Below are 57,270 nucleotides of genomic sequence, written 5' to 3'. Positions count from 1 at the left end.
CTGCGACAGCTCGAGGCGGTGCGCGAGCTGTCTGGTTCCTCTTTCCGGCTGTTTGGACTTTAGCGATGGCCGAGACAGCGAGCGACGAAAGGGCGAAAAAAAATGTCCAGCGAATGCTGGTCGACACCGAGCTGGAGCACCTGCCGCCAGAACTGCTGGCGCGAGTGGATGGGTCGCGTTGAAGCGGTGATCTTTGCTGCCAGCGAACCGGTGACACGTAGTGTCCTCGCGCGGGTGGTGGGAAGAAACTGCAATCTCGAGCTGATCATCGACGACATCCGCGCCGAGCTCGCCGGCCGCTCTTACGAGCTGGTGGCGGTCGCCGGCGGCTGGCAGCACCGGACCAAGAAAGTATTTGGCGACGCCATCCACTGTGCATTTGGCACGCCCGCGGAGCAGGGGACAAAAGAGCTGTCGCAGTCGGAGGCGCTGGTGCTGATGTGCATTGCCTATTTCCAGCCGATCACGCGTGGTGAGCTGTCGAGCTTTTTCGGCAAGGAGGTGTCACGCGATCTGATCGGCGTACTGCGCGCTGAGCAGCTGATCGCCTCGGGGCCGCGCAGTCCGCGGCCGGGCGCGCCTTATACCTATGTGACGACGAAGAACTTCCTGTCGCAGTTCGGGCTCGACACGCTGCGCCAGCTGCCGGATTTCGAGGCGCCCGAGGATGCAGGCCTGCTGTCGAAGGAAAAGATGCTGGCCGGCGATATTCCGGCCGGGCTGGCAAGCGGGGAGGGCGAGGACGATGTCGTTGAGGACCAGGTGTGGTGAGCACGCGTTGTCGCGTTGCGACCACAGAGACGGTCGATGACTCAGGACCAGGACGACTGGTCGTGCGGGAGCCGGTCATCGGGATCGTGAACCGCGACATGATCGCCGTCGACAAGATTGGCCGGAAAGATCACCAGATTGGTGCCGCCGGCGTGACGCAGCGACGGAAACAGGATGCCGCGAAGCCCGGCGGTGATGACCATGTCCGCAAGCTTCCACGATGAAGGTATCTTCCTGTCAATGCGAGCGATCTGGCGCCAGGCACAATCCCATTCCTTCCAGGCACTATCCCACGCATTCGGGTCGAACCCCTGCGAAAGGTCGGCGACGTCGGCGAGCGTGATCTTGTAAGCGGCAAGGGTCGCCGGCGGGGTGATGCCGGCACCCTGCTTGTATTCATCAAGAGCGGTCTGGGTCGAACGGGACAGATAGAGCGCTTCGACGCCTGGCCGGTTGAAACGACCGCCGTCAATCGCCGCGCCTGCACCGCTGATGGGCAAAAAAGCCCATTTGGGTGTCAGATAGCGATGGAATATCTCGTCCGGCCCGACCCGGGTGATCTTCACCCGCGCGCGCCGTTTTCGAGATCACGAACGAAGGCCAGGACGGCCTCGACCCGGCCGTCCGCAACGAGCTCCGCAGCCGTGCGGTGGCCGTAATCGGCGATCGGTTCGTTGCGATACCAGTAGATCGCCTTGTCGACGTCGCCGGTGAGTTCGGTGGCTGCGGAAATCACCTTCACCATCTCGCGCATCCTGCCCTGCAGGCGCTCCGAGGCTGGGTTGCGCAGCGTGTTGCGGTGGACACCGGTCAGTTGTGCCAGGTTGGCCACCTTCACGCCAAGCGCCTGCGACAGGCGCTTTGGCGAGATATAGGGTGTGCGTGGCTCCTGCAGGCTGTCAACGAAGCCTGAGACCACCCTGGAATGTGCAAGCTGTGCGTGGGTCATGACAAATCTCCGGCCTCTCATACGCACAATATATGCACATTTCAGCGCATAGCAAGCGAACAGCGATCTGTCACCGCCATCCTCATTCTCGGAGCGAAGCAGCAGCAAAGCATTGGTTGACAATGATCCTTATGGTTGACAGACTCTAAGAAATGCCCGATTCGAGAAAGAGAGAGTGAAGATGCTGCCTTGGGACTATCACCCCGAGCTGACCGTAGAACGGCTTGTCAAGGTTGCACAGCTGCTCGCCCTGGGCCGTGGCAGTGCGGTCGATCGCTTTGACCCCACAATAGGAGACGACAACTGGACCTTGGGAGTCTGCGCCTACAACTACGGCTGCTTTCAGATCGCAAAGGCTGCCGGCACACTGGGTTTCGAATGGCTAAGAGTAATTGATCCCGGCAAGCATTTCCAGTTCAGCATCGGCGGTGTTCCAATGCGCTTCTGGCGCGGAGATCCCGCAGAGCCTACGGCAAAGATTTCGATTGCCACTCCCTTCGAGCAACTGCTGCTTGATCTGGAGCCAGACATTCCGACCGCCGGCATGCTGTTTCGAATCGGTGTAACGACCGATATGGATGGCGCGCTCCTCGGAGCTAGTTTCGTCGCGTTACGCAACGACCAGCCCGAAGTCGTGTGGCCCTTGCCCCTTGCTGAGGCAGAGCCTTTGATCGCGCTACTGGACGAAGAGCGACCTGAGGGTATTGAACTTTCATCGCCGTCTGTCGGCGATCACCGGGACGACCAGGACGAGCGTGGCGACGAAATCGCCTCTTCTTCCGACGGGGTGTAAGCGTGACAATGAAGGGAGGTGCGCCGGGCCAAGTCCGGGAGGATCGGGCACGTTTCTTTTACGGCGACAAGCTCCGACTGGCGCGACTGCTCGCAGGGCTGTCGCTCGATGAGTTAGGCGGGCTTGTGACCGCTAGCCGTCAGTTTGTTCATCAGCTTGAAACGGGCGCCAAGGAACCAACCGAAGAGATGCGTGACGCGTTAGCAGCTGCGCTCGCGGTGACGTCTGCGTTCTTCGCAACGCCGGCGACGAACCCCGTCCGTGAAGAAGACTGTCACTTCCGTCGGCTGGCGAGCGCCCCACGAGCGCTGACTGCGCAGGCTGTGGCTCGGGGGACAGCTTTGGAAGCACTAGTTGACGCGCTCGAGGGCCAGGTGCGCATGCCGATTGTCGACTTTCCAGAGGAGGCGCGCCCCGCTTCGCCCAACGCGATAGAGCGCATTGCCGAGAATGCTCGACAGCACTGGGGTCTGGGCCTTGATGGTCCAATCACCAGTATGATGCGTGTTGTGGAGAATGCTGGTGCAGTGGTGGTCCACTTCGATGATCTCACTGACCGCATCGATGCGCTGTCTATGGCTCGGCGCCGGCCTATCATCGTTCGCTCAACCGCGAAAGTTGCCGGCGCCCGCTTGCGCTTCGACCTCGCACACGAAGCCGCTCACCTGATTATGCATCAAGGCATCCAGACCGGCGACAGTGTCACTGAAGGGGAGGCGCACCGGTTCGCCGGGGCCTTTTTGATCCCGCGCGCCGCGTTCGCGCGTGAATTTCCTCGAAGTCGGCGGACTCTCGATTGGAATGCACTGTTTGCAATGAAGCTTCGTTGGAAGGTTTCGGTACGCGCCATCGCCCGGCGCGCGTTTGATCTGGGCCTAATCGACGCTGCGCAATATCGCACCGCCAACATCCAACTGGTAAAGACCGGACAAGCTAAGGCGGAGCGCTACGACGAACGGGTTGCGATCGAGGAGCCAGAGCTGCTGCGCGCGGCCATCAGCTGGATTTCCAACCGTGACCCGATTGTCCTTTACCACCTGCTTGCCAATCTTGGCATGGCCCCCGAGCTATTTGCGCGACTTACCGGGGAGCGCATGCCGACGTTACCCGACAATGTTGTACCGTTCGGTACAGATAGGCTTTTGTAGGTGCTGTTTCCGCGTTTGACCTCACGTTATGAGATTCCGTAGGGAAAGAGGCAAGAAGATACGGCGAGATACGGACTCGGAAACCGGCGGCTCCCTCTAAAATCAGCCGATCTGCTCGATCCGCCAACTGGTCTTGGCTTTGGCCGAGAGCGTCCGGTTCAGGTACGCAATCAGCATGCTGGCGTGCTGAGGCTTTGGAACGAAGAACATCACTGCCCCTCTGTCCAGCTCGACCAGCTCATGATGAACTCTGGGGACTTGAACGCCGCCCTCAGTCATGAAGTCGCGGATCGAAAGGTCATGCCAAGGCATTGAGTCCAAGGCATAGTAAGAACCGACCGACTTGAAATAGGCAAACAACGTATCCCTGTCAGATCCGTATTGGTCAAAACGGGCTGCGTATCGCAGATCGATCACCGACCTGGGTTTGCTAGACAGCACTGCCTTTTGAAGCGTCCGGCCGTGCACGGTATCCATGGCAACGACGAAAACGCGCAAATCGGGAAGAGCAAGCGCGTCGAACAAATCGAGCTGATCAGCGCGTGGTGAGCTCTGCACAGTATCACGGGTGGCGACCTCATGCGTCTGCGCGACAACGCGACCATCGACGCGGCTATGCCAGCTTCCGGTATTCTCGACGAGTGTGAGTTGCGGTTTCGCCACGCTATTTCGCCAAGGCTGCTTCGAGTTCGGGATAGCCTACCGTCAAGGTGGTCCATTCGCTACCCCATTCTGGTGCCCGCATCTCAAATTCACCGCTTGTCTTATTCTTGAGTTGCCACGTCTTCTCGAATGCACGGACGTACATCCGGGGTGCTACCCCTACGAACGGTCTGAAAAGCACCTTAGGCTCATTGAGCTTAACGTCGTCCTTATCGACGTCCGAAGCGGTACGCAGCTGTGCCCGCGCGGCACCGATGCTCTTTGGGACCGGCGGTATCCACTCGGACGGGGTCACTTCGATGGAATCGCTATGCAGCTTTCTGGCCAGGCTCTTGGGGTATGGCTCGATGAACTGAACTTCGTACACGCCGGCACTGACGATGTGTCTGGCGCAATAGTGGCACGGATATGTCGTGACGAAGAGGCGGGTACCGACGGTCGAGACACCTTCGCGCCCGGCCGACAGCAGCGCATCCATTTCGGCATGGACCGCACGACTGAACTCTATGAGGCCCCCCAGCCGAGTCTTCCGGATGCGCGCAGCCAGGTCGATCTTGTCCGAAACCTGCTTCAGTTCCGGAATGACCTCGATCAAGTTGTCGATGATGTCGTTTTGCTCGCGATTGCTGCTGCAGTACGCCTCGGCGCGGAAAGCGCAACGATGATCGTCAATGCCTCTACTCGACGTCGCGAAGCGCTCACCATAGACGCCACCTCCGGCCGCCGGCACTTCGTTCGTTCCGGTCGCAACCACAGTTCCATCGGCGTCGACCAATGCCGCGCCCACCTGTCGGGATAGACAGGCGCTGCGCACGCGCGCGGAGTGGGCATGGTGCATCGCGGTCTCCTCTATGGTGGGCCGCTCCACCCGATCATGCGAGATGATGCTAACGAACCTGCTCAAATCGGTGTCCAGCAGGTTCTTGGTGCCGTTCGGGTCGTCACGGGTATTGTCGATAAAGAAATCCGCCTCGTAGAACGCCTCGGTCACATGCTGGCCATGCTTGCGACTGGAGTCGTCCGAGTCACGATCCATGAAACGGTCGACGGCGTTCTGTGTTTCGGGCAGCCCTTTCTCCGGCCCGCGGAAGTATTTCTCGAGAATTCGTGCGCGACGCACGCCCTCCTCGCAAACGACTCCGATCAGCCCGAATGCGTTGCCATAAGTTCTGCGTAACAGGTGAATTTCGGCCGGGTGCCTTATCGAATCGATAAGATAGACGCGCTTGACGCTGTCGGGAATGACCTTCTCGCCCTTGACGTACGTCTGACCGGTGCGATTGGCACGTCGCTGTGCGATTTCGCGCATTGCCGCCTTGGCGACTTCGGCCATGTCATGCTCGCGCATCGAGTCACCGAGGTTCTGCAACTCGGTAACCAGTTCCAAGGTCTTGGTGCCGACACCAGGGAAGGCCAGGCCGTTCTCATTTGCCCAGGTTCGGATCAAGTCGCTTGCCTTGATCAGGTGAACTTCATAGCCGCCGGACTTGCAAACGCGTTGCAGTGCCTTGATCGCCTGCGACGCACCTGCCCCTACCGGACCGACAACGGCGAAGAAAAGCTCTTTCGAGTGATTCCCAGCCAAAACGGTCTTGCTATCCGGCTTCTGACCAGCCTTCTGTTCAATCTTCCCGACGACCGTCGATCTCGCCATGCTAGCGCCTCCCCCGATCCCCATTCGGCTTATTCTTTTTCTATATCGAAGAACTCGCAAAGTGCAAGCGTCTATAGCATTGGTATAATCACGAAATCCAGAAGAACCTCCGATGTTGAACTACTTACAGAAGCCCGGCATTTAGGGGAGAGAGCTGGATGATTTAGCGGACTGTAAGGATGGGAACTAAGAAACCTGAGAGACCGTTCGGATGGGGATCGCAACGTTAGCCGAGGAGGCCGACAATCGTGAAGCGACGAGCGCCGCAAAGCCTCGGGTTGGCAGGCTCCCTGCGCAATGGCGAAAGAGGCTGCCGGCAGAACGGCTGCCTCAGCCAAACACCTCTCGATAAAGGTCGGTCGGGGGCTTCGCTGCCGATAGGGGCCCGAAGCCTCCGGAGAACGAACCCGCGAGCCACGGGAGGATAGCTCTGGGTATTTCTGCATTTGGGGAGCATGAGGATTTTGGGGAGGTCAGGCGGCGCGTGTTGTTTAGTGGCCCACGGTTGCGAGCGGCAGTCCACATGCGCGGCGTGTCGATCCCGAGCGCCTCGTCGTATGCGCGGGGTTGAACGGCACGCAATGCTCGTAAAATCGTAAATCGGCAGAACCAATTCTGAAAACCTGCATCTCCACGATTCGGTCGTTGAACGGCACGCTCTCGTAAGTGACTATCGACAGTCAACATTCTATTTTCCAACACAGCTTCGGCAAGGCCGGTGGCTCCAAACAGCTCAGCTGGATGTTCCTAGAACCGCTAATGCCTTGACGCTACTGCGAGGCTCATAGAGCTTAAGGTTGTGAGCTACTCCGCGGCCAGCTCTCGGCGGCGCTTCTCGGCCAGGAGGCTGCCGATGGTGGCGCCGTTGGCCCCACCAACGTTCCTTGCATCCTCTAGCATACGGCGCATACCAGCAAATTTCTCTGGCTGACTGCGGCGCGTTTGTGTGTGTTCTTGCAGCCAGCCTTCAACCTCTTCGGGCGTAGCAACGTTTATTGCCTTACGTTCATATCGCAGTTTGCCGTCAGGTCCGCGGCTTTTGACGACAATGGTCTGCCAGATGCCGGAGTAGCCACCGAGAAGCTCGCTCTGACCTGGCACCTCTCGGACACGCCGGCGGGCAACTTCGTTTACAATCTTGGTCAACGCGATGGTTTCGAGTTCTGACTGTGCGGCTGAAATGATCACGGCATAATCTTTTCGCAGCGCTTCGATCAAAGTTTTTGTGCTGATATCGCCGCCTTTGGCGGCGGAATTGATAATCTTGTTTATGGTTGTTCGAACCTGCAACAAAGACATCAAGAACCTCCTTTGCTGAAATGGCCAAGAGCCTGTTCGACGGCACCGGCCACGACTTCGTCCGTATTTTTTGATGTCATGCGAATGGCTTGAGGCCGGACCTGATCGATCACAGCCGTTACATGCTGGCCTGCGGCTAAGCGAAAGATCGCGTTCGTGTCGCGCTCTGGGCCAAGTGGAATGGCATGGTCCAACTCGGTGATGATTAGCAGATCGTACCGTGTGGCATGGGCAGCGACAATTGTCTGCAATTCTGAAAGTCGTTTCCGACTGAGCCCGCGGGATGAAACCTCCAGAGCTGCTGTGAGGTAACCCAAGGCGTCCGGTACCGGACGATCGGCCAGAACGACGTACCTCGTAAGCAACGCCTCGGCCTCCCTGCCGCATCCCTTCGGCGATGATCCACAACGCGCTTTCATATGTGTGATCGCTAAGGATAGGAAAGCCTGCATCGCGCGCCTTGGTAGCGAGATCACCGATCTGGCCTACGCTCAAGCCGCGACCTTCAAGTGTTTCGGATACTCTGGAGACAAAAGTAGATTTGACCCGGACGGCGCTGGAAGGCTTCGTCAAGAGCCTTTTGGCGACGGACGAGGTGGTGATCGAGGCGACCGGCAACTGCATGGCGGTATCACGGGTGCTGTCGCCTTTCGTGAAGCGGGCTATCTGCCGGAGAGCGCGAGCGGGGAATGCTGACAAAAGCAGAAGCCTGCGCAAAACTCGGGATCACCGAATGTACCCTGGTCAGATGGGCGAAATACGACATCGTGAAAAGACATACCTACAACGGCTATATCAGCCTCTATGAGCTGCCAGGACCGCACGTCCCAGCCAAACAGTGCAGCCGATGGAACCAGCTTGCCCATCGGGCAGAGGCTATCCGCCGACTCAACTCCTCAAAATGCTCCGATCTCAAGGAAAGGGCTGTAGTATGAAGCCAGTTAGTTTGTGAACAGGCATGCTCCTTGGCCGTCATGCCATATGACCTTCAACAAATTTCCGCGTTTCCCCCTGAAGCAAAACAGGTTCCCCCCCAAGGGGATTATGTTTGAGGACCTCCTGCACCCGGAGCGCCAGCGATGGAAAGCCACATCTCATATCGGTGTAGCCTGTCGCCAACCACACACGCACGCCTTCTGTCGGGATCATCGCAGCATTTCCAGGCCCTGCAAGATCCGCAGCAGGACACTGACGTCGACAGTGCGGTCAACGATCACACGCCGGCCGTTGGCCCCGACGATTTCCATCCGGCCACCGGTAGACACCGCTTGGCAGCTCGCAGCTGGCACTTCGGAGTGCGATCGCACAGGACCCGGCTCTTCCGGCTCTACATCGTGCACGCTGTGACCGACCACACCCATTTCAATGAAGGCGATTGGTGGGGTCTCGGATCGGTCACCCGATCTCCGTTCCCGGGTTTGCTTCATCCAGATGTGCAAGTGGTTCGCGTTCATGTCGTGACGCCGCGCGACAACCGCCACCGGATCACCGGACTTCTGCACCTCGCGCATGATCGCCAGCTTCTGCTCGACCGTCCAGGAGCGGCGCGTCCGCTGTCGGCCCGCATCCGTCGGCAGCGGCAGAGCCGCGGGCGTGCTCGCTTCCACCCTCGACGGCTGTTCCATAGCTACTTCATTGCCAAGCGTCCACTTAATCTAAGCGGACACTACCGCCACAAGGTACGCGTCAGTAGGCGGCCTTTAGCGTATGCGTACCGTCGGTCCGACATTCGAACGCGTGCGATTGTGGCGCAGCAGAAGACCTGACGACCGTTCAATTCGAATTGATGGCTGATGTGGGAGTTGGAAGGCCGAGCCAATGCGCAAGCAGCAGTGCCGACGGTGGCAACAGATAAAAATCGGAGCAAAATTTTGCACGCCATCACATACTCGTGCATTGAGCTGTTCGGCGCCAGCGTCAGCAAATACAAAAAAATCGATCCTGCATTGTTCTTGCACCGGTAAGAGCCGAGAGGATGTCACGTTAGCTGACGCTCCGCTGACGCCTTCGAGTGCGGACGCAATGGCCCGTTCGCACATCTTGTGAATAGTCCTTCCCCATGCACCTGAAACCGCCTGGCCCTTTTCCTTTCAGCGCTGCTTCTAACGGCAGGCCTGCGCTGTCAGTCTTTGAACTGCGGGCCTCGTCAGCTTCTCGTCAGCGGATGCGGGCAGGATAGTTCCTCGCTAGATAATCTCTCAAACCACGGAGGTGAATTATGGATCCGAAGAACTTCAATCCCTTCTCACCAGATTGGCAAAACTCGTACTACGCGATGCTGGCCCAGCAGCAGGCAGGACAGGGGGGCCAGCCGGAGGAGGCCGCGCAGCGCGACTTTGAGGAGCACCTGGAAGAGGCGGGCCAGCAGGACGCTCCCGATCATGGGAGGCGGTACGCCATCGCCCCTGATGACGCGGCCCTCATCCGGAATGCGCGTAATGCGGCTTGCCAGAAGATTGCGTATCGCTCCGCAGTCGTGAACGGTTCGAGTCTCCGCAAGTTATCTGAAGCACTACAGCAGCGTTACAATTTGTCTCTCAATGGACTTAGTGACGTGTCGCTGAAGGATTATGCTAAGCAACTGTTTCCGGGTGAAGCCCGGGTCATTACGGCGTTGGGCATGCTTAGGGCGTACCGCGAGGGTGCCTATGGAGAGGGTGCCTCTGGAGCGGGTACCTCGCGTCAGGGACAGGGAAGGCGGTATGATGTCGTTCCTGAAGATGCGGCGTTAATCCATAATGCGGGTGGTGCGGCTCGCGGGAGGCTTGAGGCTGGGTCTATATCTAACAATTCCACGAGTCTCCGCAGATTGTCTGGAAGGCTCCAGCAGCGTTACAATTTGTCTCTTAATGGACTTAGTGACGAATCGCTGAAGGCTTATGCTAGGGAGCTGTGTCCGGACGACCCCAGGGTCCAGAGTGGGGTGAGCATGCTGAAGAGGTATCGGGAAACCCTTGGAGAGGGCACCTCGCATGCTGCGGAGGGCAGCTCTCGCCAGCCAGTGCAACAGCCATCACCAGAGCATGAGTCATCCCCGTCGCGAGTGTCAAGTTACAATCAAGACCAGCTTTGGGGCGATTATGATGCGGTCCAGGCGGCGCCGGGTGGCGCTTCTCCGCAGTCATCCCCGTCGCGAGTGTCAAGTTACAATCAAGACCAGCTTTGGGGCGATTATGATGCGGCCCAGGCGGCGCCGGGCGGCGCTTCTCCGCCGCCCATTTGGCAGGGAATGAATGCGCCTTCGCCAGCGCCCACCGTTAACCAGCCAGGCCCATCGGATCAAGGCGCCGGGGCATGGATTTTTGGGGCAGCACACGTGCCCAGCGCGCCTCCGGCGCCGGATCTAGCAATCTACGTCCCCGGCTGGCAACACGGCGATCAGCGCGCGCCTGAGGACCTCATGCGCGGAATGCACTACATGGGCGTGCTGCCGAGCCCGTCGCAGCCGCAGACAAATTTCACCATCGGTGGCGTGCCCTACACAGCGGCGTTGGGGCCATCAGGCAGGCAAAACGACATCATTGTGTTCTACCGCCGAAACTGAACAAGCGATTGCCGCACGACAAACAGGGGTTCTTCCGCATATTTGGTGCAGGTGCCGGGATTCACGGACGGTGCGAATAAGTTCATAGAGTCGGAATCGCAGTCGACGCCGTGATTTGCCCGTGCTCCATGCCTTCCGCTCGCTGATTTCGCCCGAACTTTCGATTGTCCAAATTCTCCCGGAGGCCGACAGGGTAGTGTGTCGCGCTGCATTTAATAATGAGACTCCTCGGCGTAATGATATCGAGACCGGTAATTTCTCTGGGGTCGAATACGGGTTGTTTGGCCCAAGCAGTCCATCACCGTCGCTTCTTCAAGGAGGCAGCGATGGCAGTGGAATGGACGATCACGATCGAGGGCAGGAACGAATTTGGCGACACCTGCCGGAAGGAGGTCCGCATCGACAAGAGCTGGAAGGGCTTGTTCGACGGCGATATCGGCTTCTCGATCGACGATGGAAAGAAAATCATGGCGGCCCTGCAGAGCGCGGTCGTCAGCCACGAGGCGGAGACCTACTCGCTCTTTCGCCGCGTCTGCCCGGATTGCCACACGTTCCGGCCGGTCAAGGGCTATACGACGCGCAAAATCCGGACTGTCTTCGGCACGGTGGAGGTTCGCAATCCCCGTTGGATGCTCTGCCGGAAGTGCCATCCTGGCATGGTCGCTGCCTTCGCACCACTCAACGAGATCTGCCCTGATCGAGCCACGCCTGAACTGATTGAACTGACGGCGCGATTGGGAAGCATGATGCCGTATCGGCAGGCAGCGAAGGTGCTTGGCGAATTTCTGCCCATTGAACCCACCGAGACGTACGTGACCGTGCGCAAGCGGACCATCAGGATCGGTGAACGGCTCGATGAACAGATCGCGAAGGAAGAAAGGCGCGCGCGAGCTCAAAGGCACGATCGAAGCCAGCTTGAAATGCAGCTTCCCGGCGACCGACGCAAAGAGTTCGTCATCAGCATCGATACGGCACATGTTCGCAGCGCCGATCCCAATTCCGCGCGAAACTTCGAGCTCGTTGTAGCTCGATGCGGCCGCGGCGGTCGGGGTGATGTCGGTGGCCGCTACCTCGTGACCAGCAACACCGACCAGGCTGCAATCCGGGATCGAGCCCTCCACGCACTTCAGCAAGAAGGCTATTGCGGCTTTGGCAACGTCACCGTGATCTCGGACGGCGCCGAAATCCTGAAGCGGCTGCCCCGCGCCATGCCGAAGCCGACAGCCCACATCATCGACTGGTTCCACATTGCCATGAAGATCCAGCCCATGCAGCAGATCGCCGATCACATCGTTCCCAGTCCGACCCTTTTGAAGTGCTTCCAACCATCGACAAGGACATCAAAGCCGTGAAGTGGCGTCTCTGGCACGGGCGGGTCGATGGCGCGATCCGCGACCTGGAGCAACTCCTGGCGAGACTGAAAGACTCGCAAAGGGACGGCGAGTTCTCGATCGCACGGCCTTATAGCCTCGCCTCGCAGCTCCTGATCGCGGCGCGATCGTCAACTATGGAAAGCGCTATCGGGCTGGGCTTCGCGTTGCCTCCGCTCTGGCCGAGTCGGCGGTGAATTCACTCGTCGGCAAGCGGATGGTCAAAAAGCAGCAGATGCGCAGGTCCTCCTACGGGGCCCACATGCTCATGCAAGTCCGGACGGCGGAGATCAATTGCGAACTTCGCGATCGGCTGCGGGCACCCTTCCGACAGCCAGAGCCAAACGTGCGCCCATTATTCAAGCCCAAACCACCCCTTCTGCGCGCCGCGTAACCCCAGAGAAATTACCGGCCTCATTGAATCCCGCTCCCTTTACCAAACGAAATCGGCCGTGGAGCTGACCGATGGCGCTGAAGCTGTCGGCATGGCAAGAACGCGCCGCGACGGGAACGACGCTGTGATCATCACTTGGGGAACCATGGTTGGGCCATCTCTCGCGGCAGCCGAGGCTCTTTCAGCGGAACAGCTCGATGTGGGCGTGCTGGATCTTCGTTGGCTGAACCCACTTGCCGAGAAGGCTATCGTCGACGCCGTGACAGCGGCGAAAGGCAAGGTGCTCATTGTCCACGAGGCGGTGAGGACGGGGGGATTCGCTGCCGAAATCGCCATGCGTATTCGCGAACTCGTTCCGGAAATGGATGTCAGGATTTCACGATTGACGACCCCCGACGTCAGAATGCCATCGAGCCCCGTACTGCAGAAGGCGCTTCTCCCGAATGCCCAGACAATTGCGGAGGCCGTGAGAGCAATAGGGGGCTGACCGCCAGCCTCCGGTGTGGTTTTGGAATCACCGGCTCCATTTTAGCCAGTGCCATCGGTAAAAAAGGCGGACATTGCCTCGATCTGGCCGATCAGCATCCTGTCTCCCGGTGGACATGCGCGCCGGCCCTCTGCGCGGCCTCAAGCAAGGGGGTCATCGCCGGAGCCATAACCACCTCGCAGAAGCAGACTGAAACCATGAAACTCGGAACGTCTTGCATTCGTGAAGGCCGCCTCTGGATAGTGGCATTTACTTTTTGACTCGGCGCTTGGGAAACGGCATGCCGGCGCTGTGGGCGGCGGCTCCGCCATCGACAGGAATGATGGCACCGGAAATATAGGATGCCTCCGGCGAGACCAGGAAGGCGATGAGGTTTGCCACCTCTTCCGGCCGGGCCATCCGTTGCTGCGGCAATTGCAATTGCTGGCTGGACGAGAAGCCTTCCATGACGCCGGACATCATCTCCGTTGCGGTCGGGCCAGGGCAGATGCAGTTCACGCGGATGCCAAAACGCCCATAGTCGACCGACCAGGAGCGGGTCAGTGCCACCAGGGCGCCCTTCGAGGCCGTGTAGGCATCGGCGAGCGGCATTGCCCTGAGCGCCGCGATGCTCGACAGCAGCACGATGGCGCCGTCGTTGTGCATCGCCGGGCGGAACGCACGGACGCTGAGCATCACCCCTGTCAGGTTGACGGCAAGGGTTTTGTTCCATGCGTCGAGCGTCAGCTGTTCGGCGCGGTTGTCGTCCGGCCGCAGATTGATCCCGGCACACGCGATCAGCGCATCCATCCCGCCGATCTCGCTAGCGCAGGCGCTCAGCTCGTGGTCCGAGGTGACGTCGCAGATATGGCTGGTGATCGCCGGGTCCGGATTGGGCTGGCGGTCGAGCGAATGCACGTTCCAGCCGCGATCTCTGAGGATTCCGGCGGCGGTGCCGCCAATGCCCCTGGCGCCACCCGTGATGACGGCGACCGGTGCAATGCCGGTTTCGGTGGAGCCGAAGCTGTTCAGGAAAGGTGCCGCGACCAGCCGCGAGATTTCCGCGATCTGCGCTGGCGGTACGAGATTGGCCATGCAGCCGGCGGCGGCGACCCGCCGCGGCGGATTGGGCGCGCGGCGCTGCGCCTCGATCATGCGTTCGATCATGCCCGGCATCAGCACGAACCAGCCAACATCGATCTCGGCGAGCGCCTGGGCGATAGCATCAGCATCGAAGCCGTCGACGATGTAGACCGGCGCGCCGTGGCAGAGTGCGGCAAGGGCCGGATCGGCTGCCGCCATGTGGAACAGCGGCGACCAGGCGATCGAGCCGTCGCTTGGGCGGATAGCCCAGTCGGCCATCATCACCAGCGCCCGGGCGATGATGGCGCGGTGGCTGATGACGGCGCCCTTGGGCAGGCCGGTGGTGCCGCTGGTGTAGAGGATCAGCAGCCCATCCTCGGCGCTTGCCGAAATATCCGGCTCCTGCGGCGAGCCTGTGTCCAGCATATGTTCATAGCCGTCGCCGAACAGGGCCAGCGGGTAGGCCAGCCCGAGGCTTGCCGCCGCTTCGGCAAAGCGCGGCGAGGCGAAGATGAAGCGCGGTTCGACAAGCCTGAGGCAATGGGCGAGTTCCGGTGCCGCCTGCCGCCAGTTCTGGCAAGCGGCGATAGCTCCGATCTTGGCGCAAGCAAGCACGATCTCGATGTATTCCGACCGATTCTCCGAGACGATTGCGACACGATCACCAGCCATCACGCCATCATGCCGCAGCGCCGATGCCAGCCGGTTCACACGCTCGTTGAGCATCCCGTAGCTGATTGTGTTGCCAGCCCCGACGATGGCGGGCGAGGCAGCATTGGCGCGGGCACTGTCGCGAAACAGCGATGCCACCGTTGGTCCCGCCGCCGCGGCACGAACCGCGCTGGATCCGTGAAGACCCATGGGGCGCGGATCGCTCACGCCACTGCTCCGAAGAGGCTGCCGGCGGACAGATGGCGCAGATTTTCGGCACGCGCCAAAACGCGGCGCGACATGGGCTGTCGCATCCATCTCCTCCCGGACAACGACTGATGTTTCCTAGATGTTTCCTACAAGAAAACTTTCATGTCAACACGATTTATGCGATATCCCGTCGACTATGCCGACACGCAGCGTGCGACGCGCCAGCGGTTTTCGTGTGCTCCGATCGATCGGGGGAGGAAAATGGACGTCAGCGCAAAGATGGGAGAAATCGGCGCGTCCCTGCGCCGGCTTCGCAAGACCGCCAACCTGACGATGGAGGCGGCCGCGCGCCAGGCAGAGGTGACCAAGGGCTATCTCTCCAAGGTCGAATCAGGCGTTTCGCAGCCCTCGATCGCGGTGGTCAGCCGGCTGGCCGACGTCTATGGCGTGCCGTTGTCCGATGTCTTCATCTCGCCCGGCGAGAAGGGGCCGATCTCCATCGTCCGTGCCGACGAACGAAGGCCGATCAACCGCAACGGCAGCGAGCTTGGCTATGTCTATGAGGTGGCCTCCTTCAACAAGGCCAATCCGCGATCCGAGATATTCTTCCTGACCTTGCCCTGCATCGAAGACGTCCAGCTGCCGCGTTTCCGGCATGCGGGCGAGGAGATCCTGCTGATGCTGGAGGGGCGCATCCGTTTCGACTTTGCCGGAACCGAGATGATCCTCGGACCGGGAGACTGCATCCAGTTCGAATCCTCTTTCGAGCACAATGGCGTCGCTATCGACGGCAAGGAAGCCAAGGCCTTCGTGGTGATTACGCCTGAACGGTCAACGTAACAGGGTCGATCATATTGCTGTTTTGATCAACGAGCGGCCCATTTTGAATGGGTCAACTCGCTGCGGAGACTCCTTCGGACAAATCCCAGCAATGGGCGCTACCCATCAGGTCCGCCACTTTGCCCGCGCGTCATATGCATCATCACGCCGGCGCCTCGAGATAAGCGAGCAACGACCGGTCTGTCCCATTTGATGGAGAAAACTGGCTCGTCTGCAGGTGGCCGGGTCGGGGCACTCTATTATATGTCGAGTAATTGGTTGAATTCTATCACGTTCCGATCCGGTCGCGTACAAAGCAGTCTGGGATTTGAACGATGCGGATCGAAAGGCCACCAAGTCGCATGACGGCCAAACGATGAGGGCCGCGCTCTTACAAGCCGCATGGAAGCGACGCTAGTCGCCGAACAGGTCGGGACACGCCACGTTGAGCCGCTGCACCGTCCACAGCACTTCGCGCAGATGCGCAGCCATCCGGGCACCGGGCTGTTTTGCCTCGCCGGTTTCAACGGCCTCGAAGATCGCCACATGCTGAGCAAGCTGCGTTTCGAGGTGGCGACGCTCGGGCAAGCTAAGGTAGCGCACACGATCCATCGCAGCTTGACCACCTGGATGACCCGCCAGCTCCGGGGCAGGCCGGCCTCCTCACAGCGTTCTCGATATCGAGGAAAAGCTCGCGGGCGCCCTCGGCAACCGCCTTTGCCTGCCTGGCGAGGTTCGCTTTGCCGTCGGCGATGAAATCACTCGAGTCGTGGCCGGCCAGCCTCTGCACGACAGTGACACTGAGCACTCACTAATGAACTGGGCTTCCTCCACGTCGCTCAGCCGGATCGGCGCGACGAAGCTGCCGCGCTGCGGCAGGATGTCAATCAGGCCTTCATAGGCAAGCCGAATGAGCGCTTCACGCACGGCGTGCGGCTGACGCTGAGTTGCTGGGCAAGGTCCTGTTCGCTCAAGGCTTCGGATGGCAGCATCACCAGCGTGGTGATGGCGCGGGCCTCGCCCTACGTTTCTATCAATTGGTCGCCATCTCCGGTGACATGCGGTACGGCGGCACTACTAGCCGGCGAATGATCTTGTTCTTATGGCTTTTGGCTACAGACACCGCTAGAGCAGTTTCTGGATAATCACGGTTAGGCATCGTAGCCGGCGTGGGCGAACAGGTTTTCGCATTCTTTGGGGTGGAAACGATCGATGGCGACGGCCACGGCGTCCCATAATTCCGGGATGGACCGGGCTGCTGCCTTTCGCAGTAAAGCCTTCAGCTTGGCGAAGGCCATCTCAATGGGGTTAAAGTCCGGGGAGTAGGGCGGAAGATAGCGAAGGGAAGCCCCCGCAGCCTCGATGATTTCGCGGACACCGACCACTTTATGAGCAGGCAGGTTGTCCATCACGACGACATCGTCGGGTTGAAGCGTCGGCACGAGGACGCGGCGCAAGTAGACCAGGAATGCTTCGCCATCCATGGCGCCGTCCAGGAGCCAGGGCGCGACGATCCCGTCGAGGCGCAGGCCGGCCGTGAAGGTCGTGGATTTCCAGTGCCCATGAGGAACAGCCGCCCGGCAACGCTGTCCACGCGCAGAGCGGCCTCGTAGCCGGGCCATCTTGGTATTGAGGCCACTTTCGTCGATGAAGATCAGGCGGCTCGGATCGAGATCGAGTTGGCCTTCGAACCACTCTTCCCGCGCTGCCAAAACATCCGGTCGCTGCTGTTCGGCCGCGTGCGCTGTCTTTTTTTGTACGTGATGCCACGCTTTGCGAAGAACGCATGGACCGTCGTCAGGCTGGCTTTGACCCCGCGCTCTGCCGCAAGGCGATCGACGATCTCGGCAAGCGTGATGTCCCGCTCATCGGTCTCGACCAAGGCGAGAATGAAAGTCTCGTGCGCGTCCAGCTTCGATACCTTCGGCTTGCCCTGCCGCCCAGGTTCCAGATTGCCGCTCGAACGCCAGGCCCGATACCATGCACCAGACGTCGATATCCCGATGGCAAACCGCCGTGCCGCTTCTCGGGTCGACAGGCCTGCCTCTATCGCCTCGATAACACGCGTCCGCAAATCCAGGCTGTAAGCTCGTGCCATGCCGCTGCTCCTTCCGCAAATCACTTCGATCAGGGAATCAGAACAAGCCGTTCACTGCAAACAAACGACTCCGATTAAGGGAAAACCGCTCTAGCCAAGCGAACTGATCAACCCGTCGGCAGCGGTCTCGCTTCTTTCCTGCTGCTCCCGTCTGGAGGGGCCGGCAAGCCCCATTAGCAGGCCGAGCATATGGCTGCCGAGCAGCCGATCGATGAATTGGACGGCGAGTTCGCGTCGGCGCTCCGCACTGAGCGCGCTGGTTTCCTGCTTAAGTCCGAGCGTGAACGCAAGCATGCCTTCGAGATTGCCCACGAGGCTGGTATGCGCCATCCCTGCCAAACCGGGAAAGCGTGTGGCCTCGGCGATAACAGTGCGCATGAGGGCTATGGTGTCTGGGTCCGTCAAACGGGTCTGCGCTGTCATCCCCGCCCAGATCAAGACGTCTCTTAGCGGCTTCTCCAGAAGGGCCGCCCACTCTGCCTGCTCGGCTTCGTCGTCGGGATCGCAGGCATTGGAGATGACGGCCGAGAACAGCTCGTCCTTGCTCTCTGCATGCCGGTAGAGAGTCATGATCGAGACGTTCGCCGTCTTGGCGATGCTTTCCATGCTCGTCCCCTCGTAGCCAGTGTCGAGGAATGATGCCTTTGCGGCCGCGAGGATGTCGGCACGCTTGCTCGCCATCAACTTCGCTTTGGGATGGTCGGGAGCCCAGGATTTCATGCGGCTTGACTCCGATACGATAGTCAATCATATCATTTGAACGATACTGAACCTTATCGTATCTCTGCGTCAAAATACACGAAGGTGCCGACATATGAAAGCTGCCCGTCTCAAAGCGTATGGGGACATTGATCAGTTCGTCATCGATGACGTTCCTATGCCCAAACCGGAAGCCGGCGAGGTGCTGATCAAGATCGAAGCCTCCGCGGTCAATCATTTCGACCTGATTATCCGCCAAGGCTACATGGCCCAATACATCCCTTTGGAACTTCCCGCGGTGTTGGGCGGTGATGCTGCCGGTACCGTTGTCGAGGTCGGCGCGGGCGTGACCGGAATCGTGATCGGCGATCGGGTGATTGCCGACTTCGCGGCGAACGGCAGGGGTGCCCATGCCGAATACGGAGTTGTTCCTGTTACGGCTGCCGCCAAACTTCCTGCCAATCTCACATTCGAACAAGGTGCTGCTCTACCGAAAGCCGGTCTCACTGGACGACAATCCGTGGATGCTCTTGGCGTCACGGCGGGCGACCGCGTCCTGATTTCGGGAGGCATCGGCGCGGTCGGGCGCGCCGCAATCCAATATCTCCAGGAGATTGGGGCAAAGCCGGTGGCCGGTGTCCGTCCCGATCAGCTCGAAGAGGCGCGCCAACTGGCTGGCGAGGCGCTCGATATCACCCAGCCGCCGACTGCCGCGACATTCGACTATGCGATCAGCACCACAGCACCCGCCGCGAGCAATCTCATCAAGCATGTGCGAAACGGTGGTCAGGTTGCCAGCATCGTTCCGGTGCCGGAAGACGGCAACGTTCGCGATCGCGTGACAATCTATGAACTCTACCATCGCGCGGACGCGGCTACGCTGGCCGCAGTGGCTGACGCCGCGTCCCGCGGTCTATTGACCATCCCGGTCGCAAAGACCTTCCCCCTGGATCAAATCGGCGCCGCACAGAACGCCGTCGCCGCTGGCGCCGGGGGCAAAGTCGTGCTGAACCATTGAACGTCCATAGCGTGGTGTCCAGCCACACAGAGCGATGTTTCTGCTGAACCTCCAAATCAGGTCATAGCCGCCATGTCTGTTTCTCAAGCTCACACTGCCTCTCGCTCGTCCTCTCGTCCGTGGCACATCGGGCTGTGGGTCGCCCAGATCGCACTCTTCATCCTGTTCGGCATGCCGGGCATCATGAAGACATTCATGGATCCGTCGGCTCTTGCGCCGATGGGTATTGCCTGGGCAACCGACGTCCCAATCTGGTTGCTGCGCTTCATCGGACTATGCGAGCTGGCCGGCGCACTCGGCATGATTCTTCCGGCGGCGACGCGCATCCTGCCGTTCCTGACGCCCCTGGCCGCGCTCGGATTTGTCACCATTCAAGTGCTGGCCGTAGGCTTCCATGCATTTCGAGGCGAAACCGCTCACACCCTGCCGATGAACATCATCTTCCTGGCGCTATCGCTGTTCGTCCTTTGGGGCCGCACGCGCAAGGCACCGATTGCCAGCCGCTGATGCAGCGGTTCCCACATCTTCCGGCGCATGCACACTTCAGCATGCGCCTGCCTGAGTGAACAGACAGCACACCCCTTCAAGGCCGCTCTCAAGCTAGCGTCGAAAAGGGCTAGTCACCGCCCGGACCGGTCGCCGGCGCGCCGAGCGCTTTCCACACGCGTTCTCGGGTGTCCAGCGGCAGCGTTCGGCCTGGCACGCGCGCTCATGCTGCAGCCGGCTTCCCCGTTACCCTGATGTCCCATAGGAGATGAATCTTTAGTGCGAATGGCTTGGCAGATTCACGAGAAATGACTCGCGACCGGGATAGGCTCACCTATGCGGGCTACCTGGAGATTTCAGAGCCTTGATTTCTCCGGCGGAAGGGCAGGGCGGGGTCGTGAAGCGAGATCCTTGGCCTCGGCCTCGCCGATACCGGTCATGCAGAGGAGCCGGACGACCGTCTCGTCTATGAGCGACGGTGGCAGGTGCTCTTTCGTGATGGCGAGGCTGACGCCGACGATAGCGTAGGACGCCATTTGCCAAGTGAGTCTGGCATCGACCACCTTGAAGCGACCCGCCTGCGTGGCATTTTCCAGATCCCGGATCGCGAAGGGACCCATGCAACGGAACATGGCGTCGGCAATCACTTCAGGGCGGTTGAGGAGCTGCTTCCAGCGCATGTCGCCCGTCGCGTGGTCAATCACGGTCCGGATGCCAAATGCGTAGACCTGCGCGGGATCGGCGAAGGTGTTGGTGACCTCCTCAATTCGCAGTGCCAGATTATGCATCACGCGCTCCATTACTGAAACGGCGAGATCATCCTTGGATTTGAAATAGCTGTAGACCGTTCCCGCGCCTACGTCCGCGAGGTCGGCGATCTCCTGCATCGTGGCGGAATCAATGCCCTTCTGGGAAATTACCGTATAGCCGGCCTGCACCAAGGCTTCCCGGTTTCGTTCCTGCCTGAGAGCGACTCTGCTCTTGGTCGACGCTTTCGAAACCTGCAATGGATTTGCTCCCATTCCTGCGGGTGTGCATGCCGTACGATGCCGACAAAAGTCAAGTTCGGACTCGGAGAACGCGAAGATAAGTCATTTACGGCTACAGATCGATATTGACAATCATTCAAACTCGAATACCATTCATTTTCGTTGGGTGGATAGAAACTCCGGGAGGGTAGCCATGAACGCTCATGCGCTCGCACGCGTCGAGGAATCGAACGTCAAGGCCATTGCCGAGAGCTTGATCCCGTTGCTCTCGTCACGAGCCTTCGAGACCGAGAAAGACCGCAAAGTACCGGCGGAGAACATCAAGCTGTTGCATGAGAGCGGGCTGCTTGGCGTGTTCCGTGCCAAGAAATGGGGCGGGTCCGAGTTGTCCATGCGCGCCCATGTCGATGCGGTGTCTACAATTGCCAGGGGATGTGGCGCTACGGCCTGGGTACTCGGCGTCTATCATGCCCACGACTACATCATCGGGCATATGAACGAGAGGGTACAGGAGGAAATCTACTCGACCAGCGATATCAACGCCGTGGCCGCCGTCATTGGGCCACGAGGCAAGGCGGTCCGACAAGCCGATGGCTCCTATGTGTTGAATGGATTCTGGCCGTTCGCCTCCGGCAATGCTGCGGCGCGTTGGCTGCTGCTCGGCGCAGAAGTGTTCGACGAGGCCGGCAACAAGCTGGACGAGGGCGATCTCGCGGTGCCGACAGGCGACGCTGAGCAAATCGACGACTGGCATGTGGCCGGGCTCCAGGGCACTGGCTCCAACTCGGTGAAATGCACGAATGTCGCGGTTCCTGCCCATCGTTTCGTGTCGCTGCCCGCGATCCTGGAAAATCAAACGCCTGTCTTCGCAAGCCACGACGCGCCTGCGATTTACAGATGTCAGGGCGGTCCGGCCCTCGGCATGTTCATTGCCACTTCGGCGCTTGGCGGTGCGCGGCGCGCGCTCGAAGAGTTCCGCAAGCTCGTGCCAGGCAAGAAGGTAATGTATACCTCTCACATTTCGCATGAATGGACGGCCTTGCAGATTGAATTGGGCGAGGCCGCGGCGATGATCCATCAGGCGGAGTTAGTCTTCTACCGATGTGCCGACGACGTGGACGAGTATGCTCGTCGCGGTGAAAAGATGCCGATGGAAATGCGCGGCCGCATCCGCATGGATATCACTGTTGTTCCGCGCCTCTGCCGCGATGCGGTGCAGAAACTTCTTACAATCGGTGGCGCTGCCGGCCTGTCGCTGAAGAGCCCGATCCAGCTCAATTTCCGCAATTTGCAGGCCACATCGATGCACGGCTTTCTGCTGCACAACGCCGGCGCGGAAATCTATGGCCGAGTGCTCCTTGGCGTGGATCCCGGCACTGGTGTGATTTGAGGTATTAGTCATGGTTGCGAGGACCTCGACCTTCCCATCGGTTCCGGCGGCTGAATATGTCACGTCGGTGGCGCAACACGTCTCCTCGGTATGCGTGATCACCACGGGTCTTGACGGCGAACGGTTTGGCATGACGGCTACAGCCGTGTCCTCGGTCTCGGCAGAGCCGCCTCGGCTACTGGTCTGCGTGAACAAGAGCGGCATCACACATGAGAAGATCCTGGAGGCCGGCAGCTTCTGCGTCAACGTATTGGCCGAGGAGCAGGACAAGCTGGCCCTGGTATTCGCGGGGGTCGGCGGCAACCGGCAGGATCGCTTCTCGGTGGGCGAATGGATAACGCTCAAGACCGGCGCTCCCGCTCTGATCGGGGCGGCCGCTGTGTTCGACTGCCTCGTCGGGGGGACGTCCGACCAGTCCACGCATACCGTGTTTTTCGGGGATGTGGTCGCAACGGCTGATCGCAGGGGCGCAGATACCCTGCTCTACGGCGGGCGCCGTTTCAGGCAATTGCGCAAGGTCTTTGCCGGCGTAGATGTTGGTGAAAACGAATTTCTCTGAATGCTGTCGGCGGCGGTCGAAAGGCTCCGCGGGAGAGGATCTGATGACGCGATACTTTACGGAGGAAAATTCGACCGAAGCCGTCAATGCGCGCATGGGCGAGAGCGCCGATCCGCGGCTGGTAGAAGTGATGACGTGCCTGGTCAAGCACCTGCACGCCTTCGCCAAGGAAATCCATCTGACCCAGGAAGAGTGGGACTTCGGCATCGACTTTCTCACCCGGACCGGCCAGATCTGCAGCGCCGAGCGGCAGGAGTTCATCCTGCTCTCCGACGTACTTGGCTTCTCCATGCTGGTGGACGCGATCAACAACCGGCGGCCGACTGGTGCCACCGAAAACACTGTGTTGGGGCCATTCCACGTCGACAATCCGCCAGTCCGGAAGATGGGCGAGAATATCTGTCTGGACGGCAAGGGCGATAGTTGCCTGTTCGAGGGCAGGGTGCTGGACCTCAGCGGCAACCCAGTCAATGACGCCCGCGTGGACGTGTGGTCGGACAATGCCGACGGCTTCTACGATGTGCAGCAACTAGGCATTCAGCCGAAGTGGAACAATCGCGGCCTGTTCGTCACCGGCGAGGATGGCAGATATGCCTTTGTCGGTATCAAGCCCGTTTCCTATCCGATTCCGGACGATGGTCCTGTCGGCAAGATGCTCGGGAAACTTCATCGCCATCCCTACCGCCCTGCCCACATGCACTACGTGGTGACGGCGCCCGGATACCAAAAACTTGTGACCCACATCTTCGTTAGAGACGATCCCTATCTCGAATCCGATGCCGTATTCGGGGTCAGGAAATCGCTGATTGCGTCGTTCGAGCTTGTCAAGGACGGCGAGACGCAATGGCATTCGCCCTTCGATTTCGTGCTCACGCCAATCTCAGCCTGATCGGATTGGAGGGTTAATTCATGCCGTTGGTAAAGATTCATGTCGAGAACGACCTCTGGCAAGATAGGAAGGATGAATTGGTCGCAGTGCTCGAGCCGATACGGTCGATGCTCTGCAAGACCTTCAAGGTCGACACGTCGCTCTGTCAATTGGCCATCATCCCCACCTGGGGCGTCGACGATCAAGCACCCGTTGCAGCGGAGATCCAGATACTTCCGAAACCTGACAGGACGCGCGAGGTCATACTTGGCGCTTGCGAACGGTTACGCGAGGCGCTTTCGCAAGCGGCAGGCGCGCGCGCGGTCATTCGTTCGACCCAACTCAATCCGGAAACCTATCTGGCACTGAAGTAGCGCCGGGATAGGTAACCAGGAACGCGAGGATAGCAGTGGATTCAAGACATACCCTTGCTCAGGGATGCGCCCCTTTGAGCATAGGCAAGACAGCAGATTTCTAACCGACGGGACGCCGTCGTGACAATTGCGAAATGCATAGACCGCGCAGGAGAAGTGGGCGCGGGTTCGTCGGAAACAAGGCAACCGGGAGGGTCTTCATGTCCAAGCTCAACATCATGAATCGCAGAGAGTTGCTCAAGGGTGCAGGGACCCTACTTGCCGCGCCAGCCATTCTACGCGTGACCCGCGCTTCCGCGCAGGACGCCGTGTTCAAGATCGGCTACGTGTCGCCCAACACCGGCCCGATTGCCGGTTTCGGCGAGGCGGACGCGTTCATTCTGGGCGGCGTGAGGAAGGCCTTCGCTGGGTTGACCAACAATGGCAAACCCGTAGCGGTCGAGATCATCGCCAAGGACTCGCAATCGAGCTCGAACCGTGCCGCGGAAGTCGCCACCGAGCTGATCGAACGGGATGGCGTCAACATGCTGCTGGCCTCGGCGGCGCCGGACACCGCCAATCCCGTCGCCGATCAGGCGGAACTCAACGAAATTCCTTGCATCACCTCGATTTCGCCCTGGCAACCCTACTTCTTCGGTCGCAACGGTGACCCTGCGACCGGCTTCAAATGGACCTATCACTTTTTCTGGGGCCTCGAGGACGTGATCGCCAATTTCCTGGCCTTGTGGGATCAGTCGGGCGCCACCAAGAAAATCGGTGGCCTGTTCCCCAACGACGCCGACGGCAATGCCTGGGGGGATCCCAAGCTCGGCCTGCCGACGCCGCTCGCCAAGGCCGGATATTCGCTCATCGATCTGGGCCGCTACCAGGTCATGAACAATGATTTCTCCTCGCAGATCGCCGCCTTCAAGGAAGCCGGCTGCGAAATCGTGACCGGCAACATGATCCCGCCGGACTTTGCGACTTTCTGGTCGCAGGCCGGTCAGCAGGGTTTCAAGCCCAAGGTCGTGACGATCGGCAAAGCGCTGCTCTTCCCATCGGTCATCGAATCGCTCGGTGCTCGCGGTGACGGGCTGACATCGGAAATCTGGTGGTCGCCGAGCCATCCTTTCACGTCGAGCCTCACAGGCGATAGCTCGAAGGCGATCGCCGACGACTATACCGCTGTAACGGGCAAACAATGGACACAGCCGATCGGCTTCAATCATGCCTTGTTCGAAGTCGCAGCGGATGTCATTAAGCGCACTGCCGACCTCAGCGACCCGCAATCGGTGGTCGATGCGGTTGCGGCCACCGATATGCAGAGCTTAGTGGGCCCGATTTCGTGGAAGGGCGGGCCGCTCAACCCGGTCAAGAACGTCGTGCGCACGCCTCTCGTCGGCGGCCAATGGCAGAAGAATGGCGACCACTTCGAGCTCGTCATAACCAACAACAGCCAATATCCGTCGATTCCCGTCGGCGGTAAGCTGAAGCTCCTGTCATGAAGAAAGAGGAAGGTGGGATACGCCGCCCACGGCATCATAACCATGCTGCTCCTTGACTCTCTAAGCAAACGTTACGGTGCGCTCGTTGTAACGGACAGCTTCTCGTTCGAGGTCGCACAAGGTGAGTTCGTCGGAATCCTCGGCCCCAATGGGGCGGGGAAGACGACCCTGTTCAATCTGATCGCAGGTACCGTGAAGCCAGATACCGGCACGATCACTTTCCAAAGTCGCGATATCACCCGCGAAGGGGCGGCCGCACGTTGTCGCTCGGGTATTTCCCGTTCATTCCAAATTCCACATCCCTTTGTCGGCATGACCGTGTTCGAGAATGTGCTTGTCGGCGCGACCTTCGGGCGAAAGGCGGAGGGCTCTGTGGACTACGCCATGCAGGCTTTGGAGCTGTCGGGGCTGTCGAAGAAGGCAAACCAACTCGCGGGTTCCTTGCCGCTGCTCGGCCGCAAGCGGCTCGAGCTTGCGCGAGCACTTGCGACCGAACCGCGGCTGCTGCTGCTCGACGAAATCGCCGGAGGCCTGACAGAGAGTGAGTGCCACGAATTGCTTGACGTGCTGCGCCAAGTCCATGCCTCGGGTGTCACGATCGTGTGGATCGAACATGTGGTGCGCGCGCTGCTGTCAGTCGCCCAGCGACTGGTTGTCGTGAATTTTGGCAAGAAGATCGCCGACGGCGCTCCGGATAAAGTGATGGACAGTAGCGAAGTGAAGTCCGTCTACCTTGGAGAGGACGCGCTTGTCTGAACCGCTGCTTTCCGTCGAAGGGCTCGATGCCTTCCATGGCGATGCGCAGGCTCTGACCAGCCTCGACCTCACTTTGGCCAGGGGGGAGCTGCTCGCCCTCATCGGTGCGAACGGAGCGGGAAAGAGCACTCTTCTCAAATGCGTCGCCGGTTTGGTGAAGAACCGGCGAGGGGCCATTCGCTTCAAGGGCGAAGATCTGCTGCGCATCCCGGCATTCGAGATCGTGGCGAAAGGAATTGCATTGGTGCCGGAAGGCCGCCGCCTGTTTCCTTCGCTCAGCGTTGAAGAAAACCTCCTTATAGGCGGCAAGGTTGGACGGCCAGGTCTTTGGACGACCGCCGCTGTGTACGAACTCTTCCCGGTTCTCCGGGACAAGCGCCATGCACCCTCGACCTCACTGTCAGGGGGCCAGCAGCAGATGCTGGCGATCGGCCGCGGGCTGATGTCGAATCCCGATATTCTGCTTCTCGATGAACTTAGCCTCGGGCTGGCGCCAGTGGTCATCAAGCAGATCTACGAATTGCTGCCAAAAGTCGTGGGCAATGGTCTTTCCGTGATCCTCGTCGAGCAAGACGTGAAGCGGGCGCTTAGCGTCGCCGACCGCTTCATGTGCATGCTGGAAGGCAAGGTTTCGCTGGAGGGCAAGCCGGACGCCTTCACCGGCGAACAAATCACCAGCGCCTATTTCGGAACCTGACCCCATGGGATGGATCAACATCGTCATTCAGGGCATGTTGGTGGGCGGGCTCTATGCGCTCTTTGCCACGGGCCTGTCGCTGATTTTTGGCGTCATGCGCCTGGTCAACATCGCCCATGGCGATCTGATCATCGGCGCCGCCTATCTTGCCTACACGGTCATTCAGTTGACTGGACTGCATCCGCTGGCGAGCCTTGTCGTCGTGGTACCGGCGGCTGCGGCCTTCGGCTACGGCCTGCAACTCGGCATACTGAACAGGACCCTCGACAAGGATATTCTTCCGCCGCTGCTGGTCACCTTCGGCCTGTCCGTCATCATTCAAAACGCTCTCTTGGAAATCTATAGCGCTGACAGCCGAAAACTGAATGCGGGCTCTCTCGAGATCGGGAGCTTTAGCCTCGTTCCAGGGATAGACATCGGCTATTTTCCGCTGCTCACCTTCCTCAGCGCCATTGCCGTGGTCTGGGCACTGCAAGTCCTCTTGTTCCACAGCCCGGCGGGGCGGGCTTTTCGCGCCGTGTCAGATGATCCGGAGGTCTCCCAGCTCATGGGCTGCGACAACCGGCGCGTCTATGCCTGGGCGATGGCACTCTCTATGGCCGTGGTCGCCATGGCGGGCGTGTTTCTCGCGGTCCGCGCCAATTTCGACCCTTTCATGGGGCCTAGCCGACTGATCTTCGGGTTCGAAGCGGTCATCATCGGCGGCCTCGGCAATCTCTGGGGCACGCTCGCCGGCGGGATCATCCTTGGCGTCGCCCAGGCAGTCGGGGCGCAGATCGACCCCGGCTGGCAGGTACTGGCTGGTCATCTCGTCTTCCTCGTCATCCTAGCCGTCAGGCCGCAAGGCCTTTTCCCCAGAGGGGTTACATGAGCACGCACCATGTCACCCGCTCCACGATGCTCAGCCGTTTTGCGCTCGTCACTGCCATTGCTCTTGTCGTCTTGCTCGCGGCTGCACCCGCATGGGCATCGACGGCCACGCTGCGCCTCATTGGCGAGGTCATGATCTATCTGGCGCTCGCCAGCCTTTGGAATCTGCTCGCCGGTTATACGGGTCTCGTCTCGGTGGGCCAGCAGGCTTATGTCGGCTTCGGCGGCTACATGCTGTTCACGCTTGCCATCCATGCCGGGATGCATCCGCTCGCCGCGATCCCGGCGGCGGGCATCGCCGCGGCACTCGTCTCCATTCCGGTCGCCAAGCTCGTGTTCCGGCTCAACGGCGCCTATTTCGCGATCGGAACATGGGTGGTGGCGGAGGTTTTCCGCCTCGTCTTCGCCCAGATGTCCTCCCTCGGGGGAGGGTCAGGGTCGAGCCTGCCGATCACTATCATGAAGGAGATGGCCGGTTCGAAAGCGATGAGAGAGTCACTTATCTACTGGGCCGCATTGATGCTCGGCGTCGGTTCGGTGGCATTCGTCTATATGCTCCTACGCTCGCGGATCGGCCTGGCGCTGACAGCCATCCGTGACAGCGAGACGGCGTCCTTGAGCCTGGGCATCGCCATTCCTCGGATCAAGCTTGCCGTCTATGTCTGCGTTTCCGCCGCGACCGCCATGGTCGGATCGCTGATCTTCTTGCAGAAGCTCCGCATCGCGCCCGATGCCGCCTTCAGCGTTAACGACTGGACGGTGCTTGTGATCTTCATGGTGGTAATCGGCGGTATCGGCACGATCGAGGGGCCGATTATCGGCACCATCCTCTTTTTTATCCTGCGCGAGTTCCTTGCCGACCTCGGCTCCATTTATCTTATGATCCTCGGCGTGCTCGCCATCGTCATTATGGTCATCTCTCCGAAGGGAATCTGGGGCCTGGTATCCGATCGTCTCGGCATATCGCTGCTTCCTGTCGGCTATCGCGTTGAAACCAGAGAGGACTTGCGATGAAGCCGTTCGTTCATGTGCCGCTGCCCACACGAGTGATCTTCGGACGTGGGCGAATTGCTGAAGCGGCAACGGAGGCCAGGCGCCTCGGCATGGCGCGGCCGATGGTTGTCGCCACACCACATCAGGCGGCCTCGTGCGAGGAGCTGGCGCGAGCCGTCGGCGGCACAGCGTATCCCTATGCCGTGATGCACACGCCCGTTGATGTCACAGAGAAGGCCGTCGCCTTTGTCTTGGAAAATGGTATCGACGGCATAGTCTCTTTGGGCGGCGGGTCGTCCACCGGGCTCGGCAAAGCCATAGCGCTCAGGACCGATTTCAATCAACTCGTTATTCCGACCAGCTACGCCGGATCGGAAATGACCGACATTCTCGGCGAGACTGAAGGTGGCCTGAAAACCACCAGACGCGACGCACGCATCCAGCCAGAGGCCGTCATCTACGACCCCGATCTGCTGACGACGCTGCCCGATGCCTTTGCAATGACGAGCGGACTGAATGCCATCGCCCATGCGGTCGAGGGACTCTTCGCTACAGACGGAAATCCGATCGTCTCGCTGATGGCGGAGGAAGGCATTCGCGCGCTGGCTGCGGCCTTGCCGAAGGGCCACGCCGGCCATGACGATGCGCTCTATGGCGCATGGCTGTGCGGATCAGTGCTCGGCAGTGCCGCGATGGCGCTCCACCACAAGCTCTGCCACGTGCTCGCAGGCTCATTCAATCTGCCGCACGCCGAAACCCATGCGATCGTGCTACCGCATGCGACCGCCTACAACGCCACGTCAGCACCCGAGGCCATGGGGCGGATCGCGCGCGCTCTCGGGGTGAAAGACGCCGTTGATGGGCTTCATAGTCTGTCCAAAGCGATCGGTGCGCCAGTCGCCCTTAAAAATATTGGCATGCCGGAGGACGGGCTGGACAAGGCCGCAGATATCGCCGTTTCGAGCCCCTATCCGAACCCTCGCCCTCTCGAGCGCGCGGCAATCCGCACTCTGCTCCACAACGCCTATCATGGCCTGCCGGCCGATCGCGGCTGATTGTCAACGTGGGACGGGCTTCGCGGTCTCGACCAAGGAAGATACGCCGATCGTCCTCAACCTTATGGTAAAATGACGTGATCCCGGCAGGCCCCTCATCGAAAATGCGATGGCATGCCGGCGTGAGATTGCCTGCTGTAGCAGGCGGCCGGCTTCCGATTAGCGGTCCCATCCCATGCGAGTGCAAGTTGGCATTTGAATGCTTCCGGGTGCCCTTGACTTGGAATCACCAGCTGCGCTTACCGAAGATGCGCTCGATCCCGGCCTGTAAATGGGCAGCCATCCTTCTGCGGCCAAGGCCGGATCGCCAGCCTCGATTGCCGCGAGACCGGTAATTTCTCTGGGGTCGAATACGGGTTGTTTGGCCCAAGCAGTCCATCACCGTCGCTTCTTCAAGGAGGCAGCGATGGCAGTGGAATGGACGATCACGATCGAGGGCAGGAACGAATTTGGCGACACCTGCCGGAAGGAGGTCCGCATCGACAAGAGCTGGAAGGGCTTGTTCGACGGCGATATCGGCTTCTCGATCGACGATGGAAAGAAAATCATGGCGGCCCTGCAGAGCGCGGTCGTCAGCCACGAGGCGGAGACCTACTCGCTCTTTCGCCGCGTCTGCCCGGATTGCCACACGTTCCGGCCGGTCAAGGGCTATACGACGCGCAAAATCCGGACTGTCTTCGGCACGGTGGAGGTTCGCAATCCCCGTTGGATGCTCTGCCGGAAGTGCCATCCTGGCATGGTCGCTGCCTTCGCACCACTCAACGAGATCTGCCCTGATCGAGCCACGCCTGAACTGATTGAACTGACGGCGCGATTGGGAAGCATGATGCCGTATCGGCAGGCAGCGAAGGTGCTTGGCGAATTTCTGCCCATTGAACCCACCGAGACGTACGTGACCGTGCGCAAGCGGACCATCAGGATCGGTGAACGGCTCGATGAACAGATCGCGAAGGAAGAAAGGCGCGCGCGAGCTCAAAGGCACGATCGAAGCCAGCTTGAAATGCAGCTTCCCGGCGACCGACGCAAAGAGTTCGTCATCAGCATCGATACGGCACATGTTCGCAGCGCCGATCCCAATTCCGCGCGAAACTTCGAGCTCGTTGTAGCTCGATGCGGCCGCGGCGGTCGGGGTGATGTCGGTGGCCGCTACCTCGTGACCAGCAACACCGACCAGGCTGCAATCCGGGATCGAGCCCTCCACGCACTTCAGCAAGAAGGCTATTGCGGCTTTGGCAACGTCACCGTGATCTCGGACGGCGCCGAAATCCTGAAGCGGCTGCCCCGCGCCATGCCGAAGCCGACAGCCCACATCATCGACTGGTTCCACATTGCCATGAAGATCCAGCCCATGCAGCAGATCGCCGATCACATCGTTCCCAGTCCGACCCTTTTGAAGTGCTTCCAACCATCGACAGGGACATCAAAGCCGTGAAGTGGCGTCTCTGGCACGGGCGGGTCGATGGCGCGATCCGCGACCTGGAGCAACTCCTGGCGAGACTGAAAGACTCGCAAAGGGACGGCGAGTTCTCGATCGCACGGCCTTATAGCCTCGCCTCGCAGCTCCTGATCGCGGCGCGATCGTCAACTATGGAAAGCGCTATCGGGCTGGGCTTCGCGTTGCCTCCGCTCTGGCCGAGTCGGCGGTGAATTCACTCGTCGGCAAGCGGATGGTCAAAAAGCAGCAGATGCGCAGGTCCTCCTACGGGGCCCACATGCTCATGCAAGTCCGGACGGCGGAGATCAATTGCGAACTTCGCGATCGGCTGGGCTTGAATAATGGGCGCACGTTTGGCTCTGGCTGTCGGAAGGGTGCCCGCAGTATCCCCAGAGAAATTACCGGTCTCATTTTCTGGAGAAGTCGCCTCAATCTCACATTTAAGATGCTATGGGGCTGGCGGCGAAGGTGGCACTTTCGGCGCTTCCAACCAACCCGATGGAGAGCCCCATGCCGCAATCAAACGATCTGAGCCGGTCCGTCGCCACCCTGAATCAGGATAGCACACTCGTTGTCGTCATCGAGATGAGTCAATCGAGTTGGCTTGTCGCGGGAATGCTGCCGGGCGTCGAACGACACCACCTGAAGAAGCTGGCGCCCGATGAGGATGGGTTGCTGCGGCTCCTGCATCGCTGGCGCGAGGAAGCGGCCCAGGCGGAGCGCGAGATCGAACGCATCGTTGTCGCCTTCGAGGCGGGGCGTGACGGTTTTTGGCTGGCGCGCTGGCTCAGGTCGCGCGGCATCGAAGCCTATGTCATGCATCCATCGAGCGTCGCCGTGTCACGTGAGCACCGGCGTGCGAAGACTGATCGCCTCGACACGGAGTTGCTGATGCGCGCCTTCCTCGGCTGGCTGCGCGGAGAAAAGCGCCACTGCAGCATGGCGGCTATTCCGACCATCGAAGAGGAAGACGCCAAGCGGCCGAACCGCGAGCGGGAAAAGCTGGTCTGCGATCGCACGCGCATCGTCAACCGCATGAAGGCGGCGCTCGCGCGCCTGGGAATTCGTGGGTTCAATCCGACGTTGCGCAAGGCGGAGGAGAAGCTTGCTGCGTTGCGCACGGCGGAAGGCTCCCCTCTCCCTGAAAATACCCAGGCTGAGTTTCGCCGCGACATGGCCCGGCTGCGTCTGGTGCGCGAACAGATCAAGGCCATCGAGCAGGAACGCCTGCGCAAGCTGGAGACGGCCTCGGCCGTCGAGAAGGGACCTCACGCGATGGTTCGCCTGATCTCGAGCGTCATCGGCGTCGGCGTCGAAACCGCGGATATGCTCGTCAACGAGATTCTGTCACGCCGTCTCCGGGATCGAAAGGCGGTCGCCCGCTATGCCGGCCTCACCGGCTCTCCGGATGAGAGCGGCGCGCGACGGCGCGAGAGAGGCCTCGCAAGAGCCGGCAATGCCCGGGTACGGCGCGGGATGATCCAACTGGCCTGGCGCTTTCTCCGGTTCCAGAAGGATAGCGCTTTGGCGCAGTGGTTTCGGAAGCGCACCGAGGATGGTCGGGGCGGCACGCGCAAGACCATGATCGTGGCCGTCGCGCGGCGCCTGCTCATCGCGCTCTGGCGCATGGCCACCATGGGCGAGATCCCGCAGGGCGTCGCAGTGCGGTCCGCTGGATAACGAAGAAGAGGATCAAGCTATCGGGGCCTGACGCGCCAACAGCGCCAGACTCCCAACGATCCGAGGCGGTGGCGAACCGGCACTGCACATGGGCTTTGCACCGTAATTAAGAATGGTCCCGCCGCCCCGGAGCCTTGCTCGCGATGCGCATTACTGCATCATGGCTGGGTCAAAGCACCCGCCGCATACAAGTACGCGAGAGCATTGTCTCGCCACGCGCAGGCTCCCTCGGTATCGACGTCCGCGATCGATAAGCCAGCGGCGGCTGCTTCTGTCGCGGATGGAGCAGCTGCCCTAAACGCAAACGAGGCCCAATGAATGGACGCAAAAAAGACCGTTGACAAAAACATCCCCATACAAGTGCAGTACGACAACGCGTCCTCAGACGGCTGGAGTTCCACTACACGCCCAAACATGCAAGCTGGCTCAACATGGTCGAGATCGAAATCGGCGTTCTGCGCAACCAGTGCCTCGACCGCCGCATCGAAAGCCGCTCCCGCCTCGTCGCCGAGGTCGCGGCTTGGGAACACCAGCGCAACGCAAGTGCCGCTCGCATCAACTGGATGTTCTCAACCGAGCAGGCCCGAACCAAAATGGCCCGGGCCTATCCAAAACCAACAGCCAAAGAGTCATAATCTCTGTGCACAGGTACTAGACTAAGACTAGGTGGATTGCCCATATTGAGGTCTCCCCAGGACTTAGCCCATAGGCTTGGATACTAGGGATTCATCGATATTCTGACCCCACTGAGCCATGTTGTGGGTGTCGCAGAGATGGACTTTCAGCGACGGCTCGCCTTTCGACCGGTTCACACCGGATTGTGGGATGACCAAGAAGCGTCCGATTTGATCCCTCTGGTTGCAAGTTGGCTAGGTTTCCGGAAACAGCTTCGGAAACAGCGCGTCCAGAGCGTCCGCAGGGAAGCGCAGCGAAACCGGACCTTTGGGCGTGTCAGACGCTAGCAGACCAAGCCCGATCACCTCATTAAACACCCTTCGCGCCGTGCGCTCGGGCAGTCCGCTTATGCGGGATGCTTCGCCGCGGTCAAATTCGCCGCGCATAAGCGCTTCTTGCAGGAAACGAGATGCTTCGGGCTTCACGCCGCTGCGCTCCACATAGCTATGCAGCCGCTTGGCAAGCGTATCGAGATCGAACAGACCTGTCATGAAGCTCACCTGATCGATGCACACCTGCAGGAACCATAAGGTAAAATCACCGAGCACGCGTTCGGAGAGGTTGCCGCGTCCGACGAGATCCCCTTGGCGGGGCATATCGGCATGATCCATCATGCGCTTGTAGTCCGTGCGGCTTTTCGCGCCGCGTGCCAGACCGCGCGAGATCGACCACAGTCCATGCGCAGCAATCCCGGCCTCATGGGCCATGGCGTGGCTCATCAATCGGCTGACGCGACCGTTGCCGTCGGGGAAGGGGTGAATGTAGTTGAAACGGTGATGCGCAGCAGGAATGGCCAGGATGCGCCCGGCCTTGCCCAGCTTGTCGAAGCGATAGCGCATGGCAAAGTACTGCATGAAATCGTCGACACGCTCGCTCGAAGGCGGCTCATGCCGGCCGACAGCGACGTCATGCTCTGGCTTCGATCGCCATTCGCCTGGCGCCATGACAAATTCACGGCCGGCGCCCTTGATGCTCAGCATGGGCGCTTCCGCATCGCGATAAAATTCCGCATGCAGCCATCGCAGAAAATCTACCGATGCCGGCTCCCGCAACCGCCCCTCGGCGGCCATACGGTCGATCTCCGCTTGCAGGCGAACATGGGCGGCCGCCTCGAGCTGCAGGTTGCGACGATTCTCGTCTCGATCGAAGTTTCCGGCCAACGCCCGTTCGATGTCGCGCGGGCGCGTATCATGGCCCTCGATCAGGTTGCTGTAGTAGGTGTTCATGATGCGCACGAGATCGGCGAGATTGGCAGCGGTACGCGGGTGCAAGCTTTGGCCCAAAATAGCCGATGTAGCCGATAGCTCCGCCAGCGCATCCGACATTGATTCGGATACATCCGTCAGGCGTGCCGGTTCGATGCGCTGTACGCTCTCTTCCATAATTGGCCGATCTTGGTTTCCGCTAAATGCCTAATTATAAATATATATTTCTAATATTCCAGAACATTTGGCCGATCTTCTGGCCGATCATCGGCATCCTGCCGACTTGCGCGGGCCTCGGCACCATCACCGCCGCCAACTTGGACACCATTGATGCCGCCCGACGATGATGATCATGATGGCCGATGTTCGGGGCGCCTATTTCACTGATAACCATGCACAAAACTGCAATCGGGAGGACCATGTGGCCGATGTTTTGGCCGATCTTCGCCGATTGGCGGGACTCAGATAGAATAGAGGCAGGAAAATAGAGGCAGGAAAATAGAGGCAGCCTCAAACATGGTTTCTGCTGAAATTGTCGAAGCGCGCGAGTTCGCGACCAGGCTGGGCGATAATCTGCCGCGTCGTATCGAGGCCGCGGCCTTGGGCGTGCGCTCAAAGGCGCCGTTCCAATTGCTTTGTGCACGTGAGGCGCTGATCTGGCGAAGCGAAGAACTTGCGCGCAACGCATGCAATGCGCTTGAGCGTGAGGATCTGAGCGTTGCGGCCCTATTGACGCGTTCCCTTACTGAAAATGCTGCCCTTGTATGGAAACTCTGGGAGATTCTTGATGCGCGGCATACCCATTCACCACAGCAGCTAAACGATCTGCTGATACGGGCTTCTCGTTGGCTCGAGGAAATGGGCGGACGGACCACAGGCCATGCAAATCCTGAGCTGCATCAACAGGATGGACAAGGCGGTGCCGGGGGTGCGTGCCGGGTACGACAGCCTGAGCGAAATCGCTCATCCAAATTGGGCCGGCGTCGCCGGCCTCTATTCGAAACCTGATCCCCCACGGTATTTGACCGACTTCGGACGCGGGTTGAGGGAGACGAAGGGCACTGTCGACATGATCGCCAATGCACTGCTCGGCTCGCTCGGCTTGTTTGAACTCGTTTATCCTGCAGTCGGAGAAGGCGATCCATTGGCTAAGGCCCGATATCTTTTGGAGACCACGGCGCGCGGCGAGATGGACTTAGCAGAGCACATGCAGGCTCTGCTCTGCTCGACGATGTGGAACGGATGAGACCGACCGCTGTGTAGCCGGTGAGCTCGATCAGATCGTGTCAAACCTGTGGTGCGATTTTCACCCAGAAATGTGCAGGTGAAGCAGAGACAGTCTACCGCGCCTGCTGGGAAACGCTGGCGAACCACCAAGCTTTTCAGTCCCCTTTGATCCGCCCAGGAGCCGCAACCTGAGCAAAAATTGAAGCACCGGTGCTTGAGCTAGCATGCTGGGTCGATCCGGGTTCCCGTTGGCGAATGGCAGAGTGCTGGGTCCCAAGCCTCGTTTTCACGGTGCAGGATGTCTCACGCGCTCTGAAACTGTTCGTCACCCTTTGGGACACCACTGGCAAAGATAGGCAGAATGCGAAACCGCGCTAAGGAGACGGAGGCTTCTCCGCCTACACTCAATCGATTATGTCACTTTTCATATGTCCCGGTTGACAAGACAGTGTCCCATCTGATAGTGCGGACGCATAGCTTGAATTGCTGAAGAGCCCGGCAGCTAGGGAGGAGATCGACTTGGAAAAACTGATTATTACGGCGGCCTATGACTCGCGGGTCTCTTATCCGGCAAATCATTTCTGTATGCCGTCGACGCGCGAGAATGTGCCGCTGATTGCCGACGAGTATGTGCGCTGCCTGAACGCCGGAGCAGCCATTGCCCACCTTCACGGAGTGCGACGGCTTGAAGACAAGATCCAGGAAGACGGCAAGAAGCTGAGCCGCCTTGACGTCGATGGTTGGCGGGAGATGACGGAAGGCATCAAAGAAAAGGCGGATTGCATCATCCAGTACGGCATTGCTGGCGCGAGGCTCGACGACCGGGTTCCGTTGATGAAGCTTGGGCCTGACATGATGGCTGTCGCGTTCAATGCTCACGACGAATATTTTCAGCCTGACAAGAATTATCCGCCGAACGCGATTTACGCTCTTCATCCGCTGGACGAACTGCGCGACTACGCCCAGGCGACGCGGCAGCATGGCGTAAAAATGGAGCTTGAAACCTTCCATACCGGCGCTCTTTGGAACATGCGCAAGCTGATGGAAGAGGGTCTGCTCGATGAGCGAATCTGGACGACACTGTTCATTGGATGGTCCGGCGGCTCCTGGACCCCATGCACAGAGCGCGGCCTGCTCTATTTGATTGATTGCCTGCCGGAAGGCGTCGTGTGGAACGTCAGTTGCATGGATCCCCTGCGTCACTGGAACATTCTTGCAATGGCGATTTCGATGGGCGGACATGTACGGGTAGGTTACGAGGACAACCCATATCTGAATCCCGGCGAGCTAGCCGACAGCTGCGCGCGACTAGTGGACAAGGTGGTTGCCCTGGCACATATGCTGGGGCGCGAAATCGCCAGTCCGCAAGAGGCCCGTGAGATCATAGGGCTGAAGGCGGCTTGAGGTCAAAGGAATAGAAAGGGAGTGCCTTGGACGAAGACGGGACGAGCACGGCGCAGGACGAGACTGCCCAGTCTGGCGGGCTGATCAATCTCGTTGCGGATACTCTCTTTGCCCTCACGGAGAAATCCGAGGGCTTGAGCATCCGTGCCATAGCGCAAGCGACCGACAACAGCCGCAGTTCGACGCACCGGATTCTCCAGGCCCTCTCTCGTAGCGACTTCGTTCAACAATCCGAGAGCGGCAGTTATGTCGTCGGCCCGCGAATGCTGATGCTGGCGGCGCGGGTGTTCGGTGTCGTGCCTGTCCTTCAGATTGCACATGTGATCATGAAGGACCTGGTTCAGGAGCTGGGTGAGACCTGCTATCTCGCCACGTTTTCCGAGGCGGACGGCCATGCCACTTATGTCCACCGGATCGAGAGCGATCATCCGGTGCGATACATCCAGGCGCTTGGCTCGACGATACCGCTTCATGCGGGTGCCGTCGGCAAGGCTATTCTCGCGGCCTTGCCAGACTTCGATTTGGGTAAGCTCGATATGAAGGTCTACACCCCGAACACTCAGAGCTCTCTGACAGAATTGAAGGCCAGTGTCGCCCTGGCGAGGAAGAATGGTTATGCGACGAGTATCGAAGAGCGTGTGGTCGGCGTCGGCGGAGCGGCTGCGGCCGTTCGTTCGGGCGATCGAGTGATCGGAGCACTGACGGTCTCGGTTCCCAAGAACCGGATACCTCCAGAAGGGCTCGACAAAATTGGCCTTTGCGTGAGCAAGCACGCCGAGGCGCTTTCATCCATGCTGACTGCCATCGGCGTGGAGCGCATTTAGCAAGGGTCAGTCCCAGCGAAGGATGATCGGCGGGTGTCAATGCGATGCGCCTCAGAATGCGTCGCACGACGACGCTTGCCTACAGTTTGGCGAGGCACCATGGACTTACTGTCTAATTTCCGGTCGATGCTCGGCGCCGCAAATGTTCTAACAGGCAACGACGCGGCACCTTACCTGACCGATTGGCGAGGAGTATATCAAGGCGCCGCGCAGTGCGTGGTGCGGCCTGCGACCACCGAGCAAGTGGCCGGGATCGTGGCACTTTGCGCCAGCTCGGAAATCCCGATCGTTCCCCAGGGCGGCAACACCGGGCTGGTAGGTGGCGCCACGCCTGACGCGAGTGGCAAGGCCGTGGTCGTGTCAATGTCGCGGTTGAGCCGTGTCTGCGGCTTCGATCCTGAAAACAACACGGTCACCGTCCAAGCTGGCTGCGTGCTGCAGACCCTTCAGGAATATTGCCGCGACCGGGATCGATTGTTCCCGCTATCGCTTGCGGCGGAAGGCAGCTGCACAATTGGTGGCAATCTTGCCAGCAATGCCGGCGGATCGCAGGTGTTGCGGTACGGCACAATACGCGAACTGACGCTGGGTCTCGAAGTCGTCACCGCTGACGGGGAGATATGGAACGGGCTTGGCGGCCTGCGAAAGGACAACACGGGGTACGACCTGAAGTCATTGTTCGTGGGCAGCGAAGGGACGCTAGGCATTATCACGACCGCTACGCTGAAGCTTTTCCCGCTGCCCCGAATGACCCAGACGGCGCTTGTGGCGACAAACGGGATGGCGAGCTGTGTCCAGCTGCTCATCCGACTTCAGACGCAAATTGGGTCGAGTTTGACGGCATTCGAGGTCATGGCGAATGAGTGCCTGAAACTGGTCACATCACAATTTCCGCAGCAACATCTGCCTTTCGACGGCTCCTCAGTCGATGCGCCCTGGTTCGCCTTGCTGGAACTGTCCGGCAGCCAGGACCGGGAAGGGCTGGGCGAGTGCCTAGAAACCATGCTGGGCGACGCTTTGGAGGCGGGTGAGATTTGCGACGCGACCATTGCGACGAGCGTGGAACAGGAGCGGGCCTTTTGGCATCTTCGCGAAAGCATCACGCTAGCGCAGGCCAAGGGCGGCAAAGGCATCAAGCACGACATCGCGCTTCCGATCTCGAAAATCCCCGAATTCGTCGAGGAAATGGACCGGAACCTTTCGACGACATTCCCTGGCCTGTCGGTAATGCCGTTTGGGCATCTTGGCGACGGTAACCTTCACTACAACGTCGGCCCCTCTCCGAGGTTCGCAGAGGATGCCCTACAGCGCAGCCATGATCGGATTTATGTGATGGTGCACGACGCCGTCCATGCGCTCGGTGGGTCGATAAGTGCCGAACACGGCATCGGCCAGCTGAAACGGGGTGAGTTGAAGCGCTACAAGACGGCTCACGAATTGGCAATGATGCGCTCCATCAAGGCGGCATTCGACCCCATGAACATCTTAAATCCTGGAAAAGTTATCTGACCAAACAGTCTGGCGGGTCTTGGCGAAGTCGCGAATACCTGAATGGAGCCTACATGAAGTATCTCAGTTTTTTTGCTTCCGGATTGCCGACCTGGGGCGTCGTTTCTGGCGATTATGCATTGGCAATTGGCTTGGTCGATGGTGCTCCCTCGACACTTCGACAGGCCATGTCGGACAAGAGCGATCTGGCATCTCTCGGCGCCCTTGCGCGCCGTCTGCCCCTAGCAGATATCGAGTACCTTCCTGTTATCCCCGACCCCGACAAGATCATCTGCGTCGGGCTGAATTACGAGGAGCACAGGAAAGAAGCGGGGCGGGCCGTCGTGGGACATCCGACGCTATTCACCCGTTTTGCCAATGTCCAAGTCGGGCATGGCAGGCCACTGCTTCGCCCGAAAGAGTCGATCGAATTCGACTATGAGGGCGAACTGGCCCTGGTGATCGGAAAGGGCGGCCGATCCATTCGTGAGGAGGATGCCTTCAGTCATATTGCTGGCTATGCCTGCTACAATGACGGATCGATCCGGGATTGGCAGCGCCACACCTCGCAATTCGTGCCCGGAAAGAACTTCATCGGCACAGGCGCTTTCGGACCCTGGCTTGTGACACCGGACGAGGTCGGCCCGCTCGACAACCTGCAGATCGAAACGCGCCTGAACGGCGAAACGGTGCAGAAGTCGACCCTCGGCCATATGATTTTCGACATCCCTACGATCATCGCCTACTGCTCCACCTTCACCCGGCTCGAGGTCGGCGACGTCATCGTAACAGGCACACCCGGCGGGGTGGGCATGAAGCGGGAACCTCCCCTGTGGATGAAGGCGGGTGACGTGGTCGAAGTCGAGATCGACCGCGTTGGCCTGCTGCGCAACCCAGTCGAGGACGCAGCGTGAATCCAGGTCAACATATTTCGGGCGGTCGAACCTGCTGCCTAAAGCCAGATGGAGGACGATGTGATGGCGCAAGGACACAATAAGGGCGATTCCAAGATCGAGGCCCTGCTTGCTGTGGTCGAACAATTCCAGCCGGGCGTGCGCGAGCGCTTTGAACTGCGCCGTCGCATCGACCCTGCCTTCGCAGAGGCTGTATTGACCTATGCCGCCCGACTGTTTGGCCGCCCGGTGCTGGACGTCCGCACCCGGCTGCTCGTCATGGTCGGCCAGTTCACCATGTCCCGCCGGCACGCCCGACTGCGCGAAACCGTGATTGCCGCCTGCAACCACGGACTAAATCTCAACGAAGTTCTCGAGGTCATACTCCAGTGCTCGATCTACGGCGGCGAGTCGATCGTGGACGAGCCGCTGGAGATATTCGCCGAGGAGGCCGGCGCACGCGGTCTGCTCGACGGCGTCAGCGCGAAGGCCCTGCAACCGGGCCAACGCAATGCGGAACGAAGCCTGGAGGCCGAGCGCCAAACCTGGCATCCGGTCGATTCAAAGGATCCACGGGCAGATTCCCTGTTGAAGAAGTATGGCTGGCACGGGATCAGCATCGCGCTGGTGCTTCGGCCGCTACACACGCTGAACAACGCGACCTTCCTCGAATCTCTCGACGAAAACTTCACGCACGCCTTCTACGATTTCGGCTACAGCGACATGTACGGTCGACAGGTTCTCGATCACCGGACCCGGCTCCTGTGCATGGTTGGCAACACTCTCGCCATTGGAGAAATCGTCCAGACCCGCCACCACATGCGCACGGCCATCAAGCAAGGCGCTTCGGCACGCGAGGTTCTTGAGGTGCTGTTCCAGTCCGTTGTGACGGTCGGCCATCCGAACATCGTGCCGGAGCGGTTCCGCGATCTCGCGAAGATCGTCGAAGAGGAATCCGGCGCCTCGTTCTAGGCGTCGGAGCACCAACGGGAGAAATGACAGTGGGCGAGCGCAGGATACTGATCGTTGGGGCAACGGGCCTTGTGGGGGCGGCCGCCACCGAACATTTCTCGTTCTTGCCCGGATGGGACGTTGTGGCTTTGTCCCGCCGCCCTCCGTTGGCGCAGGCGAGTTATCACATTGCGGTCGACCTGACCGACCGCGACGCCTGCCTCAACGCATTCAAGGGGGCACCAAGGATCACCCATATCCTCTATGCCGCTCTCTACGAAGAGGAGGATCTGGAGACGGGCTGGCGCAGCACGTCGCAGGCGGGCATCAACCTGCAGATGCTGCAGAACGTCGTGGAAAGCGTCGAGGCGACATCCGAACTGAGCCACGTCACGATCCTGCAGGGCGGCAAGGCCTATGGTTCGCACCTCGGGCGGGTGCCGGTTCCGGCCAAGGAACGCTGGCCGCGGATGTCGCATCATATCTTCTACTGGCAGCAGGAGGACTATTTGCGGGCTCGCTCCGCCGAGGCGGGTTGGGCCTTCTCGGTCCTGCGGCCGCAGCTTATTCTCGGCGATGCCTTGCGCAGTCCAATGAACATTGTCGCGGCGCTGGGTGTCTATGCCAGCGTCATGCGCGAGATGGGACGGCCATTGACGTTCCCAGGCGGCGGCGCCTATGTGACCGCCTGTGCCGACAGCCGGCTCATTGCGGGCGCTGCGGAGTTCTGCGCCACACGGCCTGAGGCGGCGGGCGAGACATTCAATGTCGTCAATGGAGACGCCGTCGTCTGGCGTGACCTCTGGCCCTCGATCGCCGCCCACTTCAACATGCCGGTCGGCGATGACGAGCCTATGAAGCTAAGCGAGCAGATGCCGCTCTTTTCGGACTGGTGGGATCGCATTGTGGCAGCTCACAGCCTCAAAATCCTGTCCATGAACGAAATCGTCGGTGCTTCCTGGCAGACTGCGGATCTGACTCTGGGCTATGGGCGCGAGCGCCCCTTCGACAGGCTGATGAGCCCAATCAAGCTGCGCAAGGCCGGTTTTAGTGACTGTACGGACACGGAAGACGCCATTTTGCACTGGCTGAAGCGAATGCAAACGGCACGTATTCTACCCCCCTGACGCACCCGAGGGCAGCTTTTTGGCTCGTGCCTGCGCCCGCGAATGCTCTGCACTTTTCAGTTACTCCGGTGGTTCTTTCAATCCAAGAACGTTGACGTTTTCGTGCCTATCTGCTAAATTGGGTCATCGTCCCGGTATGTGGGACAAGTAGGGAGGAGCGCGGTGATTTGTATCCCGCTTGGTCAAACCGAAGGTCAACGCTGCCGGCTTGTCGGCTGACGCCGGGCTAACTGCCTTTGGTTTCATCGAAGGACCTTGCCGCCTGGCATGAGGCCGAGACCTGGTGCCCGACTTCGGGATTGGCACGGAAAATCGAATTGGCAGTGAGCCGCAGAGCCGCTTGGACCCGCAGGGGTGACTTCATGGCCTGCACGGAGGAGCTGGATGCGGGTAGGGCGCCGTAGACCGCGCCGCGCCATCTAGAAACAGAAATGGCGGGCATGTCGCTCGCGATCAAGGGAGGACTGTCAATGCAAACAATGTCTCGAAGGAACGTTCTGAAGCTGGGTGGCATAGCCATTGCCAGTCCGTTCATTATCCGCAACGCACGTGCGGCCGAGTTCAACTACAAGCTTGGCCTCGAGCTTCGCGACGATCAGCCGCTGCCGAAGCGGATGTTGGAAGCCGCCGCGACGATTGCCGAGGAGACGAATGGCCGGTTGCAGATCCAGGGCTTTCCCAATGGCGCCTTGGGTAACCCAGTCGAGACGCTCAATCAGGTCAGGTCCGGCGCCCTTGAATTCCTGACCTCGTCCTTCGGGATACTTTCCACGCTCGATCGGCGAGCCGGTTTGCCGACGTTGGGATTCATTTTCGAGAACTACGACCAAGTCTGGAAGGCCATCGACGGTGATCTGGGCAAATATGTGGCCAAAGTGATCGCCGAGCACGGCGAACTGGCCGTCGTGGATGGCATCCATGACATCGGTTTTCGCCATGTAACGTCGAACAACGGATTGTTTGCGCAGCCCGCAGACCTGAAAGGGGTCCGGATCAGGACGCCCCCAACTCCATTCCTGACGTCGCTGTTCAGTGCGCTCGGCGCCTCGCCCACTCCGATCGCTTTCGGTGATCTCTATTCAGCGCTGCAGACCGGGACGGTGGATGCGCAAGAGAATCCGCTGACGGTGGTCGCCAGCTACAAGTTCTATGAGGTACAGAAGTTCTGCACGCTTACCTCCCACACCTGGGACGGCTGGGTGCCTGTGGCAAACCGCGCCGCTTGGGAGAGACTGCCGGAGGATATTCGTCAGGTGGTGGCTCGCAATTTCCAGAAGGCCGCTCTGCAACAGCGCAAGGACATAGCAACGCAGGTCGCCGCGGTGCGGACGGATCTCGATCAGAAAGGGCTGCAGTTCGGCAGCCCTGGCCCGGGCGTGTATCGCAAGACACTGCAAGGAACCCAGTTCTATTCAGACTGGAAAAAACAAATCGGCGCGGAGGCATGGGGTGTCCTCGAAGGCGCAGTCGGAAAGCTGGGATGAGATGACCATGACCGCGGCCGACGACGGAAAGACACTCGACGCAATCGTTCAATGCCATGAGGCAAAAACCGTCGGCATGCCCAAGAGAGACTCGCTGTCCAGGATTTTGGATCTGGTGGTGGCGTTGGCTGCCCATGCAGGCGCCATCCTCCTGATTGGCGAGATCGTCCTATTGTCGGCCGCGGTCTTCTTCCGATACGTCCTTCGCTCGCCGCTGATCTGGTCGGACGAACTGGCCGAGCTCATTCTCATCTGGCAAGCCATGCTGGGTGCGGTAGTTGCCTTTCATGCCGGTCAGCATCTGAGGCTAAGCGTTCTGTCGGACGCGCTGCCGATCAGGGCGAGGGCGTTCCTCGAAATGGTATGTCTCATCCTCACGGCGCTCGTGGCGGGGCCTTTGGCGTTCTATGCGCTCAAGGATGCAAGAGCGGACCTTGGCTTGATGACGCCCGTGCTTGAGATCTCACCCGCCTGGCAAACGGGTGCGTTGATTGTCGGGCTCGGGTTGATCGCGATCTTGGCTCTTGGTACCCTGATCCAGAAAATCACGGCTGACAATCGGTCGACGACGCTTGCGGCATTTGGAACGGTCGCAGCCGTCATGGCGGCAGCCTGGATGCTCCAAGACGAATTTTCTGGCTTGGGCAATCTGAACCTGGTCGTCTTCTTCATCGGGCTCGTCGGGGCCTGCATAGCGATTGGCCTGCCAATCGCTTTCTGCTTCGCGATTGCGGCAATGGCCTATGTCTTGTTTGCCACACACGCCCCACTCGACATCGTGCCGGCCCGGATGGAAACGGGGATGGCTCACATCCTGCTTCTTTCGGCTCCGCTGTTCATCGCGCTTGGTGCGCTGCTGGTCATTTCCGGCATGGCCAACAACATGGTCAAGCTTCTCGTGGCGTTGGTCGGCCATGTGAGGGGCGGCTTATCCTATGTGCTTATCGGCGGCATGGCTCTTCTGTCAGGCATTTCCGGGTCGAAGGCTGCCGACATGGCGGCGATCGCCCCGGTCCTCGTGCCGGAAATGCGCCGCCGCGGCGCCAATGACGGCGAAATCGTCGGTCTGCTCGCCGCATCCTGCGCCATGTCGGAGACAATTCCGCCAAGCCTGATCCTCATCATGACCGGGGCCGTAACCGGCGTTTCGATCGGCGCCTTGTTTGCGGCCGGCTGGTATCCGGCGCTTGCCCTCGCGGCCCTTCTTTGTGTGCTGGCCCGGTTCCGGGCCGCAAGATCGGGCGAGGACCAGTCCGAGAAGGCAAGCTGGGGCAAGATCGGCAAACTGGCGATCGTCGCAGTGCCCGTGCTGGTTCTGCCATTCCTGATCCGAGGCGCGGTGGTCGAGGGCATCGCCACCGCGACCGAGGTGGCGACGGTCGGCATTGCCTATGTCCTGATCCTGACTCTGCTGATCGAACGCCGCTTCGACTGGCGCCGCCTCTATGCGTCGCTAAAGGACGCATCGGCGTTGACGGGGGTCATTTTCATAATCTTGGCCTCCGCGAACGCCATGGCTTGGGGCTTCGTCCAGTCCGGCTTCTCATCGATCCTTGCCGGCGTGGCGGGTACACTCCCTTGCGGAACTTACGGGTTCCTGGTGATATCCATCATCGTGTTCATCATTCTGGGGAGCATCCTGGAGGGCATTCCGGCCATTGTCCTCCTTGGACCTCTGCTTTTCCCGGTTGCCAAGTCCCTGGGTGTATCCGAGGTGCACTTTGCGCTGGTTACGGTGATGGCCATGGGCCTTGGGCTTTTCGCCCCGCCTTTTGGCGTCGGCTTCTACACGGCCTGCGCCATTTGCCGCGTCGAACCGGCCGTGGTCATGAAAGCGATATGGCCCTATCTCGGTGTCATCTTTGTGGGGATTGTCCTGGTCGCGGTTGGTCCAATTGTCGTCGAAGAAATTGGCGTGATCTGGTAGCCGAAATTCTAAAGATTTGCCGGTTCCCCAGGTGTCGCAATGATTTCAGGAGGTGGGTTGGGGATTTTGGCTTGGCCCGCCGCGAGACTGCATTGCTGCGACGCATTCGTTGGCGCGAGGCACATCGTCCTCCACAACAGCGGCCCGGCTCGGCGCTCGCACACACAATGGTTCGCCGGCGGCAATGGAGCAGAATGAGATGCTTGTGCAAGACAAAATGACCAGGGTTATTCTTGGCGGAACGGTTGTGACTGGCCGCTCGGCACAAGCTCCCTTGCCAAGTCACGATGTCTGGCTGAGCGGTGAAAAGATCGTGGCCATTGCGCCCTCCGGCGAACGAAGCGTGCCGGCAGAGTGCGATGTTGTCGATGCGCGCCACGCAATCGTCATGCCAGGGCTGATCGATTCACACCGGCATCTGTGGCAGACGACTTTGCGGGGAATGTGTTCCGACATGATCGCGCCGGAGTACAGACATCAGCTCCGCGAAGCGCTGGTTCCTTTTTTCCGTCCGCAAGATGTCTACGCCGCGACCCTGGCCGGCGCCCTGGAACTGATCGACTGCGGCATCACAACTGTGTTGGACTGGGTTCATATTCTGAACAGCCCCGAACATGCCGACGCCTCGGTCGCGGCCTTGCAGGCGTCGGGCATGCGAGCCGTTTTCGCGCACAGCGCACCAAATGACACCGATGCGCCGCTTTGGTGGTCGAACAGCGATCGTAAGCATCCTTCCGACGTGCGACGTCTGCGCAAGAAGCTTTCGGATGACGAGGCGCTCGTGACCATGGCCTTCGCTGCTCGGGCGCCACAGCTCGTCCAGCGCGTGGTGCGAGTTCATGACTGGCACCTGGCACGTGAACTCGGCCTGCGGATCGCCACGGATGGCGGGATCGGAGGAGGGCTTTGGGGAGGACGCACCTACCCGATCAGATTGCTACAGCAGGACGATCTTCTGTGGCCGGGCACGGTTTATATTCATTGCAACAATCTAGCCCCCGACGAGTACGATCTTATCGCTGGTACAGGTGGCCATATTTCGATTTCTCCCTGCGCTGAAATGTTTGTCGGATTTGGAATGCCCGCGACTCAAAACGCCTTGAGCCACGGGACAAGGCCGGCGTTATCAACGGACTCCGTGATTTTCGTAGCAGGTGACATGTTCGGCACGATGCGGTCGACGTTAAGCTCACTGCGGGGGATGTTGGGATATGAGGCAACCCTTGCAGACAAGGGTGTCGAGCCTTGGGACATCACAACGGCCGACATATTGGAGATGGCGACAGCGCGGGGAGCTGCCGCCCTCGGCCTGTCGGACAGGACAGGTACGCTCGAAGTCGGCAAATCAGCCGATATCGTGCTTTTGAATACCCGATCGGTCCGCCTTTCGCCCCTCAACAATCCCCTGTCGACGATCGTCCTTTTAGCCACCCCCGCCGATGTCGAGACTGTCCTGATCGCCGGCAAGATCGTGAAGAAGAATGGTGTCCTCACGAATTTCGATCTGAACGCAGTCATCGATGGTGTCACAAAAAGCCGAGACTGGCTCGTCGCAAAAGGGGGCTCTCAGCTTGGTCCTGCGGTGAAGAGACGGCTGGCAGACAGTGGATTCGACCACCTGTGATCACCGACTGACTGAGTACCTGCGTACAGGGAGCACGCGACCCGTCGGCCCGCCTGGGCAGCGTAGAGATGAAAACGAACAACTATGGAGGAAGACATGTCCACCTACAGCTATTTCCTTCACCTCAGGCGGCCGAGCTTCCGCCTGGTCTTGAAGAGCGGCAGCTCCTTTCCCTCGGGTTTGGATCCCATTGACTGGAAGTTCAAGGAGGAGCGGCCTTATGACAAAGTCCATGCCGAGGTGATGAAGGACATCGAGCGTCAGGGCTTTGGCGCCTATCAACAGGATATACGGTCAGAAGACATTCCTGGTGCGCGTATCGCTGCGTCGTCAAGGAGATAGGCGAATGGCCGAACATTATTGCGACTATCTCTACAAACATCTGCCGGCATTCAGACTTGTGATTCCAAAGGACGGCCCCATGCCGCCCGCCACCACCGCGGACGACTGGCAACTGATCAGAAACAGATCGGCATCACAGCTTTCGGTCGACGGTCGAGATCAGGTTGACAGCGAAGGATACGCAATCATCCGGGTCAATGTGACCCTGGGTGAGCTCCTGTCGCTCTAACGCATGTCGCCCAGAATTGTTGGCCCGGCATGGGCAGGGGGCGAAGCGGCTGGCTTCGAGTCATGGGGCTGCTGGAGCCACCACTGGGAAGCGGCCGCGGCGCCGCCACCTCAGTCTTTTCGACGGCATTAAGTGGGACACTGTCTTGACTAAAGGGACAGTTTAGTCAAAACTTGATCAAGGTGCGGGATCGCTCGAAGCGCTGGTCGTGGGACTGTCGGCAAAGGCGCTTGATTGTGCCGAATGCTCAGAGCGCATCCGCGGGATCGCGTACGCGCTCGACAGCCAAGATAAAAATGCATCAGCCACCCGTGAGGAGGAAAGACCGATGAGAGCACCCTATCCGAATTTGCCCAGTTACTCAGAGATCATGGCTCGCACGGATGGCCCGGCTGGTTCGGGCTGGGGCGTCTTCGGTGACGATGATCATATCGGGACGATCAATCTTCTGTCTCCGGAGGCCGTCGTCAGCGCCGCCTCATTGGTGAAGCGTGGCGCAACCTTCAATCTGGACTACGAGTTGAACGCGTTCGCGCCGCCGGTTTCCCCCTACCGTCGAGGAATTCAGCACACCGTCGTGTCGCGCCATGACGGTCAAGTCTATGACGATTTCGTCAGCGACTTCTTTTTGCAAGGCAGCTCGCAGATCGACGGTCTGCGGCACCATCGCCACAAGATCCACGGATTCTATGGAAACGTGCCAGCGTCAGCAGTGGAGGCGGGCTCGCCGGCGCTCGGGGTTCAGCACATTGCCCAGAAAGGAATTGCGGGCCGGGGCGTGCTTCTCGATGTCCAGCGATATCTTGAGGAGCAAGGGCGACCTCTGGATCTCGCCACCAACTCCGTGATTGCGCTCAGTGATCTGGAGGGAGCGGCCGAGGCCCAGGGCATCTCGTTCGAACGAGGCGATATCCTTCTGCTGCATACCGGCTGGGCCAGACATTTCCTGAACGATCTGACGACGGAGGATAGGGCTTGGATCATCAAGGAGCGCACATTCTGCGGTGTCGAACAGTCGCGCGAGATGCTGGCTTGGATTTGGGACAACCACTTCTCAGTCCTCGCAAGCGATACCGTCGTGGTCGAGGTGATGCCGAGCATCCCGACGTCGCCATTCGAAACAAATGTCGGGCGCCTGATGCATCCCGATCTCATTGCGCTTCTCGGCGTCTGTCTCGGCGAGATGTGGAAACTTGACGAGCTGGCCGCGGATTGCGCGCGGGATGGCGTGTATGAGTTCCTGCTGACAGCCAAGCCGTTGAACCTTGTCGGAGGCGTTGGTTCGCCGCCGAACGCGCTGGCGATCAAGTAACTCCGGGAGGTGTTGAGGCCCCGCAAGCAGCATTCATCCAACCGCTCAAATCGGATCGCTGCCGGCCTGAAACCAGCTTCGCACGCCCTTGTATCTTGGGTCAGCAAGCGACAGGTGCGACGCTCCGACCTCACCCAAGCTACCCTTGCCCCATCTCAAAGGTCACGAATGACGAAGCAAATCGATACCAGCGGCAGTCGGTTTCTGCATCGAGTTCACGTACCATCTCGTCGACCTCCGCGACAGGTGAGCAGGCCTCCATGCGGGTGGTGTAAGTGCCCGGCCTCTCCCTGAAACGAGAGCCGCGACGCGGGGGCAGGTCCATAGCGAAAGCGTATAGAGCGCATTTGAAAAATGTATTACCTCCAAAGTCCTGATTGCCCGATAGTCCCCCACGGGTTCCACTGAACTCAGCGTGCCCACGGCTCAACGCCCGGCACTAAGGGAGGATAAATTGACGACATTCGCAACCATGTTGCGATCGCTTGCCGTTGTCGCAACGATCGCTAGCGTCACCCCTGCATTTGCCGGTGGCGTGGATGAGCTGCCCAAGAGCATCCAGGATGAGCTCTATAGCAAAGACATGATGGATCCGATGCAGCCGCTCGCGGAAAGCGCCTACCGCGACTGGAAGCCCAAGAAGGGTCCGCCTTGGACGATCGGCTACGCCAGCTCCTATGCTGGTAACACCTGGCGCGCCGACGTCATGAAGCGGCTCCAGGAAGAGATTATTCCGAAATGGAAGAAGCTCGGCCTGATCAAGGACGTGATCATCACCCAGTCCAATCTGAACGACTCCACGCAGATTCAGCAGATGCGGCAGTTGGTTGACCAGGGCGTCGACGCGATCATCGTCTGCTGCTCGAACCCGACGTCACTGAACCAGACCGTCGAATATGCCCACCAGCGTGACGTCCCGGTTTTCTCTGCCGTTGGCTATCTCACCTCGCCTTATGCGGTGAACACTTCGGCGAACTTCGTCGTGGGTGGCAGCATGCTCGGCGAATGGATGGCCAAGCAGATCAACGGCAAGGGCAATGTCCTGGTGGTCGAAGGCATTCCGGGCGCGTCTGCTTCCGACTCACAGAACGTCGGCGTTCTGAAGGCCCTGGCGAAGTACCCGGACATCAAGGTCGTGGGCCAGGTTGCCGGCATGTGGACCGATCAGGTTGCCCAGTCGGAAATCCAGAAGTGGCTGGCCACCAATCCAGGCGATCTGAACGGCATCATCATACAGTCGGCATCTGAACTGGGCGCCTTGCGCGCACTGCAGCAAAGCGGCCGCGATATGGTCCCGTTCTCGATCGGCGGTGAGATCGGCGCGCTTTGCTACTGGCGCAACAACAAGGATTTCATCTCGCAGGCGATCCATGCCTGGCCTCCGGGGGACGACTTCGAGTTCGGCTGGAATGTCATGATGCGCACGCTCGAGGGCCAAGGCCCGAAGATCCAGTCGATCCTGACCAAGCCGCAGACCATGACCTACGACCAGCTTGAAAAGGCCGTCCCGGCTGATTGCAGCGAAGATTCCGATGGCTGGTACAACGTTGGTGCCCAAAACTGGGCAAGCAAGGATTACCTGGACCAGTTTTTCCTGCGTCCGGCCGATCCCGAAGCCTTCAAGGCGAACTGACCGAAAGAGGTCTGGCCACCCCGTCAGCGGTGACGGGGTGGCATTTCCTTCATTCCGTGCAAGTCTAGCCGACCAACGTCGGCCAACTGGACCTATGATGTCGTACCCCACGGTTGAACTCTCATCGGTCAGGAAGACCTTCGGGCCGACTGTAGCGCTCGGCGGTTGCAACCTGACGGCCTACGCTGGGGAGGTTCATGCGATCATTGGCGGCAACGGCTCGGGCAAGAGCACGCTGGCGAAGGTCATCTCCGGCGTACTGATACCGGACAGTGGCCAGGTGTCGATACTCGGAAAGTCGGCAACGTCTCCGCACGAGGCGCGCCAGCTGGGCATCTCAAATGTCTTTCAGGAGGTGCTCGTCGCGGACGAGTGCTCGGTGCTGGATAACCTCTATCTGGGCGCGGATGGCCTTTTGGGTTCGTCCATGAACCGGGAAGAAAAAGAAGCCAAGGCATCCGCATTGATGCGCGAACTCCTCGGCTTTGACATCAATCTCTCCGGGTTGGTGGGCGAACTACCCCTGAGCGTCAGACAATGGGTGACGATAGCCAGGGCTCTCCTGACTGATCCCAAAGTCCTGATTCTCGACGAGTCCTCGGCCGCGCTCGACTTCGATTCCACGGAAAGGCTGTTCCGCAAGATGCGGCAGCTCAAGCAACGGGGGGCAAGCATCCTGATCGTCACCCACCGGATCGCCGAGCTGGTGCGTATCGCCGACCGTGCGACGGTTTTTGCGCGACGGCGTGGATGTCGGCAGGCTGGCGAAGGAAGAGATTACCGAGGCCAGGATTCTCGAACTGATTGCCGGTGCCGAGCGCAGCGGCACAAATCGTGATCAGCCGTTGCCGACGCGGCGCGGCGATCGGCCGGTCCTCCGCGCAACCGATTTTCGGGTCTGGTCAGACGCTGCCCCCGTGAGATTCACCGTGTATCCTGGCGAGGTCGTCGGGATTACCGGGCTGGATGGGCAGGGGCAGGCGGATTTCGTAAGATGCATCGCTGGCATCCAGTCTCCGATCGCCGGCCGGTTGGTGGTGGTCAACGACGGCAAGGCCAGTGAGGTCACGGATCTCGCATCGGCGCGACGCAATAACATCAGCTATGTCAGCGGCGATCGCAAGAAAGAGGGCACCTTTCCCAATCTGAGCATTTACGAGAACCTGCTGCTTCCGGTGTATCGCGAATTCCGCTCGGGCGGGGTGCTCAACTTCATTAACCGCACCAAGCTGACGCCGGTGTTTGAGTGGGAATCCAGCAAACTGGCCGTTAAGATGGGGAGCCCGGAGAACCTCATCACGTCGCTGTCCGGCGGTAACCAGCAGAAGGTACTGATTGCCAGGGCCTTCGCGGAAAAACCGGTGGTTCTGGTGCTCAACGATCCTGCCCGCGGCATCGACGTCGGGGCCAAGCTCGATCTCTACCGCAACCTGAAGGAATTCGCTGCGCGCGGCAACGCCGTGGTTTTCCTGTCCAGTGAACTGGAGGAATTTCTGAACCTGTGCACGCGGGTTCACGTGTTTCGCAATGGCGCCATATCGGCGGATTTCGAACCGCCTTTCGATGGCCATGCCATCCTCAACGCCATGTTCGGCCGCCGCGCGACGGCGCGCTTGCCCGGCGAGGCCGCCAACGAGAATGGCCCAGGCAAGCCGGCGACTGTCGCCGAGAGTCACAATCCCAGACTTGAGCAGGGCAGGCCGGTGCCGAGGCCTGTGACGCTGCTGAACAAGGAGGTAAACCATATGGCGGCAACCCCATCTTTCATGCTGAGTTGTCCTGATATCGCGCCTGGTAGCGTCATCCCGGACCGGTTCACCGAGGACAACCGGCTTTCGCCGAGACTTGTTTGGTCTGGGCCGCCGGAAGGCACGCGCAGCTTTGCCTTGGCCGTCACCGATCCTGATCTGCCGGAAGCATTTAATTTCCCCCGCTCGTTTGCGCACTGGCTGGTGGCGAACATTCCGGTCGAGGTTCGTGAGCTCCCAGAAGGCGCCAGCGGCAGCTTGCGGCTGACGCACGGCGCCGCTGAGTTCAACAGCGACTTCGTGACATTCAAGATCCCAGGGTTCGGCAAGGGATATGGCGGCCCTTGGCCACCGGACAGGGCTCACCGGTACTTTTTCACGCTCTATGCGCTCAAGGCGGACAAGGTCGAGTTGCCGGCCGACGCCGATCTTGGCGCATTTGCGGCTGCGGTCATGCCGGTGGCCATCGATGCAGCGTCGTTCGTGGCAGTCTACGGGCCAGCAAAGAAGTCTCTGCCCGCGTAAAAACCGGGCAAGTAATTCCCCAATCAGGAGGATCGCATGAGTAGATATGGAAGCAGGAGCAGCTTTGATCTGGAGTGGATCGAGCGATGGGCAAGGAAGGTCAATGACGACCGCATTTTGCCGGTAGTAGGGCGGTTTTTCACGAGTAAGTTCGTGCTCGGCTTCGACGACACGGAGTATCTCGTCGACGTCCGGGGCGGCAAGATCCAGAAGATTGCGCAAGGCCTCACTCCGAATGACATGGGAGTCGAATTTTGGCTCAAGGCGCCGAGCAGCGCCTGGTCGAAATTTGCCCAGGAAATCCCACCGCCGATGTTCAACGACATATGGGCGATGGCGCATCCGCTGCACAAGCAGCTGATTATCGAGGGCAATTCGCTCCCCTTCTGGCAAAATCTGCGGGCGCTGACGCGCATGCTCTCGCTGATGCGACAAGTTTAACGGCAGCGCAGGAGAGTTGTCATGAATACACACGATCCAATCGTTGGGCGCTACGTCTACGTCCAGTGCGAAGGCAAGACGTACCGCACCTATTACGAGGAACACGGCGAGGGCATTCCGATGGTCTGCCTGCACACGGCCGGCACGGACGGGCGCCAGTATCGGCACCAGTTGTGCGACCCGGACATCAGCCTGAATTTCCGCGTTATCGCTTTCGACATGCCCTGGCACGGCAAGTCGATCCCGCCTGCAGACTTTCACCTGATGGAAGACGAGTACAAACTCACAACCAAATTTTACTGCGAGTTCATCGTGGCGTTCTGTCGGGCCCTCGAACTGCGCAAGCCGGTCCTCATGGGCCAGTCGATGGGCGGCAACATCTGCCTGGCGCTGGCATTGCGCTATGAGAGCGAGTTTTCGGCCTTTATCGCGCTAGAGGCATGCGACTACTCGCCGGGATGGTGGATCGACGCGCTGCATCACCCCCATATCCATGGCGGCGAGGTGGTTGCGACTTCGGTGTTCGGCCTCATGGCACCGCTCTCGCCGGACGACTATCGGTGGGAAACCTGGTGGTACTACGCGCAGGGCGGTCCCGGCATCTTCAAGGGCGATCTGTACTTTTACAGCGTCGATTCTGACTTCCGGGATCAATGCCAGAAGATTTCTGGGAAGGTGCCGATCTATTTCCTTACCGGTGAGTATGACTTCGCCTGCACGCCGGAAATGACCCAGCGCACGGCCGAAAAAGTCAAGAATTCGGAATGCATCATCTTTGGCGGCGGCCACTTCCCGACCTCGGAAGACCCGGCAAAATTCAAGGAAGTGATCACGCCGGTGCTGAAGAAGATCCTTGGTGCGGATCCCGAACGGCGCGGCCAGGGCAGCAACGCCCTTTCCGGACGGAGCATTTCCGAAACTCGGTCGACCGCTCGCAGTGAGCGGACCAGTGAAGGCCGGAAGGTCATCGAGTTCTAGGTTGCGCTAGCAACGAAAGACAAATGTTGATGTCCCAGTCCAGGGGTTCCCAGAACACCTACCTGTTGGTCCCGATCCTGCTGATCGCGCTGCTCTTGAGTACCGCGGTCATCAGGGGGCCGAACCTTGTGTCCTTGTCGGGGTTCGGTAGCGCGATCATCGTGTCGGCGCCCCTGATCCTGGCGACATTCTCACTCATGGCCCTGGCTGTGGCGGGACGTGGGACAGTCGACCTGCGGTCGGACCCTGCTCGCCTTCATCAGCCGCGAAGATCCAAAGGGGGCTGACAGAGATAATTGTGGAAGCCTTTAAAAATGAAATATCGCCACGTCTATTGGGCGCTTTGTCGAATATAACAAGCACTTAGAGTATGTACCGAATAATTGAGGCTAATAGCAATAAAGATGCTGTTTGGGTCGCATCTAGGATGCGCGGCGGGGAGTTCTCAGTGAGCGTAAGAAGAAATCGCAATCGGCATCTGCCGGGCGACTGGCAGTAATTTTAGGCGCAGGCTCTAGCATGGGCACTGACGCCAAAATCGAGAAAAGCCTTTCTTGGATTGGGCTTTGTTGCGCTCGGACTAGGAGTACGGCCACGCTCGCGGCTTGAGCACGGATGCCCAACATGTCCGCAATCTGAGCCCCACAGCATTGATCCGATGGACATTGACGACTTGGTGGGGCCCAGCCGAGTTTGTCGGACGAAAGATGGAGGCGCCTAACGGCGTATACTATGCGCGCTGGATGCGTAGTGTCTTTGATGTATGGCAAAGAGTTCGAATCCGTTCTGGGAATGGCAGAATGCGCTGCGCGCACAATGACGCGCAGCAAGATCCAATCGCATAGTTTGAACTATGACACCTTAGCGGAGAAACTGCACCGGCGCTATGTCTCCACCTACTAGCTCGATTATGCATCGAAAAGTAGCGCCACGGGCCGATAGTCTGAAAGCATATTTGCCATCCTGCGGGCATTGCGCGGAGTGCCGGCTGGTGACGGACCGACAGTCCAAAACCAGCGCGCCCTCCCTGTCGATCTTGGCCGCGGCCTGCTGCAGTGCTCGATGCCCGTGGACACTCTGTCCGGCCAGTACAACCGCTGAAAGCGCGTGATATCTTGCTGAATTCCACGAAAAGAACCTCGCAATTCGCCCTTCTACCAAAAAAGGCGCGCCCATGCCGCGCGGCCCAGCCTGAAGTCGATGAGATCACCCAGACACCTCGTCGCCGATGTGCCGGGATGCCGCGGCGCATGCACCTTCGGCAAGGGTCGTCGGCATAGCGCGCGAGGTCCCGCCATGGCCGGGTGCTACGCTGAGGCGCTACACCGTCATTCGCCGGCCCTCCAGAGGCCCACTCGCCTCGCGTCATCGGCGGGCAAACGTCGCCGCCCTGATCGACACTCGCATCGCCTGCCGGGGCCTTGATTGTGTCGGAGCATGTGTCGTGCTAAGCGATCCGCCGGTCGCATCACCTCAGCGCAACGCGGCGCAATGCCGGTTCGTAACGCGCCAGCCAAGCGGCGCGGAAGATAAATTTCTTGCCGGGATTTTCAGCAAGAGCAAGGAGAAGTCATGAGCGAAAAGGTCGATTTTTCCTTAACCCTGTTGGCTGGTCCTGTTTTACCGGTGTTTTCTGTGGATGCCGCCTGGCGAAGGGGAGCAGGAGTGGCGTTCGAGCCGTGGCCGGTACGCCCGACAGATTGTGAGATGTCGGGAAGGACTTACCCTCATTGTGGAAGGTGGCGCTCGTTTACGCGGTGGACCGCCGAGCGAAACGGGCACGTCGATGCGGTCAGGCTGCGGCGCAAGGCGCTGCGCTCGATTGCTCCAGCGGTCGGTCCGGGGTGCTTCGCGGTTGTCACCCCCGCAGGGCGATCCAGCGCGCGCGAGGCACCAAAATGGGCAGTCGACGTCGGCCAGGGCAAGACGTCTGTCTTCGCTCAGGGGGTCCGCGTCGCCGTGAACCGG

52 protein-coding genes and 7 pseudogenes (1 of these 59 only partly in view) are annotated in these 57,270 nt (G+C 59.9%); 44 read left to right on the top strand and 15 right to left on the bottom strand.

The window, feature by feature from the left end; genetic code table 11:
• Together ACFSQT_RS08650 and scpB are read left to right on the top strand one after the other, a co-directional pair.
• Nucleotides 1-63 (top strand): annotated as a pseudogene (locus tag ACFSQT_RS08650) (DUF1403 family protein); it begins 891 nt to the left of the window's first position.
• A gap of 2 nt (nt 64-65) precedes the next feature.
• Nucleotides 66-771 (top strand): annotated as a pseudogene (gene scpB, locus ACFSQT_RS08645) (SMC-Scp complex subunit ScpB).
• 41 nt (nt 772-812) lie between these two features.
• Here the strand turns inward: scpB and ACFSQT_RS08640 are convergent.
• Both ACFSQT_RS08640 and ACFSQT_RS08635 read right to left on the bottom strand, forming a co-directional pair.
• On the bottom strand, nt 813-1,337 hold the full coding sequence (locus ACFSQT_RS08640; protein ID WP_095090250.1) for an RES family NAD+ phosphorylase: 525 nt from the start codon (nt 1,335-1,337) through the stop codon (nt 813-815).
• Nucleotides 1,334-1,720 (bottom strand): hypothetical protein, encoded by a 387-nt coding sequence (locus ACFSQT_RS08635; RefSeq protein ID WP_095090518.1) that lies wholly within the window; start codon nt 1,718-1,720, stop codon nt 1,334-1,336. Before ACFSQT_RS08635 ends, ACFSQT_RS08640 begins: the two co-directional genes overlap by 4 nt.
• 175 nt (nt 1,721-1,895) lie before the next feature.
• Here ACFSQT_RS08635 and ACFSQT_RS08630 point away from each other — a divergent pair, with 175 nt between their 5' ends.
• Nucleotides 1,896-2,513, top strand: a complete 618-nt coding sequence (locus ACFSQT_RS08630) for a hypothetical protein (protein WP_379018027.1) — start codon at nt 1,896-1,898, stop codon at nt 2,511-2,513.
• A gap of 8 nt (nt 2,514-2,521) precedes the next feature.
• Nucleotides 2,522-3,661 (top strand): ImmA/IrrE family metallo-endopeptidase, encoded by a 1,140-nt coding sequence (locus ACFSQT_RS08625; protein WP_095090248.1) that lies wholly within the window; start codon nt 2,522-2,524, stop codon nt 3,659-3,661.
• Between the two features lie 102 nt (nt 3,662-3,763).
• Here the strand turns inward: ACFSQT_RS08625 and ACFSQT_RS08620 are convergent, their stop codons facing one another.
• The 4 genes from ACFSQT_RS08620 to ACFSQT_RS08605 all read right to left on the bottom strand — a co-directional run bounded on the left by ACFSQT_RS08620 (nt 3,764) and on the right by ACFSQT_RS08605 (nt 7,642).
• Complete coding sequence (locus tag ACFSQT_RS08620; RefSeq protein WP_095090247.1) at nt 3,764-4,324, bottom strand: hypothetical protein; 561 nt, start codon at nt 4,322-4,324, stop codon at nt 3,764-3,766.
• A 1-nt stretch (nt 4,325) separates the two neighbouring features.
• Nucleotides 4,326-5,978: an anti-phage dCTP deaminase gene (locus ACFSQT_RS08615; protein WP_095090246.1), complete on the bottom strand. Its 1,653-nt coding sequence runs from the start codon at nt 5,976-5,978 to the stop codon at nt 4,326-4,328.
• A gap of 804 nt (nt 5,979-6,782) precedes the next feature.
• Nucleotides 6,783-7,277, bottom strand: coding sequence for a hypothetical protein (locus ACFSQT_RS08610; RefSeq protein WP_095090245.1), 495 nt, complete (start codon nt 7,275-7,277; stop codon nt 6,783-6,785).
• Nucleotides 7,277-7,642, bottom strand: coding sequence for a hypothetical protein (locus ACFSQT_RS08605; RefSeq protein ID WP_378976986.1), 366 nt, complete (start codon nt 7,640-7,642; stop codon nt 7,277-7,279). The genes ACFSQT_RS08610 and ACFSQT_RS08605 overlap by 1 nt, the downstream gene beginning before the upstream one ends.
• 167 nt (nt 7,643-7,809) lie before the next feature.
• On the opposite strand from ACFSQT_RS08605, the pseudogene ACFSQT_RS39780 reads away from it, so the two are divergent.
• Both ACFSQT_RS39780 and ACFSQT_RS08600 read left to right on the top strand, forming a co-directional pair.
• A pseudogene (locus ACFSQT_RS39780) lies at nt 7,810-7,944 on the top strand (IS110 family RNA-guided transposase); the annotation flags it as partial.
• A 22-nt stretch (nt 7,945-7,966) separates the two neighbouring features.
• Complete coding sequence (locus ACFSQT_RS08600) at nt 7,967-8,212, top strand: hypothetical protein (RefSeq protein WP_167392282.1); 246 nt, start codon at nt 7,967-7,969, stop codon at nt 8,210-8,212.
• A 6-nt stretch (nt 8,213-8,218) separates the two neighbouring features.
• On the opposite strand, the gene tnpB is transcribed toward ACFSQT_RS08600, so the two are convergent.
• The 3 genes and pseudogenes from tnpB to tnpA form a co-directional block, all read right to left on the bottom strand.
• Nucleotides 8,219-8,368 carry an IS66 family insertion sequence element accessory protein TnpB gene (tnpB, locus tag ACFSQT_RS08595; protein WP_342586882.1) on the bottom strand — a complete coding sequence of 50 codons (150 nt, stop codon included), beginning with the start codon at nt 8,366-8,368 and terminating at the stop codon, nt 8,219-8,221.
• Nucleotides 8,334-8,426, bottom strand: a pseudogene (locus ACFSQT_RS08590) (hypothetical protein); the annotation flags it as partial. The gene tnpB and the pseudogene ACFSQT_RS08590, both read right to left, overlap by 35 nt.
• Entirely contained in the window at nt 8,423-8,902 is a 480-nt protein-coding gene (gene tnpA / locus ACFSQT_RS08585) for an IS66-like element accessory protein TnpA (protein WP_095090243.1), read from the bottom strand. The pseudogene ACFSQT_RS08590 and the gene tnpA, both read right to left, overlap by 4 nt.
• A gap of 593 nt (nt 8,903-9,495) precedes the next feature.
• On the opposite strand from tnpA, the gene ACFSQT_RS08580 reads away from it, so the two are divergent.
• From ACFSQT_RS08580 to ACFSQT_RS08570, 3 genes and pseudogenes are all read left to right on the top strand, one after another.
• Nucleotides 9,496-10,821, top strand: a complete 1,326-nt coding sequence (locus tag ACFSQT_RS08580; protein ID WP_379018026.1) for a hypothetical protein — start codon at nt 9,496-9,498, stop codon at nt 10,819-10,821.
• Between the two features lie 326 nt (nt 10,822-11,147).
• A pseudogene (locus ACFSQT_RS08575) lies at nt 11,148-12,585 on the top strand (ISKra4 family transposase).
• Between the two features lie 58 nt (nt 12,586-12,643).
• Nucleotides 12,644-13,072 (top strand): transketolase C-terminal domain-containing protein, encoded by a 429-nt coding sequence (locus tag ACFSQT_RS08570; protein ID WP_206073795.1) that lies wholly within the window; start codon nt 12,644-12,646, stop codon nt 13,070-13,072.
• 249 nt (nt 13,073-13,321) lie between these two features.
• Here ACFSQT_RS08570 and ACFSQT_RS08565 read toward each other — a convergent pair whose 3' ends face one another.
• On the bottom strand, nt 13,322-15,013 hold the full coding sequence (locus ACFSQT_RS08565) for an SDR family oxidoreductase (RefSeq protein ID WP_379018025.1): 1,692 nt from the start codon (nt 15,011-15,013) through the stop codon (nt 13,322-13,324).
• A 243-nt stretch (nt 15,014-15,256) separates the two neighbouring features.
• Here ACFSQT_RS08565 and ACFSQT_RS08560 point away from each other — a divergent pair, with 243 nt between their 5' ends.
• Entirely contained in the window at nt 15,257-15,835 is a 579-nt protein-coding gene (locus ACFSQT_RS08560; protein WP_167392290.1) for a helix-turn-helix domain-containing protein, read from the top strand.
• A gap of 393 nt (nt 15,836-16,228) precedes the next feature.
• Here ACFSQT_RS08560 and ACFSQT_RS08555 read toward each other — a convergent pair whose 3' ends face one another.
• From ACFSQT_RS08555 to ACFSQT_RS08545, 3 genes are all read right to left on the bottom strand, one after another.
• Nucleotides 16,229-16,426, bottom strand: coding sequence for a GntR family transcriptional regulator (locus ACFSQT_RS08555; protein ID WP_095090231.1), 198 nt, complete (start codon nt 16,424-16,426; stop codon nt 16,229-16,231).
• 539 nt (nt 16,427-16,965) lie between these two features.
• Nucleotides 16,966-17,912 (bottom strand): IS630 family transposase gene (locus tag ACFSQT_RS08550; protein WP_417568608.1). Its coding sequence is split into 2 segments (ribosomal slippage): nt 16,966-17,568 and nt 17,571-17,912, totalling 945 coding nucleotides; the frame shifts between segments, so codons are not numbered across the junction.
• A 90-nt stretch (nt 17,913-18,002) separates the two neighbouring features.
• Entirely contained in the window at nt 18,003-18,632 is a 630-nt protein-coding gene (locus ACFSQT_RS08545; protein WP_095090230.1) for a TetR/AcrR family transcriptional regulator, read from the bottom strand.
• Nucleotides 18,633-18,726: 94 nt separating this feature from the next.
• On the opposite strand from ACFSQT_RS08545, the gene ACFSQT_RS08540 reads away from it, so the two are divergent.
• Both ACFSQT_RS08540 and ACFSQT_RS08535 read left to right on the top strand, forming a co-directional pair.
• Nucleotides 18,727-19,629, top strand: a complete 903-nt coding sequence (locus tag ACFSQT_RS08540; RefSeq protein ID WP_095090229.1) for an NADP-dependent oxidoreductase — start codon at nt 18,727-18,729, stop codon at nt 19,627-19,629.
• A 72-nt stretch (nt 19,630-19,701) separates the two neighbouring features.
• Nucleotides 19,702-20,136: a DoxX family protein gene (locus tag ACFSQT_RS08535; protein ID WP_095090228.1), complete on the top strand. Its 435-nt coding sequence runs from the start codon at nt 19,702-19,704 to the stop codon at nt 20,134-20,136.
• A 335-nt stretch (nt 20,137-20,471) separates the two neighbouring features.
• On the opposite strand, the gene ACFSQT_RS08530 is transcribed toward ACFSQT_RS08535, so the two are convergent.
• Nucleotides 20,472-21,122: a TetR/AcrR family transcriptional regulator gene (locus ACFSQT_RS08530; protein WP_379018024.1), complete on the bottom strand. Its 651-nt coding sequence runs from the start codon at nt 21,120-21,122 to the stop codon at nt 20,472-20,474.
• Between the two features lie 175 nt (nt 21,123-21,297).
• On the opposite strand from ACFSQT_RS08530, the gene ACFSQT_RS08525 reads away from it, so the two are divergent.
• The 13 genes and pseudogenes from ACFSQT_RS08525 to ACFSQT_RS08465 all read left to right on the top strand — a co-directional run.
• Nucleotides 21,298-22,494 (top strand): acyl-CoA dehydrogenase family protein, encoded by a 1,197-nt coding sequence (locus ACFSQT_RS08525; protein ID WP_095090226.1) that lies wholly within the window; start codon nt 21,298-21,300, stop codon nt 22,492-22,494.
• A gap of 10 nt (nt 22,495-22,504) precedes the next feature.
• Nucleotides 22,505-23,053, top strand: a complete 549-nt coding sequence (locus tag ACFSQT_RS08520) for a flavin reductase family protein (protein WP_095090225.1) — start codon at nt 22,505-22,507, stop codon at nt 23,051-23,053.
• A gap of 43 nt (nt 23,054-23,096) precedes the next feature.
• On the top strand, nt 23,097-23,942 hold the full coding sequence (locus ACFSQT_RS08515) for an intradiol ring-cleavage dioxygenase (protein WP_095090224.1): 846 nt from the start codon (nt 23,097-23,099) through the stop codon (nt 23,940-23,942).
• A gap of 20 nt (nt 23,943-23,962) precedes the next feature.
• Entirely contained in the window at nt 23,963-24,295 is a 333-nt protein-coding gene (locus ACFSQT_RS08510; protein WP_095090223.1) for a hypothetical protein, read from the top strand.
• A gap of 215 nt (nt 24,296-24,510) precedes the next feature.
• On the top strand, nt 24,511-25,779 hold the full coding sequence (locus ACFSQT_RS08505; RefSeq protein WP_379018107.1) for an ABC transporter substrate-binding protein: 1,269 nt from the start codon (nt 24,511-24,513) through the stop codon (nt 25,777-25,779).
• A gap of 36 nt (nt 25,780-25,815) precedes the next feature.
• The gene (locus tag ACFSQT_RS08500; RefSeq protein ID WP_206073819.1) at nt 25,816-26,535 is read left to right on the top strand and encodes an ABC transporter ATP-binding protein; all 720 of its coding nucleotides are present in this window, start codon (nt 25,816-25,818) and stop codon (nt 26,533-26,535) included.
• Nucleotides 26,528-27,232 carry an ABC transporter ATP-binding protein gene (locus ACFSQT_RS08495; protein ID WP_206073793.1) on the top strand — a complete coding sequence of 235 codons (705 nt, stop codon included), beginning with the start codon at nt 26,528-26,530 and terminating at the stop codon, nt 27,230-27,232. The genes ACFSQT_RS08500 and ACFSQT_RS08495 overlap by 8 nt, the downstream gene beginning before the upstream one ends.
• A gap of 4 nt (nt 27,233-27,236) precedes the next feature.
• Entirely contained in the window at nt 27,237-28,103 is an 867-nt protein-coding gene (locus ACFSQT_RS08490) for a branched-chain amino acid ABC transporter permease (RefSeq protein ID WP_095090221.1), read from the top strand.
• Nucleotides 28,100-29,116 carry a branched-chain amino acid ABC transporter permease gene (locus ACFSQT_RS08485; RefSeq protein WP_095090220.1) on the top strand — a complete coding sequence of 339 codons (1,017 nt, stop codon included), beginning with the start codon at nt 28,100-28,102 and terminating at the stop codon, nt 29,114-29,116. Before ACFSQT_RS08490 ends, ACFSQT_RS08485 begins: the two co-directional genes overlap by 4 nt.
• Complete coding sequence (locus tag ACFSQT_RS08480) at nt 29,113-30,150, top strand: maleylacetate reductase (protein WP_095090219.1); 1,038 nt, start codon at nt 29,113-29,115, stop codon at nt 30,148-30,150. The genes ACFSQT_RS08485 and ACFSQT_RS08480 overlap by 4 nt, the downstream gene beginning before the upstream one ends.
• Before the next feature lie 406 nt (nt 30,151-30,556).
• Nucleotides 30,557-31,916 (top strand): annotated as a pseudogene (locus ACFSQT_RS08475) (ISKra4 family transposase); the annotation flags it as partial.
• A 179-nt stretch (nt 31,917-32,095) separates the two neighbouring features.
• Nucleotides 32,096-33,265, top strand: a complete 1,170-nt coding sequence (locus tag ACFSQT_RS08470; RefSeq protein WP_095081722.1) for an IS110 family RNA-guided transposase — start codon at nt 32,096-32,098, stop codon at nt 33,263-33,265.
• Between the two features lie 374 nt (nt 33,266-33,639).
• Nucleotides 33,640-33,900 (top strand): annotated as a pseudogene (locus tag ACFSQT_RS08465) (transposase); the annotation flags it as partial.
• Nucleotides 33,901-34,134: 234 nt separating this feature from the next.
• Here the strand turns inward: ACFSQT_RS08465 and ACFSQT_RS08460 are convergent.
• Entirely contained in the window at nt 34,135-35,322 is a 1,188-nt protein-coding gene (locus ACFSQT_RS08460) for a Fic family protein (protein WP_379018023.1), read from the bottom strand.
• Nucleotides 35,323-36,025: 703 nt separating this feature from the next.
• Here ACFSQT_RS08460 and ACFSQT_RS08455 point away from each other — a divergent pair.
• The 19 genes from ACFSQT_RS08455 to ACFSQT_RS08365 form a co-directional block, all read left to right on the top strand.
• Nucleotides 36,026-36,391, top strand: a complete 366-nt coding sequence (locus tag ACFSQT_RS08455; RefSeq protein WP_143748879.1) for a hypothetical protein — start codon at nt 36,026-36,028, stop codon at nt 36,389-36,391.
• Nucleotides 36,392-36,891: 500 nt separating this feature from the next.
• Nucleotides 36,892-37,776, top strand: a complete 885-nt coding sequence (locus ACFSQT_RS08450) for a beta-keto acid cleavage family enzyme (protein ID WP_167392289.1) — start codon at nt 36,892-36,894, stop codon at nt 37,774-37,776.
• 26 nt (nt 37,777-37,802) lie between these two features.
• On the top strand, nt 37,803-38,600 hold the full coding sequence (locus tag ACFSQT_RS08445) for an IclR family transcriptional regulator (protein WP_095090214.1): 798 nt from the start codon (nt 37,803-37,805) through the stop codon (nt 38,598-38,600).
• 99 nt (nt 38,601-38,699) lie between these two features.
• On the top strand, nt 38,700-40,109 hold the full coding sequence (locus ACFSQT_RS08440) for an FAD-binding oxidoreductase (protein WP_095090213.1): 1,410 nt from the start codon (nt 38,700-38,702) through the stop codon (nt 40,107-40,109).
• A 53-nt stretch (nt 40,110-40,162) separates the two neighbouring features.
• A complete protein-coding gene (locus ACFSQT_RS08435; protein ID WP_095090212.1) occupies nt 40,163-41,002 on the top strand; it encodes a fumarylacetoacetate hydrolase family protein in 840 nt (279 codons plus the stop codon).
• A gap of 63 nt (nt 41,003-41,065) precedes the next feature.
• On the top strand, nt 41,066-41,953 hold the full coding sequence (locus tag ACFSQT_RS08430; RefSeq protein ID WP_378976998.1) for a carboxymuconolactone decarboxylase family protein: 888 nt from the start codon (nt 41,066-41,068) through the stop codon (nt 41,951-41,953).
• 23 nt (nt 41,954-41,976) lie between these two features.
• Complete coding sequence (locus ACFSQT_RS08425; protein WP_095090210.1) at nt 41,977-43,059, top strand: SDR family oxidoreductase; 1,083 nt, start codon at nt 41,977-41,979, stop codon at nt 43,057-43,059.
• 431 nt (nt 43,060-43,490) lie between these two features.
• Nucleotides 43,491-44,543: a TRAP transporter substrate-binding protein gene (locus tag ACFSQT_RS08420; protein WP_095090209.1), complete on the top strand. Its 1,053-nt coding sequence runs from the start codon at nt 43,491-43,493 to the stop codon at nt 44,541-44,543.
• Between the two features lie 7 nt (nt 44,544-44,550).
• Nucleotides 44,551-46,470, top strand: a complete 1,920-nt coding sequence (locus ACFSQT_RS08415) for a TRAP transporter large permease (RefSeq protein WP_095090513.1) — start codon at nt 44,551-44,553, stop codon at nt 46,468-46,470.
• Nucleotides 46,471-46,669: 199 nt separating this feature from the next.
• A complete protein-coding gene (locus tag ACFSQT_RS08410) occupies nt 46,670-48,094 on the top strand; it encodes an amidohydrolase family protein (RefSeq protein ID WP_167392288.1) in 1,425 nt (474 codons plus the stop codon).
• Nucleotides 48,095-48,190: 96 nt separating this feature from the next.
• Nucleotides 48,191-48,436 carry a hypothetical protein gene (locus ACFSQT_RS08405; protein ID WP_143748878.1) on the top strand — a complete coding sequence of 82 codons (246 nt, stop codon included), beginning with the start codon at nt 48,191-48,193 and terminating at the stop codon, nt 48,434-48,436.
• A gap of 4 nt (nt 48,437-48,440) precedes the next feature.
• Nucleotides 48,441-48,665, top strand: coding sequence for a hypothetical protein (locus tag ACFSQT_RS08400; protein WP_095090206.1), 225 nt, complete (start codon nt 48,441-48,443; stop codon nt 48,663-48,665).
• 328 nt (nt 48,666-48,993) lie between these two features.
• The gene (locus ACFSQT_RS08395; RefSeq protein WP_095090205.1) at nt 48,994-49,977 is read left to right on the top strand and encodes a cyclase family protein; all 984 of its coding nucleotides are present in this window, start codon (nt 48,994-48,996) and stop codon (nt 49,975-49,977) included.
• 472 nt (nt 49,978-50,449) lie between these two features.
• Nucleotides 50,450-51,610: an ABC transporter substrate-binding protein gene (locus tag ACFSQT_RS08390; protein WP_095090203.1), complete on the top strand. Its 1,161-nt coding sequence runs from the start codon at nt 50,450-50,452 to the stop codon at nt 51,608-51,610.
• 97 nt (nt 51,611-51,707) lie between these two features.
• Nucleotides 51,708-52,448, top strand: coding sequence for an ATP-binding cassette domain-containing protein (locus tag ACFSQT_RS08385; protein ID WP_379018022.1), 741 nt, complete (start codon nt 51,708-51,710; stop codon nt 52,446-52,448).
• On the top strand, nt 52,345-53,883 hold the full coding sequence (locus ACFSQT_RS08380; RefSeq protein WP_379018021.1) for a YbhB/YbcL family Raf kinase inhibitor-like protein: 1,539 nt from the start codon (nt 52,345-52,347) through the stop codon (nt 53,881-53,883). Before ACFSQT_RS08385 ends, ACFSQT_RS08380 begins: the two co-directional genes overlap by 104 nt.
• Before the next feature lie 153 nt (nt 53,884-54,036).
• On the top strand, nt 54,037-54,324 hold the full coding sequence (locus ACFSQT_RS08375) for a hypothetical protein (protein ID WP_095090201.1): 288 nt from the start codon (nt 54,037-54,039) through the stop codon (nt 54,322-54,324).
• A 21-nt stretch (nt 54,325-54,345) separates the two neighbouring features.
• Entirely contained in the window at nt 54,346-55,302 is a 957-nt protein-coding gene (locus ACFSQT_RS08370; RefSeq protein WP_095090200.1) for an alpha/beta fold hydrolase, read from the top strand.
• Between the two features lie 1,572 nt (nt 55,303-56,874).
• Nucleotides 56,875-57,270 (top strand): hypothetical protein (locus ACFSQT_RS08365; RefSeq protein ID WP_379018020.1); only part of this gene is annotated, 396 nt, incomplete at its 3' end.

The sequence above is a fragment of the Mesorhizobium calcicola genome (genome assembly GCF_042682105.1).
Taxonomy (GTDB): Bacteria; Pseudomonadota; Alphaproteobacteria; order Rhizobiales; family Rhizobiaceae; genus Mesorhizobium; species Mesorhizobium calcicola.
This window is presented reverse-complemented; position numbering and strand designations above follow the sequence as displayed.

What these genes read in the sequence shown, in the direction of transcription:
- ACFSQT_RS08635 (WP_095090518.1), bottom strand. Translation starts at nt 1,720, where the DNA reads ATGACCCACGCACAGCTTGCACATTCCAGGGTGGTCTCAGGCTTCGTT.
- ACFSQT_RS08625 (WP_095090248.1), top strand. Translation starts at nt 2,522, where the DNA reads ATGAAGGGAGGTGCGCCGGGCCAAGTCCGGGAGGATCGGGCACGTTTC.
- ACFSQT_RS08615 (WP_095090246.1), bottom strand. Translation starts at nt 5,978, where the DNA reads ATGGCGAGATCGACGGTCGTCGGGAAGATTGAACAGAAGGCTGGTCAG.
- ACFSQT_RS08610 (WP_095090245.1), bottom strand. Translation starts at nt 7,277, where the DNA reads ATGTCTTTGTTGCAGGTTCGAACAACCATAAACAAGATTATCAATTCC.
- ACFSQT_RS08600 (WP_167392282.1), top strand. Translation starts at nt 7,967, where the DNA reads ATGCTGACAAAAGCAGAAGCCTGCGCAAAACTCGGGATCACCGAATGT.
- tnpA (WP_095090243.1), bottom strand. Translation starts at nt 8,902, where the DNA reads ATGGAACAGCCGTCGAGGGTGGAAGCGAGCACGCCCGCGGCTCTGCCG.
- ACFSQT_RS08580 (WP_379018026.1), top strand. Translation starts at nt 9,496, where the DNA reads ATGGATCCGAAGAACTTCAATCCCTTCTCACCAGATTGGCAAAACTCG.
- ACFSQT_RS08560 (WP_167392290.1), top strand. Translation starts at nt 15,257, where the DNA reads ATGGACGTCAGCGCAAAGATGGGAGAAATCGGCGCGTCCCTGCGCCGG.
- ACFSQT_RS08555 (WP_095090231.1), bottom strand. Translation starts at nt 16,426, where the DNA reads ATGGATCGTGTGCGCTACCTTAGCTTGCCCGAGCGTCGCCACCTCGAA.
- ACFSQT_RS08545 (WP_095090230.1), bottom strand. Translation starts at nt 18,632, where the DNA reads ATGAAATCCTGGGCTCCCGACCATCCCAAAGCGAAGTTGATGGCGAGC.
- ACFSQT_RS08540 (WP_095090229.1), top strand. Translation starts at nt 18,727, where the DNA reads ATGAAAGCTGCCCGTCTCAAAGCGTATGGGGACATTGATCAGTTCGTC.
- ACFSQT_RS08535 (WP_095090228.1), top strand. Translation starts at nt 19,702, where the DNA reads ATGTCTGTTTCTCAAGCTCACACTGCCTCTCGCTCGTCCTCTCGTCCG.
- ACFSQT_RS08525 (WP_095090226.1), top strand. Translation starts at nt 21,298, where the DNA reads ATGAACGCTCATGCGCTCGCACGCGTCGAGGAATCGAACGTCAAGGCC.
- ACFSQT_RS08520 (WP_095090225.1), top strand. Translation starts at nt 22,505, where the DNA reads ATGGTTGCGAGGACCTCGACCTTCCCATCGGTTCCGGCGGCTGAATAT.
- ACFSQT_RS08515 (WP_095090224.1), top strand. Translation starts at nt 23,097, where the DNA reads ATGACGCGATACTTTACGGAGGAAAATTCGACCGAAGCCGTCAATGCG.
- ACFSQT_RS08510 (WP_095090223.1), top strand. Translation starts at nt 23,963, where the DNA reads ATGCCGTTGGTAAAGATTCATGTCGAGAACGACCTCTGGCAAGATAGG.
- ACFSQT_RS08490 (WP_095090221.1), top strand. Translation starts at nt 27,237, where the DNA reads ATGGGATGGATCAACATCGTCATTCAGGGCATGTTGGTGGGCGGGCTC.
- ACFSQT_RS08485 (WP_095090220.1), top strand. Translation starts at nt 28,100, where the DNA reads ATGAGCACGCACCATGTCACCCGCTCCACGATGCTCAGCCGTTTTGCG.
- ACFSQT_RS08480 (WP_095090219.1), top strand. Translation starts at nt 29,113, where the DNA reads ATGAAGCCGTTCGTTCATGTGCCGCTGCCCACACGAGTGATCTTCGGA.
- ACFSQT_RS08470 (WP_095081722.1), top strand. Translation starts at nt 32,096, where the DNA reads ATGCCGCAATCAAACGATCTGAGCCGGTCCGTCGCCACCCTGAATCAG.
- ACFSQT_RS08460 (WP_379018023.1), bottom strand. Translation starts at nt 35,322, where the DNA reads ATGGAAGAGAGCGTACAGCGCATCGAACCGGCACGCCTGACGGATGTA.
- ACFSQT_RS08455 (WP_143748879.1), top strand. Translation starts at nt 36,026, where the DNA reads ATGCAAATCCTGAGCTGCATCAACAGGATGGACAAGGCGGTGCCGGGG.
- ACFSQT_RS08440 (WP_095090213.1), top strand. Translation starts at nt 38,700, where the DNA reads ATGGACTTACTGTCTAATTTCCGGTCGATGCTCGGCGCCGCAAATGTT.
- ACFSQT_RS08435 (WP_095090212.1), top strand. Translation starts at nt 40,163, where the DNA reads ATGAAGTATCTCAGTTTTTTTGCTTCCGGATTGCCGACCTGGGGCGTC.
- ACFSQT_RS08430 (WP_378976998.1), top strand. Translation starts at nt 41,066, where the DNA reads ATGGCGCAAGGACACAATAAGGGCGATTCCAAGATCGAGGCCCTGCTT.
- ACFSQT_RS08425 (WP_095090210.1), top strand. Translation starts at nt 41,977, where the DNA reads ATGACAGTGGGCGAGCGCAGGATACTGATCGTTGGGGCAACGGGCCTT.
- ACFSQT_RS08420 (WP_095090209.1), top strand. Translation starts at nt 43,491, where the DNA reads ATGGCGGGCATGTCGCTCGCGATCAAGGGAGGACTGTCAATGCAAACA.
- ACFSQT_RS08415 (WP_095090513.1), top strand. Translation starts at nt 44,551, where the DNA reads ATGACCGCGGCCGACGACGGAAAGACACTCGACGCAATCGTTCAATGC.
- ACFSQT_RS08410 (WP_167392288.1), top strand. Translation starts at nt 46,670, where the DNA reads ATGCTTGTGCAAGACAAAATGACCAGGGTTATTCTTGGCGGAACGGTT.
- ACFSQT_RS08405 (WP_143748878.1), top strand. Translation starts at nt 48,191, where the DNA reads ATGTCCACCTACAGCTATTTCCTTCACCTCAGGCGGCCGAGCTTCCGC.
- ACFSQT_RS08400 (WP_095090206.1), top strand. Translation starts at nt 48,441, where the DNA reads ATGGCCGAACATTATTGCGACTATCTCTACAAACATCTGCCGGCATTC.
- ACFSQT_RS08395 (WP_095090205.1), top strand. Translation starts at nt 48,994, where the DNA reads ATGAGAGCACCCTATCCGAATTTGCCCAGTTACTCAGAGATCATGGCT.
- ACFSQT_RS08390 (WP_095090203.1), top strand. Translation starts at nt 50,450, where the DNA reads ATGTTGCGATCGCTTGCCGTTGTCGCAACGATCGCTAGCGTCACCCCT.
- ACFSQT_RS08385 (WP_379018022.1), top strand. Translation starts at nt 51,708, where the DNA reads ATGTCGTACCCCACGGTTGAACTCTCATCGGTCAGGAAGACCTTCGGG.
- ACFSQT_RS08370 (WP_095090200.1), top strand. Translation starts at nt 54,346, where the DNA reads ATGAATACACACGATCCAATCGTTGGGCGCTACGTCTACGTCCAGTGC.